Annotated in this window: 59 protein-coding genes and 1 pseudogene (1 of these 60 running past the window's edge); 35 read left to right on the forward strand and 25 right to left on the reverse strand. The window is 40.4% G+C overall.

The genetic code is table 11. The annotated features are described in order from the left end of the window. Window positions 1–230: 230 nt before the first annotated feature. Window positions 231–464 (reverse strand): hypothetical protein, encoded by a 234-nt coding sequence (locus KTI78_RS15095; protein ID WP_002114518.1) that lies wholly within the window; start codon window positions 462–464, stop codon window positions 231–233. A gap of 286 nt (window positions 465–750) precedes the next feature. Between KTI78_RS15095 and KTI78_RS15100 the strand changes: the two genes are divergently transcribed. Continuing rightward, window positions 751–1362 carry a LexA family protein gene (locus tag KTI78_RS15100; protein WP_016141356.1) on the forward strand — a complete coding sequence of 204 codons (612 nt, stop codon included), beginning with the start codon at window positions 751–753 and terminating at the stop codon, window positions 1360–1362. A 74-nt stretch (window positions 1363–1436) separates the two neighbouring features. Here the strand turns inward: KTI78_RS15100 and KTI78_RS15105 are convergent, their stop codons facing one another. Further along, window positions 1437–2048 (reverse strand): LysE family translocator, encoded by a 612-nt coding sequence (locus KTI78_RS15105; protein WP_262446588.1) that lies wholly within the window; start codon window positions 2046–2048, stop codon window positions 1437–1439. 157 nt (window positions 2049–2205) lie between these two features. Between KTI78_RS15105 and KTI78_RS15110 the strand changes: the two genes are divergently transcribed. Further along, window positions 2206–2661 (forward strand): Lrp/AsnC family transcriptional regulator, encoded by a 456-nt coding sequence (locus KTI78_RS15110; RefSeq protein ID WP_000376211.1) that lies wholly within the window; start codon window positions 2206–2208, stop codon window positions 2659–2661. A gap of 55 nt (window positions 2662–2716) precedes the next feature. Here the strand turns inward: KTI78_RS15110 and KTI78_RS15115 are convergent, their stop codons facing one another. Then, a complete protein-coding gene (locus KTI78_RS15115; RefSeq protein WP_262446590.1) occupies window positions 2717–4333 on the reverse strand; it encodes a purine-cytosine permease family protein in 1617 nt (538 codons plus the stop codon). 195 nt (window positions 4334–4528) lie between these two features. On the opposite strand from KTI78_RS15115, the gene KTI78_RS15120 reads away from it, so the two are divergent. Together KTI78_RS15120 and KTI78_RS15125 are read left to right on the forward strand one after the other, a co-directional pair. Beyond that, entirely contained in the window at window positions 4529–7993 is a 3465-nt protein-coding gene (locus KTI78_RS15120) for an ATP-binding protein (protein WP_262446654.1), read from the forward strand. Continuing rightward, on the forward strand, window positions 7990–8949 hold the full coding sequence (locus KTI78_RS15125; protein WP_262446591.1) for a response regulator transcription factor: 960 nt from the start codon (window positions 7990–7992) through the stop codon (window positions 8947–8949). Before KTI78_RS15120 ends, KTI78_RS15125 begins: the two co-directional genes overlap by 4 nt. 45 nt (window positions 8950–8994) lie before the next feature. On the opposite strand, the gene KTI78_RS15130 is transcribed toward KTI78_RS15125, so the two are convergent. Beyond that, window positions 8995–10065, reverse strand: coding sequence for an alpha/beta hydrolase (locus KTI78_RS15130; protein ID WP_262446592.1), 1071 nt, complete (start codon window positions 10063–10065; stop codon window positions 8995–8997). 42 nt (window positions 10066–10107) lie between these two features. Further along, complete coding sequence (locus KTI78_RS15135; protein ID WP_262446593.1) at window positions 10108–10584, reverse strand: cyclophilin-like fold protein; 477 nt, start codon at window positions 10582–10584, stop codon at window positions 10108–10110. Between the two features lie 284 nt (window positions 10585–10868). On the opposite strand from KTI78_RS15135, the gene KTI78_RS15140 reads away from it, so the two are divergent. Then, complete coding sequence (locus KTI78_RS15140; RefSeq protein WP_262446594.1) at window positions 10869–11759, forward strand: LysR family transcriptional regulator; 891 nt, start codon at window positions 10869–10871, stop codon at window positions 11757–11759. On the opposite strand, the gene KTI78_RS15145 is transcribed toward KTI78_RS15140, so the two are convergent. Further along, the gene (locus KTI78_RS15145; RefSeq protein ID WP_262446595.1) at window positions 11737–12942 is read right to left on the reverse strand and encodes an MFS transporter; all 1206 of its coding nucleotides are present in this window, start codon (window positions 12940–12942) and stop codon (window positions 11737–11739) included. The two genes, KTI78_RS15140 and KTI78_RS15145, sit on opposite strands and share 23 nt — an antisense overlap. A gap of 262 nt (window positions 12943–13204) precedes the next feature. On the opposite strand from KTI78_RS15145, the gene KTI78_RS15150 reads away from it, so the two are divergent. After that, window positions 13205–13489 carry a GNAT family N-acetyltransferase gene (locus KTI78_RS15150; RefSeq protein ID WP_017390443.1) on the forward strand — a complete coding sequence of 95 codons (285 nt, stop codon included), beginning with the start codon at window positions 13205–13207 and terminating at the stop codon, window positions 13487–13489. Window positions 13490–13584: 95 nt separating this feature from the next. Here KTI78_RS15150 and KTI78_RS15155 read toward each other — a convergent pair whose 3' ends face one another. Continuing rightward, a complete protein-coding gene (locus KTI78_RS15155) occupies window positions 13585–13698 on the reverse strand; it encodes a hypothetical protein (protein WP_262446596.1) in 114 nt (37 codons plus the stop codon). A 64-nt stretch (window positions 13699–13762) separates the two neighbouring features. On the opposite strand from KTI78_RS15155, the gene KTI78_RS15160 reads away from it, so the two are divergent. The 5 genes from KTI78_RS15160 to KTI78_RS15180 all read left to right on the forward strand — a co-directional run bounded on the left by KTI78_RS15160 (window position 13763) and on the right by KTI78_RS15180 (window position 17651). Next, window positions 13763–14422 (forward strand): amino acid ABC transporter permease, encoded by a 660-nt coding sequence (locus KTI78_RS15160; RefSeq protein ID WP_262446597.1) that lies wholly within the window; start codon window positions 13763–13765, stop codon window positions 14420–14422. Next, window positions 14412–15077, forward strand: coding sequence for an amino acid ABC transporter permease (locus KTI78_RS15165; RefSeq protein WP_262446598.1), 666 nt, complete (start codon window positions 14412–14414; stop codon window positions 15075–15077). Before KTI78_RS15160 ends, KTI78_RS15165 begins: the two co-directional genes overlap by 11 nt. A gap of 2 nt (window positions 15078–15079) precedes the next feature. Next, window positions 15080–15811 (forward strand): amino acid ABC transporter ATP-binding protein, encoded by a 732-nt coding sequence (locus tag KTI78_RS15170; protein ID WP_224991669.1) that lies wholly within the window; start codon window positions 15080–15082, stop codon window positions 15809–15811. A 30-nt stretch (window positions 15812–15841) separates the two neighbouring features. After that, complete coding sequence (locus KTI78_RS15175) at window positions 15842–16702, forward strand: transporter substrate-binding domain-containing protein (protein WP_262446599.1); 861 nt, start codon at window positions 15842–15844, stop codon at window positions 16700–16702. A gap of 82 nt (window positions 16703–16784) precedes the next feature. Next, the gene (locus KTI78_RS15180) at window positions 16785–17651 is read left to right on the forward strand and encodes a cysteine ABC transporter substrate-binding protein (protein ID WP_262446600.1); all 867 of its coding nucleotides are present in this window, start codon (window positions 16785–16787) and stop codon (window positions 17649–17651) included. A gap of 60 nt (window positions 17652–17711) precedes the next feature. Here the strand turns inward: KTI78_RS15180 and KTI78_RS15185 are convergent, their stop codons facing one another. Then, complete coding sequence (locus tag KTI78_RS15185; protein WP_262446601.1) at window positions 17712–18641, reverse strand: LysR family transcriptional regulator; 930 nt, start codon at window positions 18639–18641, stop codon at window positions 17712–17714. Between the two features lie 90 nt (window positions 18642–18731). On the opposite strand from KTI78_RS15185, the gene KTI78_RS15190 reads away from it, so the two are divergent. The 3 genes and pseudogenes from KTI78_RS15190 to KTI78_RS15200 all read left to right on the forward strand — a co-directional run bounded on the left by KTI78_RS15190 (window position 18732) and on the right by KTI78_RS15200 (window position 20221). Beyond that, complete coding sequence (locus KTI78_RS15190; protein ID WP_262446602.1) at window positions 18732–19373, forward strand: alanyl-tRNA editing protein; 642 nt, start codon at window positions 18732–18734, stop codon at window positions 19371–19373. Then, the gene (locus KTI78_RS15195; RefSeq protein ID WP_262446604.1) at window positions 19374–20012 is read left to right on the forward strand and encodes a LysE family translocator; all 639 of its coding nucleotides are present in this window, start codon (window positions 19374–19376) and stop codon (window positions 20010–20012) included. 88 nt (window positions 20013–20100) lie between these two features. Further along, window positions 20101–20221, forward strand: a pseudogene (locus tag KTI78_RS15200) (hypothetical protein). Between the two features lie 161 nt (window positions 20222–20382). Here KTI78_RS15200 and KTI78_RS15205 read toward each other — a convergent pair. The 5 genes from KTI78_RS15205 to KTI78_RS15225 form a co-directional block, all read right to left on the reverse strand. Next, a complete protein-coding gene (locus tag KTI78_RS15205; protein ID WP_262446605.1) occupies window positions 20383–22344 on the reverse strand; it encodes a family 2A encapsulin nanocompartment cargo protein cysteine desulfurase in 1962 nt (653 codons plus the stop codon). Then, window positions 22319–23251, reverse strand: a complete 933-nt coding sequence (locus KTI78_RS15210) for a family 2A encapsulin nanocompartment shell protein (protein WP_262446606.1) — start codon at window positions 23249–23251, stop codon at window positions 22319–22321. The genes KTI78_RS15205 and KTI78_RS15210 overlap by 26 nt, the downstream gene beginning before the upstream one ends. Before the next feature lie 241 nt (window positions 23252–23492). Then, window positions 23493–24434 (reverse strand): serine O-acetyltransferase EpsC, encoded by a 942-nt coding sequence (epsC, locus tag KTI78_RS15215; RefSeq protein WP_262446607.1) that lies wholly within the window; start codon window positions 24432–24434, stop codon window positions 23493–23495. A gap of 18 nt (window positions 24435–24452) precedes the next feature. Next, on the reverse strand, window positions 24453–24962 hold the full coding sequence (locus KTI78_RS15220; protein ID WP_262446608.1) for a rhodanese-like domain-containing protein: 510 nt from the start codon (window positions 24960–24962) through the stop codon (window positions 24453–24455). Between the two features lie 238 nt (window positions 24963–25200). Next, the gene (locus KTI78_RS15225) at window positions 25201–25938 is read right to left on the reverse strand and encodes an SDR family oxidoreductase (protein WP_262446609.1); all 738 of its coding nucleotides are present in this window, start codon (window positions 25936–25938) and stop codon (window positions 25201–25203) included. A gap of 126 nt (window positions 25939–26064) precedes the next feature. Here KTI78_RS15225 and KTI78_RS15230 point away from each other — a divergent pair, with 126 nt between their 5' ends. Both KTI78_RS15230 and KTI78_RS15235 read left to right on the forward strand, forming a co-directional pair. Next, window positions 26065–26985, forward strand: coding sequence for a LysR family transcriptional regulator (locus KTI78_RS15230; protein ID WP_262446610.1), 921 nt, complete (start codon window positions 26065–26067; stop codon window positions 26983–26985). A 39-nt stretch (window positions 26986–27024) separates the two neighbouring features. Continuing rightward, window positions 27025–27843 (forward strand): AraC family transcriptional regulator, encoded by an 819-nt coding sequence (locus tag KTI78_RS15235; RefSeq protein WP_262446611.1) that lies wholly within the window; start codon window positions 27025–27027, stop codon window positions 27841–27843. Window positions 27844–27892: 49 nt separating this feature from the next. Here KTI78_RS15235 and KTI78_RS15240 read toward each other — a convergent pair whose 3' ends face one another. Continuing rightward, on the reverse strand, window positions 27893–28495 hold the full coding sequence (locus tag KTI78_RS15240; protein WP_262446655.1) for a LysE family translocator: 603 nt from the start codon (window positions 28493–28495) through the stop codon (window positions 27893–27895). Window positions 28496–28649: 154 nt separating this feature from the next. On the opposite strand from KTI78_RS15240, the gene KTI78_RS15245 reads away from it, so the two are divergent. Next, a complete protein-coding gene (locus KTI78_RS15245) occupies window positions 28650–29057 on the forward strand; it encodes a DUF2000 domain-containing protein (protein ID WP_262446612.1) in 408 nt (135 codons plus the stop codon). A gap of 75 nt (window positions 29058–29132) precedes the next feature. Here KTI78_RS15245 and yghU read toward each other — a convergent pair whose 3' ends face one another. The 3 genes from yghU to KTI78_RS15260 all read right to left on the reverse strand — a co-directional run bounded on the left by yghU (window position 29133) and on the right by KTI78_RS15260 (window position 31646). After that, window positions 29133–29981 carry a glutathione-dependent disulfide-bond oxidoreductase gene (gene yghU, locus KTI78_RS15250; protein WP_262446613.1) on the reverse strand — a complete coding sequence of 283 codons (849 nt, stop codon included), beginning with the start codon at window positions 29979–29981 and terminating at the stop codon, window positions 29133–29135. Window positions 29982–30015: 34 nt separating this feature from the next. Beyond that, window positions 30016–30642, reverse strand: a complete 627-nt coding sequence (yfcF, locus tag KTI78_RS15255; RefSeq protein WP_262446614.1) for a glutathione transferase — start codon at window positions 30640–30642, stop codon at window positions 30016–30018. 98 nt (window positions 30643–30740) lie between these two features. Further along, the gene (locus KTI78_RS15260) at window positions 30741–31646 is read right to left on the reverse strand and encodes a LysR substrate-binding domain-containing protein (protein WP_262446615.1); all 906 of its coding nucleotides are present in this window, start codon (window positions 31644–31646) and stop codon (window positions 30741–30743) included. Window positions 31647–31756: 110 nt separating this feature from the next. On the opposite strand from KTI78_RS15260, the gene KTI78_RS15265 reads away from it, so the two are divergent. Continuing rightward, complete coding sequence (locus KTI78_RS15265; protein WP_262446616.1) at window positions 31757–32188, forward strand: CidA/LrgA family protein; 432 nt, start codon at window positions 31757–31759, stop codon at window positions 32186–32188. Between the two features lie 12 nt (window positions 32189–32200). After that, window positions 32201–32890: an LrgB family protein gene (locus tag KTI78_RS15270; RefSeq protein WP_262446617.1), complete on the forward strand. Its 690-nt coding sequence runs from the start codon at window positions 32201–32203 to the stop codon at window positions 32888–32890. On the opposite strand, the gene KTI78_RS15275 is transcribed toward KTI78_RS15270, so the two are convergent. Continuing rightward, window positions 32873–34387 carry a PLP-dependent aminotransferase family protein gene (locus tag KTI78_RS15275; RefSeq protein WP_262446618.1) on the reverse strand — a complete coding sequence of 505 codons (1515 nt, stop codon included), beginning with the start codon at window positions 34385–34387 and terminating at the stop codon, window positions 32873–32875. The two genes, KTI78_RS15270 and KTI78_RS15275, sit on opposite strands and share 18 nt — an antisense overlap. Window positions 34388–34502: 115 nt before the next feature. On the opposite strand from KTI78_RS15275, the gene KTI78_RS15280 reads away from it, so the two are divergent. Continuing rightward, complete coding sequence (locus tag KTI78_RS15280) at window positions 34503–35138, forward strand: FMN-binding negative transcriptional regulator (protein WP_262446619.1); 636 nt, start codon at window positions 34503–34505, stop codon at window positions 35136–35138. 42 nt (window positions 35139–35180) lie between these two features. After that, window positions 35181–35774, forward strand: coding sequence for a GNAT family N-acetyltransferase (locus KTI78_RS15285; protein ID WP_262446620.1), 594 nt, complete (start codon window positions 35181–35183; stop codon window positions 35772–35774). Between the two features lie 7 nt (window positions 35775–35781). On the opposite strand, the gene KTI78_RS15290 is transcribed toward KTI78_RS15285, so the two are convergent. Together KTI78_RS15290 and KTI78_RS15295 are read right to left on the reverse strand one after the other, a co-directional pair. After that, the gene (locus KTI78_RS15290) at window positions 35782–36969 is read right to left on the reverse strand and encodes an MFS transporter (RefSeq protein WP_224991685.1); all 1188 of its coding nucleotides are present in this window, start codon (window positions 36967–36969) and stop codon (window positions 35782–35784) included. Window positions 36970–36978: 9 nt separating this feature from the next. Then, window positions 36979–37653, reverse strand: coding sequence for a cupin domain-containing protein (locus KTI78_RS15295; RefSeq protein ID WP_262446622.1), 675 nt, complete (start codon window positions 37651–37653; stop codon window positions 36979–36981). A 184-nt stretch (window positions 37654–37837) separates the two neighbouring features. Between KTI78_RS15295 and gcvA the strand changes: the two genes are divergently transcribed. The 10 genes from gcvA to madM all read left to right on the forward strand — a co-directional run bounded on the left by gcvA (window position 37838) and on the right by madM (window position 46166). Continuing rightward, a complete protein-coding gene (gcvA, locus tag KTI78_RS15300; RefSeq protein WP_262446623.1) occupies window positions 37838–38752 on the forward strand; it encodes a transcriptional regulator GcvA in 915 nt (304 codons plus the stop codon). 109 nt (window positions 38753–38861) lie between these two features. Further along, window positions 38862–40541 carry a malonate decarboxylase subunit alpha gene (gene mdcA / locus KTI78_RS15305; RefSeq protein WP_262446624.1) on the forward strand — a complete coding sequence of 560 codons (1680 nt, stop codon included), beginning with the start codon at window positions 38862–38864 and terminating at the stop codon, window positions 40539–40541. Continuing rightward, window positions 40541–41425, forward strand: coding sequence for a triphosphoribosyl-dephospho-CoA synthase (locus tag KTI78_RS15310; protein ID WP_262446625.1), 885 nt, complete (start codon window positions 40541–40543; stop codon window positions 41423–41425). Before mdcA ends, KTI78_RS15310 begins: the two co-directional genes overlap by 1 nt. A 2-nt stretch (window positions 41426–41427) precedes the next feature. Beyond that, entirely contained in the window at window positions 41428–41727 is a 300-nt protein-coding gene (locus KTI78_RS15315) for a malonate decarboxylase subunit delta (RefSeq protein WP_000448951.1), read from the forward strand. Beyond that, a complete protein-coding gene (locus KTI78_RS15320) occupies window positions 41720–42571 on the forward strand; it encodes a biotin-independent malonate decarboxylase subunit beta (RefSeq protein ID WP_262446627.1) in 852 nt (283 codons plus the stop codon). Before KTI78_RS15315 ends, KTI78_RS15320 begins: the two co-directional genes overlap by 8 nt. After that, complete coding sequence (gene mdcE, locus KTI78_RS15325) at window positions 42568–43395, forward strand: biotin-independent malonate decarboxylase subunit gamma (protein ID WP_262446628.1); 828 nt, start codon at window positions 42568–42570, stop codon at window positions 43393–43395. The genes KTI78_RS15320 and mdcE overlap by 4 nt, the downstream gene beginning before the upstream one ends. Then, window positions 43386–43994 carry a malonate decarboxylase holo-ACP synthase gene (locus KTI78_RS15330; RefSeq protein ID WP_239968923.1) on the forward strand — a complete coding sequence of 203 codons (609 nt, stop codon included), beginning with the start codon at window positions 43386–43388 and terminating at the stop codon, window positions 43992–43994. The genes mdcE and KTI78_RS15330 overlap by 10 nt, the downstream gene beginning before the upstream one ends. A gap of 12 nt (window positions 43995–44006) precedes the next feature. Next, window positions 44007–44936 carry a malonate decarboxylase subunit epsilon gene (gene mdcH, locus KTI78_RS15335; RefSeq protein ID WP_262446629.1) on the forward strand — a complete coding sequence of 310 codons (930 nt, stop codon included), beginning with the start codon at window positions 44007–44009 and terminating at the stop codon, window positions 44934–44936. 56 nt (window positions 44937–44992) lie between these two features. Beyond that, window positions 44993–45409 carry a malonate transporter subunit MadL gene (gene madL / locus KTI78_RS15340; RefSeq protein ID WP_262446630.1) on the forward strand — a complete coding sequence of 139 codons (417 nt, stop codon included), beginning with the start codon at window positions 44993–44995 and terminating at the stop codon, window positions 45407–45409. Beyond that, on the forward strand, window positions 45402–46166 hold the full coding sequence (gene madM / locus KTI78_RS15345; protein ID WP_000229915.1) for a malonate transporter subunit MadM: 765 nt from the start codon (window positions 45402–45404) through the stop codon (window positions 46164–46166). The genes madL and madM overlap by 8 nt, the downstream gene beginning before the upstream one ends. 36 nt (window positions 46167–46202) lie before the next feature. On the opposite strand, the gene KTI78_RS15350 is transcribed toward madM, so the two are convergent. The 5 genes from KTI78_RS15350 to KTI78_RS15370 form a co-directional block, all read right to left on the reverse strand. Continuing rightward, window positions 46203–47135 carry a LysR family transcriptional regulator gene (locus tag KTI78_RS15350; RefSeq protein WP_191899268.1) on the reverse strand — a complete coding sequence of 311 codons (933 nt, stop codon included), beginning with the start codon at window positions 47133–47135 and terminating at the stop codon, window positions 46203–46205. Between the two features lie 100 nt (window positions 47136–47235). Further along, the gene (locus KTI78_RS15355; protein ID WP_262446631.1) at window positions 47236–48654 is read right to left on the reverse strand and encodes a PLP-dependent aminotransferase family protein; all 1419 of its coding nucleotides are present in this window, start codon (window positions 48652–48654) and stop codon (window positions 47236–47238) included. 98 nt (window positions 48655–48752) lie between these two features. Continuing rightward, a complete protein-coding gene (locus KTI78_RS15360; RefSeq protein WP_262446632.1) occupies window positions 48753–48887 on the reverse strand; it encodes a DUF2474 domain-containing protein in 135 nt (44 codons plus the stop codon). 14 nt (window positions 48888–48901) lie between these two features. Continuing rightward, complete coding sequence (gene cydB, locus KTI78_RS15365; protein WP_016141319.1) at window positions 48902–49909, reverse strand: cytochrome d ubiquinol oxidase subunit II; 1008 nt, start codon at window positions 49907–49909, stop codon at window positions 48902–48904. Beyond that, complete coding sequence (locus KTI78_RS15370; protein WP_016141318.1) at window positions 49902–51347, reverse strand: cytochrome ubiquinol oxidase subunit I; 1446 nt, start codon at window positions 51345–51347, stop codon at window positions 49902–49904. Before KTI78_RS15370 ends, cydB begins: the two co-directional genes overlap by 8 nt. Window positions 51348–51990: 643 nt before the next feature. Here KTI78_RS15370 and KTI78_RS15375 point away from each other — a divergent pair. From KTI78_RS15375 to KTI78_RS15390, 4 genes are all read left to right on the forward strand, one after another. Next, on the forward strand, window positions 51991–52809 hold the full coding sequence (locus KTI78_RS15375) for a hypothetical protein (RefSeq protein ID WP_262446635.1): 819 nt from the start codon (window positions 51991–51993) through the stop codon (window positions 52807–52809). Between the two features lie 118 nt (window positions 52810–52927). After that, entirely contained in the window at window positions 52928–54223 is a 1296-nt protein-coding gene (locus KTI78_RS15380) for an acyl-CoA dehydrogenase family protein (RefSeq protein ID WP_262446636.1), read from the forward strand. 175 nt (window positions 54224–54398) lie between these two features. Then, a complete protein-coding gene (locus KTI78_RS15385; RefSeq protein ID WP_262446637.1) occupies window positions 54399–55790 on the forward strand; it encodes an LLM class flavin-dependent oxidoreductase in 1392 nt (463 codons plus the stop codon). Between the two features lie 193 nt (window positions 55791–55983). Further along, window positions 55984–56693, forward strand: the 5' end (the start) of a protein-coding gene (locus KTI78_RS15390; RefSeq protein WP_262446638.1) for an MFS transporter. 757 nt of this gene lie beyond the right edge of the window; 710 of the gene's 1467 nt are visible here — the first part of the coding sequence; its start codon is at window positions 55984–55986; its stop codon lies beyond the right edge, outside the window.

Raw genomic sequence — 56693 nt, forward strand, 5'->3', positions numbered from 1 at the left:
GGACGAGGCCGAGGTCGCAGCCGTGATGATGACGATGATGACGATCGCGGTGGCCGTTCAGGCGGACGAGGTCGTGGTCGCAGCCGTGATGACGACGATGATTATGATGGCCGTGGTCAAAACTCTCGTAATCAAAAACGTGATGCCTACGGACGTTTTACGTCTTAAGCAAAAGGTTTTAACAACAAAGGAGGCTTTTGCCTCCTTTGTTTTTAGCTTACTTACTGTATTTACTGAGGGAGAGGTTGTAGGCCTTTTACAATATCAAGATATTCAGACCCGTTTAACCAAAAAGATTTTTTTAAGAATAGTGTCGTCATAATACTTTCGGCTGCTTCACTATCTGGATTTTCACAGAATAATCCATAGCTTTCACCTAAAACCGCATCATTTTCAATGAGGCGGATATAATAAGCATGTTGCTCATTTGCATAACCTAAAACCGCATCACGTTGATTTTTCATTTCGCATGTCTCCATACCAAAAACTGAATTTAACCAGAATGTTAAGTGTTCAGAATCTCATTTGATAAAAATCAAAAACAGTCAGCGATAAAGACTATTTCAAAATAGGTTTTGATTTTCTTCAAATTGCCATTTCGCTCAAAACATCCCTGTTAAAAACAAAATGGATTAAAATCTGATCATGAGATTTATTGTTATGCAAAAAAAATATTTCGTCAACTTGAAAATGTAACTTTTTCAAGTTACATTATTTGTGTAGGATTTGAACGGTGATAAGGGAGGCGATATGCCCAAGAAAAAAGAGTTCGAGCATGGTGGTGCACGAGAAAATGCCGGACGTAAAGCACAGTTCAATGAACCCACCAAAGTTATTCGTGTTCCCGAGTCCCAAGTTAACTTTATCAAAAATTGGTTACTGAATAATGTCAAAACCAATAACTTGACCGACTTTAACTCAAAACTTAACGTTCAACCAGTGCATCCGAATAACGATAAAATTTATCACATTCCTTTGGCAACAGAACGTGTTGCAGCAGGTTTTCCTTCACCTGCACAAGATGATATTGAGCAAGCACTCGATTTAAATGAATATTTAATTAGAAATGAAAATGCCACGTTTATTGTCAAAGCTAATTCTTTATCAATGTTAGATGCTGGAATTGATATTAATGATCCGCTTATTGTGGACCGTAGTATTCCCGCTAAATCGGGTGATATTGTAATTGCACTCATCGACAACGATTTCACTGTTAAGCGCTTAATGATTGATACACAATTTCAGCCACCTAAAGTCTGGCTAAAAGCAGAAAATCCTGATTATCAAAATATTTATATTGAAGAGGGGCAAGAACTGGTGATTTGGGGAGTCGTGACGTATAACCTTAAACGAATGAGATAAATTTTTTTCTTATATTTTATTATTCAAGTTACTGACCCGAGAAGCGAGCCAGTAACTTTTTGCTAAATAACTTCTTAAATTTGCCCAATCAATAAACATGTAGCGATAGCAACCATCAAACCGCCCGAAAAACGGCCCACTAACTGTGCTGCCTGCGGTCTGGTTTTTAAAATGGCCTCTGAACCATAACCCACCATTAAGTAAATAATCGCGCAGCTAATCATGTGTACAACACCAAAGGCAAGAATTTGTGTCGTCACTGACCATGAAGCAGTGGTGTCAATAAATTGAGGAAGCAGGGCTAAAAAGAGCAAAAAAACTTTCGGGTTTAAGCCACTCACATAAACGCCTTTAGTTGCCCAACTTAACCATGACTGCGCTTTTTCAGAATTGGACTGATTTGGGGTAGGAGGGGTAATGAGTAAATTTATTCCCATCCATAATAAATAAGCAGAACCCGCCACCGTCAGAATCATGAGGGCAGTTGGATTATTTGCTACAAGCAGACCAACACCAGCCGCTACCAATAAAATCGTAATAAAGTGCCCAAATAGCATACCTGCAACGGCGGGTACGACGACTTTGCCTTTAATTCCTGCCGAAATGGCATAGGCCCAGTCTGCCCCTGGCGTAATAATAAAAAGAATAGAGACGCTCCAAAATGCAATAAAAATATTAAAAGCCATATGCTTATCTCGGCAAATTATTTTTCCAAAGGTTTCGCTCGCGGTTTAGAAAAAATTCCTATTCATTCGAACTTGTTGAAAATAATATGCTCATGTATTTAGAATGTGCTTTTAAATGTTTGCTCATATCACACGCATTTGGGGTAAATTTTTCTAAATGGATCGCACAGATAAAAAGATTCTTGCTGAATTGCAATTAAATGGCCGATTATCTATTACTGAGTTGGCAGAAAAAGTCGGTTTGAGCATTTCACCTTGTCACAGACGGGTGAAGGCTTTAGAGGAGTCGGGAGCCATAAAAGGCTATCGGGCAGAGCTCGACCCAAACTTAGTGGGATTTGAATTTTCAGCGATTGTTTTTATTACGCTTAAAGAAGGTGATAAGCAGGCAGTCGAGAAGTTTGAAAATGCCGTAATTGATATCCCGCAAATTATTCAGGCCCAGCGCTTGTTTGGTGAGCCAGATTATTTATTACATGTGGTCGCTAAAGATTTACCTGCTTTTCAACGGCTATATGACGAAAAACTATCTGCTATTCCAAGTGTGCAGCGACTCATCTCAACCATTGTGATGAAAGATGTAGTGCCTGAACGTTTATTTCCGATTGGCTAAATCATCAGATATAAAAAAAGAAGCTTTAAAGCTTCTTTTTTAGTTTTGAAAGTATTTAAGTATCGAGTGTTTTACACAAAGAACAGATCGTACCGTTATGTTTGTGAGAGAACATAATATCGGGGCGCTCATAACCTTGCTCACATACGCGGCAGTGGTAAACTGTTGCAACTGGTGTACCTTCAGCATCGTAACGTGGTTCTTTAATGCCGTCATCATGTGACTTAATGTAGTATTTCCCTTTGGTTAATAAGCCCATGATTGGTGTTAATACAAAGGCAAGTACAAGTGCGATAAGCGGTGAGTAAGGTGCCAAGAAACTACCGAGTAAGCCGAAGAATGCTGCAATTGATAAGCCTGCTGATACAAGGAATGCAACCATACCGACAGGGTTTACGTTGTAAAGCATGTCACGGCGATATTCTGGCTCTTTCGGTGAAAGTTTTAAAACATATTTGTTGATTGAAATGTCTGTTGCGACAACCACAACCCAAGCAATCGCAAAGTTTGAATAGAACCCTAAGATTTTACCCAATACCGCAAACATGTTGCCCTCCATCAAAGCAAGCGCAATTGCCAAGTTCACCATCACAAAGACAATACGACCCGGATAATGTTTGCTAATACGGGTGTAGGCACTTGTCCAAGCAAGAGAACCCGAGTAAGCATTGGTCACATTAATTTTAATTTGAGAAATAACCACCAAAATCACTGCCAGTGTCAAAGCAGCCCAACCCGGAAGCATGTCATGAAATGCTGCATTAAACTGTTGAACAGGTTCAGTGCTGTTTACGCCCGGTATTTTAGTAAGTAAATAGAACCCTAAAAATGCCCCAATAATTTGTTTAATTGCACCTAAAATCACCCAACCTGGACCCGCTGAAATAACGGCTGCCCACCATGCTTTGCTATTTTCTTTTGTTTTCGCAGGCATGAAACGTAAGTAATCAATTTGCTCACCGATTTGCATGATTAAAGATAAACAGATACCGGCACCTAACATGATGGCCGCCATGTCTACAGTTGCAAAACCTTCTTTACCTGTAAAAGTAGCAAACTGGCTGACTAAAGTTGGTTCTTGATAAATCAGATAGGCGACCGGACCAATCATCAGAACGAGCCAAAGTGGAGTGGTCCAGACTTGTAATTTACTTAAAGCTTTCATGCCGTAAATGACGAGTGGAATGACCATAACAGTTGAGATGAGATAACCTGCCCAAAGTGGAATACCTAAACCGAGCAATAACCCTTGCGCCATGATTGAACCTTCAAGCGCAAAGAAAATAAATGTGAAACTGGCGAAAATGATGCTAGTGAGGACTGATCCGATATAACCGAAACCTGCACCGCGGGTAATCAAGTCAAGGTCGATGTTATAGCGCGCTGCGTAGTAGGCCAAAGGAATGCCGGTTAAGAAGATAATAATCGCTGCAAATAAAATGGAGAAAACAGCGTTGGTTGTTCCATAAGACATACCAATACTGGCGCCAATAGAAAAGTCAGCAAGATAGGCAATACCACCAAGTGCAGTAATAGCAACAACTTTGGGACTCCAGCGTCGAAAGCTGTGTGGAGCATAACGTAAAGTATAATCTTCTAAGGTTTCATTCACTGCTTTTTGTGAATCTGTACCTTGCACAGTGTCCAGATTTGGATGTTCAGATACACTCATAACATCAATCTCCCAATCATTTTCGGTCAATCAACACAAATATTGATCATTGTTTTTTGATGGTTTTGAGTGTGTGATTTTTGGGAAAAATTGAAAATACGTTATTTTGCGTATATGGGCGTATTAGAAAAAATCGCCATGATAAATGACTTTTGGCATAAGGATTGCTGAGTTTAATACAGCCACATGCCAAACATGAGTGTTATGCCAGATTCTTCACGCCCCCAACAAGCGCCACAACGTGTGATCAAAACACGTCGTGAATATAATATTTGGGTGGCAGATGAAAGTATCGAAGATTATGCACTCCGCTATGCGCCGACCTCAGTACGTAAATGGTCACCTTGGACGGTGACTAATACAGCAATTTCGACAGTTAGCTTTCTGGCGATGGAAGCCATTGGGGCGACTATGCTTTGGCAGTATGGCTTTAGCAATGCAGTTTGGGCAGCCATTGTCGTCTGTACCATCATATTTTTAACCAGTTGGCCAATTAGTTATTACGCCGCAAAATATAATGTAGACGTCGATTTGCTTACTCGTGGTGCAGGTTTTGGCTACATTGGCTCGACCATTACATCTCTGATTTATGCCAGCTTTACCTTTATTTTGCTTGCGTTTGAAGCCGCAATTATGGCGATGGCACTTGAGCTTGCTTTAGGTATCCCGCAAGTTATCGGGTACTTAATTTCTGCCTTAGTGATTTTGCCTTTAGTGGTCAAAGGCATTGGTTTTATTAATAAAGTTCAGGCGATCACACAACCAATCTGGCTCTTATTGCTGTTATTACCGTGGTTTTTTGTACTCTGGAAACAGCCGCAAATTTTAAGCAGTAGTTTGCATTTTGTTGGGGCAGTTTCAAACTCAACCGATTTTAATCTGTATTACTTTGGTGCGGCATGCACTCTTATTTTTTCATTTGTGATCCAAATTGGTGAGCAAGCCGACTATTTACGTTTTTTACCTCAAAAAGAAAAGAACAGAACTGCATGGCGTTTTGCCGTTTTTTTAGGTGGCCCATCTTGGATTATTTTCGGATTTCTAAAAGTTTTGATGGGCATGCTGCTGATGGTGTTGGCTTTTCAGCTGTTTATTCCTGTCTCTGAACTAGACAATCCGACTTATTTGTATTGGGTTGCCTATCAACAATTTATTCCAAATCCTCAGCTTGCTTTAATCTTGACTCTAGCACTGGTTTGCTTGGCGCAAATTAAAATTAATATGACCAATGCCTACGCTGGCTCATTGGCATGGTCAAACTTTTTTGCTCGTCTGACGCATAGCCATCCGGGGCGAATTGTCTGGCTTCTTTTTAACGTGTTTATTGCCATTGTTTTGATGGAAATGGGAATTAGCCACGCGGTTGAACGTATTTTGGGGCTATATAGCAATATTGCTTTGGCATGGATTGGTGCCGTTGTTGCCGATTTAATTATCTGTAAACCTTTAGGCCTAAGCCCGAAGGGGATTGAATTTCGCCGTGCTTATTTATATGACATTAATCCCGTAGGCGTGGGTGCCTTACTGATTGCTTCAGTGTTATCAATGCTGAGTTATTTGGGCTTTTTCGGACTGATGGCAAAAGGCTTGGCGAGTTTTATTGCTTTGGGGAGTGCGGTGTTATGTGTTCCTGTTATTGCTTACTTAACCAAAGGCAAATATTACATTGCACGCCAGCCTGAAAAAATTCAGGCGACTTCGGTTGCTAACTGCGTGGTATGTGAACGGGATTACGAACTTGCTGATATGGCGGGCTGCCCAGCCTATAACGGTACGATTTGCTCTCTATGCTGTTCACTTGAAGCACGCTGCCACGATTTATGTAAACCTGATGCACGGTGGTCAGTACAGCTCAAAAAAGCCATCTGGCACTATTTACCCGAACGTTGGGCCAGCCGTTTAAATAGCAGGGTCAGTTTGTATTTATTACTGACTCTGGGGTTGTCTATTGTTCTGGCAGTGAGTTTAAGTCTGGTTTATATTCAGGAAAAAACCTATTTAGAAACCATTAATGCGGCAGCGGTTCCACAGCTCTTTACACTGTTTGTCAAAATTTACACCATTTTATTTTTATTAATGAGCGTTGCTGCATGGTGGTTAGTGTTAAATGATGAAAGCCGTCGTAATGCTGAAATCGAAACACATCAGCAAACGGTATTATTGTTTGATGAAATTGCTGCCCATGAAGTCACTTCAAAGGATCTGCAAGATGCCAGAATTTCAGCAGAGCGAGCAAATGATGCAAAAAGCCGTTATGTCATTGGTATTAGCCACGAACTAAGAACACCTTTAAATAGTATTTTGGGCTATAGCCAATTACTTCAGAAACAAGAACAGCTTTCAGAGCAAGGCAAAATGGCGCTCGGGGTGATTAGCCGTAGTGGGCAGCATTTGACTTCACTCATTGACGGTTTACTAGATTTAGCCCGAATTGAAACGGGCAAAATTTCTTTAAATGTAGTGGATGTCCATTTCCCAAATTTTATAGAACAAATTATTCAAATGTTTCAGCCTCAATTTGAACAGAAGAATTTGCAGTTTGTTTATGAAATTGGAGAGAACCTACCACACTATGTTCGTACCGACAAAAAACGCCTAGAGCAAGTGCTTATCAATTTACTGGGCAATGCTTTAAAGTTTACAACGAGCGGCACAATTACCTTGAAGGTCGAGTATCGTTTTCAAACGGCTTATTTTGAAATTAGAGATACGGGCTGTGGTATTGCCGAGGCCGATTTAGAGCGAATATTTAACCCGTTTGAACGGGGCAGCAATGTAGTACAAGGCGGATTTACCGGAACAGGACTCGGACTACCCATTGTAAAATTATTAGTCGATTTACTTGGTGGCCAACTATCTGTGACTAGTCAGCTCAATCAGGGTTCACAATTTAAGATTAAGTTTTACTTACCTTCAAAAGAAGTAGTGCATCCAATTTCAAATGTTTACTCCAACCAAATTACGGGTTATCAAGGCGAACGAAAACGAATTTTGGTCGTCGATAATGAAGCGGTGGACCGTGGCTTAGTTGCTAATTTTTTAAAACCTTTAGGATTTATGATTGAAGAAGCCGAGTCGGGCATTGACTGTTTAAGACGAGTACCTATTTTTCAGCCTAACCTGATTTTGATGGATTTGAATATGCCTTTGATGGGCGGCTGGGAAACAGCACGATTATTGCGTCAGAATAATATTACCAATGTGCCGATTTTAATTATTTCAGCGAATGCAGGCGAACGTGAGGTCAATCCACAAGATGCCGTCTTAAGTGAAGACTTTATGCTAAAACCAATCGATCTCAATTTATTGCTGAGTAAAATTGGAGACAAGTTAGGCTTGGTGTGGATTGATTCCAAGACAGAAACACTCCTTGAAAATAATAAAGTTCAAGCACTTGATATAAAAGTGTTTAAGCAGGAGCAATTCACTGTTCATATACCAATCCAACAACAAGAAAATAATGATCTGCTTGATTTACCGCAAAGCTTGCAGCAATTAAATGATTTGATTGGTCAGGGTTACATTCGAGGAATTCAACAGACTTTAACGCAATGCCGTCAAAATTTTCCGGAGCATAACGAGTTATGGGAACAGCTTGAACAGGCTATTCAAAAATTTGATTTAAAACACGCCCAACGATTAATTCAGGATAAGCAATGAGTACGCAACATGTTTCTTTTCAGCAAGCTTCGCAAAATGAACAGGCTGTTATTCTGATTGTGGATGATGTGCCGGAAAATCTGGGCTTGTTACATGAAAGTCTAGATCAGGCAGGTTATCGCGTGCTTGTCACAACCGATGGATTAAGTGCAATTGAAATTGCCCACCGATGCTTACCGGATATGATTTTACTCGACGGCAATATGCCACATATGGATGGTTTTGAAAGTTGTATCCAGCTTAAAGCGAGCCCAATTACGCAGTTTATTCCCGTTATTTTTATGACAGGTTTGTCTGAGACAGAGCATATTGTGCGTGGTTTTCAGGTCGGTGGGGTGGACTATGTAACCAAGCCTTTGAATATTGAAGAAGTATTAGCGAGGGTAAAAACACATTTGGCACATGCCAAACTATTGCAACAACAAAAACAGGTCATTGATGCAACGGAAACAGCTATTCTCGCGCTAGATGTTCACGGTAAAATTGTGTGGAAAACCCAAAAAGCTAGTGATCTACTAAATCAATATTCACCTGAATTAGAGGGTTTTGAGGCAGGCTTAAAAGCTTGGTTTGCAGACTTGCAACATGAAAAAGACCCCAAAAAATTAACCAGCTGTTCTTATTCGACACCATCTCAGCAATTACAGCTTTTATTGCTTACGCCGTGGGAAACTGAACCAAGTGTGGCAAAAAACTATCTGATCCAGATCAAGACTTCTACGCCTGCTTTGGAAATGGCAGATATTTTGAAATACTGTCCGCAGTTGACTCAGCGTGAGGCAGAAGTCATGCATTGGTTGTTGTTAGGAAAAACCAATAAAGATATTGCAGAAATTTTGGAGCTTAGTCCAAGAACTGTGAACAAACATTTAGAGCATGTTTTTGAAAAACTCTGCGTTGAAAATCGAACTGCTGCTGTGGCGCACATTAATAGTTTGGTGCAAGAGTTTCATTAACTTAATTAAAAAGCTAGAGGCCCCATCGAGCCTCTATCATTTTTCTTACTTCAAGTTCTGTTTAAAGAAACTAGTTAATTTATCAAATGGAATGAGATCGACACGATCGTATAAATCCACATGTCCAGCACCTTTAACGTAGTAAAGTTCTTTAGGTTGGCCTGCGAGTTTATAAGCTTCTTCACTAAACTCTTTTGAATGAGCCTGATCACCTGTAATAAATAGCATTGGGCGTGGTGAGATGGTTTCGATATCGTTAAATGGATAGAAGTTTAAAAATTTGACATTGCTTGTGAGAATTGGATGCGTTGTAAGATCTTTTGATGAACTTTTCGGCGTATATTCTCCGCGTGGGGTGCGATAGAAGTCATAAAATTCACGTTGAATAGGGTGAGTATCTGCCGTTAACTCATGCGTAGTCCCGCTGGTATATTTTGTTTCACCGCCTGTGAATTCGACATAACGTTGCGCAGCCGCTTCAGCAATAATTTGCTTTCTTTGCTCTAAGGTTTGTGAGTGACGTAAGCCATTGCGGTTAGCTGCGCCCATATCATACATACTGACAGTTGCTATCGCTTTCATACGAGGGTCAATTTTCGCTGCACTAATGACAAAGCTTCCACTTCCACAAATACCAAGTACACCAATACGTTCACGGTTAATAAAAGATTGGGTTCCTAAATAATCTACAGCCGCACTAAATGCTTCTGCGTAAATATCAGGTGCAACTACATTTCTGGGCTGGCCTGCGCTTTCACCCCAAAATGATTGATCAATCGCCAATGTTACAAAACCTTGTTCAGCCAATTTCTGTGCATAAAGCATAGAACTTTGTTCTTTCACGGCTCCCATTGGGTGACCAATTACAATAGCAGGCGCTTTAACCTTTTTATTTAGGTTTTTGGGAATAACCAGATTACCGACTATTTCCATGTTGTATTGATTTTTAAAAGTGACTTTTTGAATAGTCACTTGCTGACTTTGATAAAAATTATTTGCGCCATTCGACATGTCTGCTGCCATAGCTGAAGTTGAGGAAAATAAACCAATTGTTGCGGCGCAAATCGCAGCCGCCGTATGGGTTTTAAGTTTTTTAAACAAGGGAGATGTAGTCATGGATACCTCAATTTAAATAATGTGAATGGGTGAATTGCATGCTTATTTGATTTGGGAAATTGAAATTTTGATGGGTTGTTTTTGCTTGAACTCTTGGGGAATAGCCTCAAGTTTCCCAAGCAAAATAAGACCATTTGCGTACCCAACAGTTGAGTCTTTATAGAAAAAAGCCAGATTGCCCCAAGGGGCGTAATAGGTAAGATCACCAGCTTTGCCCGCATAACCATGAGGTGCGTTTTGTGTAGTTAGTTTGGTGGGTAGGTCGGCTATTTTTTCAGTAGAGTCATAATCTTTAAGGGTTAATGTCAACGGAAGCTGCTTGGCAAAATCTTGAACAGTCGGTGTCATGGGTAATGTTGCAAATAGTGGTTGTTTTGATCCCTCAATATCAATACGAATTTTCATCATCGATAACCTTTGTTGATTGTTGCCCGTAGGCCTTGTTGCATAAGAGATAGATATGGCTGAAAACGAGAAAAAGATGCTGAGTAAAGCTAGAAAAAACTTCTGAGTAGCCATATCGAAGAACCTCATTTCTTTAAGAGAAAGCAGCCAAATGCAGTGAAGTTATTCGATTTCTAGCGTAAAGGTATGAGCTGAATTTATTAATTTTTGATAATAATAAAATCAGGCACCTTTTATCCTTGAGCTCATCTAAATCTTGATGCTCACTGCTTGATATAGAGTTTAATGAATCTTCTTTATAATAATTAGTCTAAAAAACAAACATGGACTTATGAGCAATATTCATGAATATTTTTATCATTTATAATTAAACAAACCCTGAAAAGAGACAAAAGCAGATGATAAACAAAGAAAACTATAATGATCTTTATGCTTTTTTAATGGTGGCGCGAGAGGGCAGTTTTACGAAGGCAGCAGGAAAAATGGGAATTTCGCAGTCTGCGCTAAGCCATACCATTCGTGGTTTAGAAGAGCGTTTAGGGATGCTACTTCTGACCCGAACTACACGAAGCGTTTCACCAACAGCAGCAGGTGAAAGATTAAAGCAAACCATTAGCGCCAGCTTTGACAAGATTGATAATGAATTATCGCTTTTAACATCATTTCGGGATCAGCCAGCCGGTACGGTTCGTATTAATGTCAGTAGCCATGCGATACGAGAAGTTCTTATTCCCAAACTTAAAAAGATTGCTGGTGATTATCCTGATGTGCAAGTTGAGCTAGCTGCCAATAGCGGTATGGTGGATATCGTTGCAGAGCGATTTGATGCAGGCGTTCGTTTTGGAAGTCGTGTTGCAGATGGTATGATTGCGGTACGTATTAGCCAGAATGTCAAAATGGCGGTGATTGCAACGCCACAATATTTTGAGAAATATAGAATTCCTGTAACCCCTAAAGATCTGGTTGATCATCAATGTATTGGCTTTCGTTTAACCACCCAAGGCAGTGTGTATGCATGGGAGTTTTTGAAGGATGGACAAGAAACAAAAATCAAAATCCAAGGACAATGGATATTTAATGAAAGCTACGATATTGTCGAGGCAGTTAGAGCTGGATTTGGATTGGCTTATATTCCGCAAGAACTGATCCAACAAGATCTCGATCAAGGTAAGCTTGTTCAGGTATTGGAAGAGTACAGTATCCAGTTTCCCGGATACCACCTGTACTATCCACATCGTAGACAGCTTTCGCCTGCATTAAGGTTGATTATTGATGTGCTGCGTGAATAGCACTTCGCCAAGTAATAAAAGCAGTAATAGCACCGAATAACAACACAATAGTGCTCATATAAAACGTAGCACTATAGCCATGCGAGTCATATAGCAAGCCGCCTAAAGTTGCGCCTAAAGTAATTGCAAATTGGATAATCGCAACCATCAAACCGCCACCAACCTCAGTATCTTGATGTAGTGTTTGGGCAAGCCATGTGTTCCATGCGACAGGTGCCGAAGTTCCAACGAACCCCCATAATCCCATTAATATTGCGACCAACCACAAATGCTGACCACCAAGTACGAAGGCATAAGCAATGCTTGCCATCATTAAAGGAATAAGGATGAGGTAGCGATAGATATGTTGATGAAGAATAAAACTAATCACGAATGTGCCAACTAAACCTGCGATACCTAATATGAGTAATAAAGTGGATAACATGGCCGCATCGACATGACTGACGGTTTCTAGAAATGGGCGTAAGTAGGTAAATAGCGCAAATTGCCCCATAAACAACAATAAAATCCCTGTCATGCCATAAAACACAATCGGACGTTTCAGTAGACCAAAGGGATTTTTTGACTTTTCAACAGACATCATTGCTGGAAGAGCGGGCATACTTTTAAATTGCCATACAAGCGCAATAATTGCGATAGGAACGATACAGAAGAACGCACCGCGCCAGCCAATGATTGAACCTAGAAAACTTCCTAAAGGTGCGGCTATTGTGGTTGCTAGAGCATTTCCTCCATTTAACAGACCGAGTGCTTTGGGTACAGCTAAAGGAGGTACAAGTCTCATCACAATCGAAGTCGACATGGCCCAAAAACCACCAATCACCACACCTAAAATTGCACGACCCACCATGAATAACGCAGCAGAGTGAGCAAATGTAATCAGCATGCCAGAAACAATCATGAGTAAGGTAAGTACCAGCATGATATGACGGCGATCCCATGTCTTAAATACACGGCTAATAGTTAAGCTAGTTACCACAGCAAAAATGCCTGAAATGGCAATAGCTTGACCGACTTGGCCTTCACTCATATTTAAATCTGAAGAGATTGGTGTGAGTAAACTTACGGGCATGAACTCAGATCCAATTAATACTACACAGCAGAGTGACATTACAAATACAGCACCCCATGCAGGTGTGCTATTTTCATGTGTATCTTGCTCAATTTGATGAAAAGAAGACATAAAAGTTCCGACTTTAAAACCGTTAAATGTTCATGTAAGAAATGAATCAATTTGGTCGCAGAGCTTAGCAGCAATGGTTTGAAAGGATTAGGCGCAGAATTATGAATAGAGTTATGAGTTTTATGCATGAATTGTCTTTAAAAAGCATACAGACCCGCTGCTAAAAACAGGCTATTTTTTTACACATAAATTTGTTCTTATAGATAAAGATTATACAAAGTCATTTCTAAATAAATATGAGTCGTAATACGAGGAATTCATTGTGAATATTCAACAAAAAGATGATACAAAACACGGCAGCTTTAGCTTACTTGATGGTGAAACCGTTGCAGGTGAAATGACTTATACATGGGCAGGCGAAGGCATGCTGATTATTGATGCTACAGATGTAAATGAAAATTATCGCGGACAAGGCGTAGGTCGCCAATTACTTGATGCGTTAGTTGCCTTTGTCCGTGAAAAAGAAGTAAAAGTAATTCCTCTTTGCCCATATGCTAAATCGGTTTTTGATAAAGACCCAAGCATTGGCGATGTACTTAGAAAATAAGCAATAGATTAAAAATCATTTAATAAAAATCGGGCCTTGGTGTCCGATTTTTTTATTCATCTTTGTTTTAATGAATATGTTTTGAGCGGTTGTATTTAACTGATTCGAAGGTTTTCGATTGCCAGATCGAATTTATCAAACTTATAGAAAAGCTTATCTAATAAAAATAGTTTTAGACCAATTGGGAAAAAAATAAACTTGTTACACAAATATTTAATGGCTGATGAAAGCTAAATATTTATAACGTTTTAATATTATTTTTTGGAATTTTCCTTGAACTGGCAGTATATCCATAGTGTGTTGCCGCAATTTTTCTCTGCAACTTTGACCACGCTGAAAATCTCAATTATCAGCATTATTTTGGCGATTATTGTAGGGCTAATTTGCAGCATTTTAATCACATATCGCGTGCGGGTACTAAATAGAATTGCCCAGTTCTATATTGAGTTATCTCGAAATACCCCTTTATTAATTCAATTGTTCTTTTTGTATTACGGTTTGCCAAAACTCGGTATCAAAATCGATGGTTTTGCCTGTGGTGTGATCGGACTGACCTTTTTAGGCGGAAGCTATATGGCTGAAGCTTTCCGAGCAGGTTTGCAGTCTGTTGCAAAAGGGCAGATTGATTCAGCAAAAAGTATTGGTTTGCAACCGACTCAAATTTTTAGATATGTCATTTTCCCTCAAGCACTGGCTATTTCAATTCCGGCAATCGGGGCAAATTGCCTATTTCTGATTAAAGAAAGTTCTGTGGTCAGTGCCATTGCTGTGGTTGAGCTGCTTTTTATCACCAAAGACTTAATAGGTATGGACTATAAAACCACGGAAGCGTTGTTCTTACTCATCATGGCCTATCTAATTATTTTATTGCCCGTGTCTATTTTGACCAGTTATCTGGAGCACAGAAGTCGGAAGGTGAGCCATGGAACTTGATTATCTATTTCAAGCGAGTCACCTCGAACGTTTAATGTGGGGGCTTTGGACAACTGCAAAAATTGCATTTATTTCGGTGTTTTTCTCTGCAATTTTCGGCACAGTTTTCGGCGTCATTATGACTTCTAAAAACATAGTCGTTAAAGCATTGTGCCGCCTGTATTTAGAAGCCATTCGAATCATTCCAATTTTAGTTTTGCTGTTCGTGTTTTATTTCGGTTTTGCGACATGGTTTAACTGGCAGTTTTCAGCAATGTGGGTGTGCGTTGTTGTATTTGTTTTATGGGGTACGGCAGAAATGGGCGATTTGATTCGTGCAGCCATTACTTCAATTGATCAGCATCAACGTGATTCGGCCTATGCGCTCGGACTTACCCATGTTCAAGCTTTGATCTATGTCATTTTTCCGCAAAGTCTAAAACGAGTAACTCCAGGCGCGATTAACTTATTTACCCGAATGGTGAAAACCAGCTCTTTGGCAGTCCTGATTGGCGTGGTCGAGGTCATTAAAGTTGGCCAGCAAATTATTGAAAATTCGCTGTTGACTGTGCCGAGTGCTTCTCTTTGGATTTATGGCTTTATTTTTATTTTGTATTTTCTGATTTGCTATCCCTTATCCCGTTTGGCGGCACATTTAGAAAAGGTCTGGGAGTAATTATGCCTTTGTTATCGATACAACAATTACAGAAATCATTTGCACAAAGTCATATTTTACAGGGCATTGATCTGGATGTAGAACAAGGAGAAGTGGTTGTTATTTTAGGTCCATCGGGCTGCGGTAAAAGTACCTTATTGCGCTGTATTAACGGCTTAGAACCGATTCAGGGTGGCGAGATTCGTTTAACAGGCTCAGGTGTTTTGGGTCAAGATGTGGACTGGACTAATGCTCGTCAAAAAATTGGCATGGTTTTTCAGAACTATGAGCTATTTGGGCACATGAACGTCATTGACAATATTTTGCTTGGACCACTCAAAGTACAAAAACGCCACCGCGATGAAGCAGAACAAGTTGCAGATGAGTTGTTAAAGCGAGTGGGGCTGTTTGAGCGAAAACTTGATTATCCAAGACAGCTTTCAGGTGGACAAAAGCAGCGTATCGCTATTGTGCGTTCACTGGTTATGCAACCTAAAGTCATTTTACTTGATGAAATTACTGCTGCGCTTGACCCGGAAATGGTTAGAGAAGTACTTGATGTAGTCCTTAAATTGGCGAATGAAGGAATGACCATGCTGATTGTGACACATGAGATGTCCTTTGCCCGTAAAGTTGCCGATCGCATTATTTTTATGGATAAGGGCAAGATTATTGAACAGGCTTCACCAGAAGAATTTTTTGAACAGCCAAAAACAGAACGAGCGAAAGCCTTTTTAAATATTTTGTCGTACTAAATTTTTATTATTTGAATCATGAGGAAGTGAATGTTTAAACGTAATTCAATAAAAATATTAAGCAGTCTTGCCGTTGTTGGAGTGTTGTTAACTGCATGTAGTAAAACGCCATCAATTGAACAGGCAAATAATGCTCAAGCAGACCATTCTTTAGAACAAGTCAAAAAAAATGGGGTGCTACGAGTTGCTGTTTTTGCCGATGATCCGCCGTTTGGTTATGTAGATAGTGCGGGTAATAATCAGGGCTTTGATGTGGCCTTAGCAAAACGGGTGACTAAAGACTTGCTTGGCGATGATAAGAAAGTTGAGTTTATTGTGACTGAAGCTTCAAATCGGGTGGAGTTTTTAAAATCAAATCGTGCCGATGTGGTGTTCGCGACATTTACAGTAACGCCTGAACGTAAAGAAGTTGTAGATTTTGCCGAGCCTTATTTAAAAGGTGCTTTCGGCATAGTCTCTCCTAAAGCCAAGCCGATTACAGATATTGCCCAATTAGAAGGTAAAACCTTAATTGTAAATAAAGGCACAAGTTCAGATACCTACTTTACCAAGCATTATCCAAAAGTGAATTTACTCAAGTTTGAAAGAAACTCGGATGCCTTCAAAGCTTTAACCGACGGTCGTGGTGACGCGATTTCACAAGATAGTACCTATGCTCTGGCATGGGCCGCGAAGAACCCAAGTTATGTGGCGGGTATTCAGTCTATTGGTGATCAAGAGTTTATTGCACCAGCAGTTAAAAAGGGCAATACCCAATTATTGAATTGGCTCAATACTGAAATTAAGCAGCTAAGAACAAGTGGTGAAATTAATAAAATTTATGATGAAACCTTGAAACCAATTTACGGTGACTCGGTCAATCCGAATGTGTTCTTAGATGTAGGCCAATAATTTTCGATATTACTAGAGCAGTGTCTAAAAGTAGGCGCTGCGATTTTAAATAAGACTTTTACAAGAACGATAGGGTGAAATAATGACAACATTAACATTTCAAAACGTGAAATATATTTTAGCTGCATCTTTACTGAGTTTAGGTTTAGTTGCATGTGACAAAGGAACTCAATCTACTGAAAAAACGGCTGATACCACACAAACAGTGTCGAATATTGAACAGATCAAAAAGAATGGCGTGGTACGAATTGGCGTATTTAGTGATAAACCGCCGTTTGGATATTTAGATGCTCAAGGTAAAAACCAAGGCTTTGACGTAGAGATTGCTAAGCATGTCGCGAAAGATCTGCTGGGTGATGAAAACAAAGTGGAGTTTGTTTTAACTGAAGCTGCGAACCGTGTTGAATATTTAAAAGCCAATAAAGTGGATATTATTTTTGCCAACTTTACTGTTACACCAGAACGTAAAGAAGTTGTCGATTTTGCTAAGCCTTATTTGAAAGTTGCTTTAGGTGTTGTTTCTCCTAAAAGCCATCCGATTACTGATGTGGCTCAGCTTAAAGACAAAACTTTGTTGGTAAACAAAGGTACGACAGCTGATTCATTCTTCACCAAGACTCATTCGGAAATTAAGCTACAAAAATATGAGCAAAACACTGAAACTTTTGATGCTTTAAAAGATGGTCGTGGTGCTGCGCTCGCACATGATAACTTGCTGGTTTTAGCTTGGGCTAAAGAAAATCCAAATTACACTGTTGGCATTACCAATTTAGGTGAGCAGGACTTAATTGCTCCAGCAGTGAAAAAAGGTGATAAAGAGTTATTGGACTGGTTGAATCAAGATTTAGAGAAACTGGCTAAAGAAGGGGTAATTCATCAGGCCTATGAAAAGACTTTAAAGCCAGTCTATGGCGATACGATTAATCCAAAAGATCTATTGGTTGAGTAGTTGTAATCATAGTCTCTAATGGTTAGAACTCTAATAGTATTTGCTTGAGCTAGAAGCCGTCTAAATTTTTAAAGTCGGCTCTGCTGCTAATTTATCAGCTAAATATTGAATTAATACACTCAATTTAGGCGGGACATGCCGTGTCGGTGGGTACAGTAACCACAGGCCACCACTATAATAGGTTTTAAAATCCCAGTCGGGCAAAACCTGAACTAAGGTCCCTTGCTGTAGAGCATGGCGTGCAACGAAGTACGGCAAGCTCGCAATACCTAAATGCTGTAATGCAGCACTCAAACGCACACCCGTATGGTTTGCTGCATAACGCCCACGCACAGCCACACTGATCGATTTATTTCCTTGTTGAAATTTCCATTTTGAGTCACTGGCTTGTTCGCCCAAGTAAATACATTCATGCTGCTTTAAATCATGAGGATGACTCGGTGTGCCATGCTTTGCCAAATACTCAGGTGTTGCACAAACCAAGTGATCAATATCAATAAGTTTTCGACCCATCAGTCCACCCGGTGGTTGCTCTGTAATTCGAAGTGCTAAATCGACGCCATCATCTATCAAGTCTACATAGCGATCTTCTAAAAGCATTTGAATATCAATTTTCGGGTAGCGTTCTAAAAATTCGGGTAAATGCGGATGAATCATAAAATGCCCCACGGCTTTGGGAACACTCATGCGAATGACGCCTTCTGGTTCGACATGAAATTGGCCTGAACTTTCCATCACTGCTTGTGCCGCATTCACCATATCTAAACAACGTTGATAGACCTGTTGTCCACTTTCACTTAAACGAAGTTTCCGTGTGGTCCGATAGAGTAAGCGAGTACCTAAAGCACGTTCTAAACGAGCAATTGCACGACTAACAGCAGAAGGAGTTGTACCAAGCTGTCTTGCAGTTTCAGAAAAACTTTCCGACTCGACAACCTTAACGAAAGTCGCCATTTCATTTAATAGAACCAGATTTTGATTTGTGCTCATGAGGCAAAAGTTATTTGGATTTTGACTGGATTATCGCGTCTAAAAAATCGCAATACAATCTTTTTCATCGTAAGGTATGTATGAAAAAGTATGACACAAGCATTGTATTTAACAGGTGTTCTTGCCGCTGAGGTTGAAGTTTTAGAATGTAAATCATGTGAAGATGGGCGCTTTGCCATATGCTTATCGGCAACACCGTTTCACCCGCAAGGTGGTGGTCAACCTAGCGACACTGGAAAAATTGCAGAGGTAAATGTAGTTCACGTTGCAATTGAACAAGGTGAAATTATTCATTATTGCACACACCCCGTTGATTTGGGAAAGACATTAGCTCAAGTTGATGAAAAGAAACGTCATTATCATAGCCGATTACATTCGGCTGGACATCTCATCGCACATGTAATGCATCTGTTTGGCTGGCAAGCTATAAAAGCTCAGCACTGGCCCAACGATGCTCGGGTTCAGTTTATTCCTTTGGAAGCGGCCGAACAACTTGATGCTGAAATGCTTCAGAACCAATGTTCTCACTATATTCAAGATGGTTTGCCACCCCATTTTCATCAACATGCTGATGGCTTTCGTGAAATCAGCTTTGGTGAGTTTCCTGCATTTCCTTGTGGCGGAACTCATGTCACTTCATTAGCAGATATTGGTTCTATAGACATTCATTCTTATCAGTTTAAGAAAGGAAAGTTGAGTGTCAGTTATGGCGTGGCTGAGGAGACTGAATAGATGTGGCAGTTATATGGGCATGAGTTTTTGACGCTAACTGTAATTCATTTTTTAGCCGTAATTTTACCGGGGCCTGATTTTGTGATTACGGTCAGACAAAGTGTGCGTTATGGCTATTTGATTGGATGTTTAACCGCAATTGGTATTGGTGTAGGAATTTCAGTGCATGTATTTTATACACTTGTTGGTATTGGCTTTTTGATTCAACAAAGCGAATGGCTCATGTCACTGATCAGAACAGCGGGAGCAGCTTATTTGATTTATTTAGGATGGCAGTGTTTACGTAGTCAGCCAAATACCAATCTTGAAATTAATGGTCAAACAGACAGTGACACGCCAAGTTTATTTAAAGCTTTTACAATGGGTTTTCTTACCAATGCGTTAAACCCAAAAGCCACCATCTTTTTTCTGGCAATTTTTACGACGATTGTAAGTACCACCACACCGATGAAAGTTCAGGTTTTTTATGGGGTATGGATGTGTATGGTTAATGCCATTTGGTTTATGGTGGTGAGCGTACTATTTGCTCAGCCTATTGTACGTAAACGGTTTTTGGAGTTTGGGGTTTATTTTGAGCGGGTGATGGGGCTGTTGTTAATTGGAATTGCATTGAGATTGATTTGGGGATTGTTTGTTTAAGTTGGTTTTATTTATAAGTAGATGGGGTAGCACGACGGAGTCTTACCGTTTATACGTCATAATAAAGTAGCTAATTCTGTTACTTTTTTTGGAAAAAGTAACCAAAAAACTTTCTCATCTACAGAACCTGTTAACTGTTTTCATCTATCAGCAAATATTGCAAAAACATTATTTTTATAAATTATGGGCAGGCTGTAGATGACTCTTAGCTCGAGCCGAAGGCTAATTCAGAAATTGAATTTAAAATAATAAGACTCCGCACTGATAACTACTTTGACTTGTTCCTATATATGAAGTTGAGCTCAAGTTGTTTCAATAAATAATCCATAAAAAAGACCGCTCGAAAGCAGTCCTTTTTGCAAAAATAAATTTAACTGCTACGCCTATTACGTGTCAGTTGATGTAATACTGACACCAATAAATCAATTTCTTCAGTCGTATTATAAAAAGCTAAAGACGGACGCACGGTCTGTTCTACACCAAAACGACGTAAAATTGGCTGTGCACAGTGGTGGCCAGAACGTACCGCAATACCATGTTGATTTAAAGCTTTGCCCACTTGTTCCGTTGAATAGCCTTGTAAGGTAAAGGACATAACACTGGCTTTGTGATGCGCTGTTCCGATCAAACGTAAACCAGACACACTGCTCAGTGCATTTTGACCATATTCGAGTAGATCATGTTCATAGCGAGCAATGTTATGAATGCCTAGACTTTCGACATATTCAAGCGCAGCGCCTAAACCAACAGCATCGGCAATGTTTCCAGTTCCAGCTTCAAACTTGTTTGGTGCAGGTTGGTAAACTACTTGTTCGAAGGTCACATCCTGAATCATGTTACCGCCGCCTTCCCAAACAGGCATGCTTTCTAGCAGTTCTGGTTTTGCATAGACTGCACCAATACCCGTCGGCCCAAACACTTTATGTCCAGAAAACACAAAAAAGTCTGCATCGAGAGCTTGTACATCGGTAGGAATGTGCGAAACAGATTGGGCGCCGTCAACTAAAACACGGACACCTTTGGCATGGGCAATTTTAATGACTTCAGCAACAGGTGTGATTGTTCCTAAAGCATTCGAAACTTGAGTAATCGACAGCAGTTTAGTGCGTTCATTAATCAGTTTTGGCAACTCTTCTAAAATAATCTGGCCCGTGTCATCCACAGGAATGACTCTTAATTTTGCTCCAGTTTTTTTGGTGAGTTGATACCAAGGCACAATATTGGCATGGTGTTCTAAGTGAGAAACGATAATTTCATCACCTTCACCAATATTTTGCTCGCCCCATGTTTTTGCAATTAAATTAATGCCTTCGGTTGTTCCTCGAACAAAGATAATTTCTTTAGAAGAAGGCGCGCCAATGAATCGGGCAACTACATTTCTTGCATGTTCATAGGCATCGGTTGCACGAGCCGCTAACTCATGGGCAGCACGGTGAATATTTGAGTTTTCATGCTGATAAAAATAAGCAATCCGATCAATCACGCGCTGCGGTTTTTGTGTAGTGGCAGCATTATCCAACCAGACTAAAGGTCGACCATTGACGCGTTCCTGTAAAATTGGGAAATCGCGACGTATAGCATGTACATCGAGTGGTTGAGCACTGCTTGCTACAAAAGTGGGTTGCGATGGTTGATAGTGACTATAACTTTGTCCACTTTGAGGCAAGTCTAAAAAATAAAATGCAGAGTTTACCGAACTTTGGGGAGGCGTGTTCGTTGCAAAACGATCTTCCGTCAGCAATGATTTCAGCTGGTCACCATGTGGCAATTGAAAAGACTGTGCAACCGAATAATTATCTTCAACACCTTTAACAGACGGTTCTGCCGTATTGGGAGCAGAAAAATCATTTAAAAAATAATAAGGTGATTCACCTGTACCAGTGGGCAAGCTTGGTTCAATGCGTGGCACATTTGGTTCACTATGGGCAGTTTGTGGCAAATGTGGTTCAAATGGTGGGCGTGGCAAATTAGCTCCACCCACCACAGGTGCAGACGCTACAATTCGGCGTTCAGGGTAGTCTGGCAAATTTGGAATATGTTCAGGATATTCCGGATTGAGGCTTTTTTGAAAGGCGATATTGGACGCACGACCACTGAGTGCAGAAAATGGTTCACCCGGTTGTGGTGGGTGCGGTGGCGCTCCGACAGGTAAGTCCAAGTTAAGGCCCGATGGAGAAGCTGAACTGCTTGAGCTTGGTAATGCTGAAAAAAACTCATTAGCAAGTCGAGCAATGGTGGACTCATCAGGGAAGTTGGCTGGTGGGTTAACACCAGTCACTTTAGACCCCGTTGGACTACCTTGAAGATTACTTGTAGTTAACTGGGTAGTCATGATATTTGTCCACCTCCACATCATCTAATACTGCCAACGCATCATCAGTGAGTACTGCAAGTGAGCAATATAACGAGATTAGATACGACGCAATCGCGTTACGGTTGATTCCCATAAAGCGTACTGAAAGCCCTGGTGACTGTTCACCAGCAAGACCCGGTTGGAATAAACCAACAATCCCTTGACGCTTTTCACCAACACGAAGCAACAAGATTTTAGTTTTGCCATCTTCTACAGGAATTTTATTAGATGGGATCAGTGGAATACCGCGCCATGTAATGAATTGCGAACCAAATAAGCTAACCGTTGGAGGTGGTACACCACGGCGTGTACATTCACGTCCAAATGCTGCAATTGCATCAGGATGCGCTAGGAAAAATCCCGGTTCTTTCCAGTCTTTGCGTAGCAAATCATCAAGATCATCTGGAGTAGGTGGGCCATTTAAGGTCGAAATACGTTGGTCATCTGTCACACTTGCCAGTAAACCGTATTCAGGGTTATTGATAAGCTCACTTTCTTGACGTTCTTTAATGGTTTCAATGGTTAAACGGAGCTGTTCTTTAATTTGGTCGTGTGGGCTGCTGTAAAGGTCTGCAACACGTGTATGTACATCTAAAACAGTAGATACGCCATTTAAAAAGTATTCACGTGGCTCTGGGTCATAATCAACAAAAGTTTGAGGTAAAGTTGCTTCATCACGTTGTGTGCAAGCCACCTGAATATCATCGGTATTATTTACACGGTTTAAGCGATAAATACCTGCTTCAACTGGAAGCCATTGCAGTAAGTGAGTCAGCCATCTGGGAGTAATTGTAGAAAGTTGAGGAGCTGTCTTGGTTGCATTGGCCAGTTGGCGGGCTGCGTGGTCCCCAAGTGCAAGTTGGGCTTTGTCAGTATTTTTCGCCATGAATCATTTTTCCTTATTACATTGGCTTTTTGAAAATAAAAATTCTAGGATGTATATAAACTAGAATTAGTTCTGGTTTTAAAATTAAAATAGCGTTGTATATTTTTCTAAGTGGAGGGCTTATTAATGAGTTATCTATTTTTCAAATAAAAATATATTTAAACTAGAAATAAGCATTTAATTAATATGCAAGTTTTTTGTTTATTCATCCCCTTATCTATTTATTACACATCTATAGTTTTTAACCGGCAATATGATTTTTTTGATAAGACTCATTCGGTGACTGTAAAATCTGGCTACCTGCGGCCACACTATGTGTTAGCCAAACATTACCCCCAATAATGGACCCTCGACCAATCGTAATACGGCCTAAAATAGTGGCACCTGCATAGATCACCACGTCATCTTCAACAATTGGATGGCGTGTATAGTCTTTTTTCAAAGCACCATCATCATTCGTTTCAAATCGTTTTGCCCCAAGGGTTACGGCCTGATAAATACGAACACGTTCCCCAATAACGCTAGTTTCACCAATGACGACACCTGTGCCATGATCAATAAAAAATCCTTTACCGATTTGCGCACCCGGATGAATATCAATACCCGTAGCAGAATGCGCCAATTCCGAAATAATGCGAGATAATAAAGGCGCTTGGGCATAGAGCTGATGCGCAATTCGGTGATAAATAATTGCAAATATGCCCGGATAGCAAAGTAATACCTCATCCACACTATGCGCCGCCGGATCACCTTCATAAGCAGCACGCACATCGCCGTCTAAAAGACGTCGTATAGAGGGCAAGGTGTTGGCAAAATCCTGCACAATATTTTGAGCAAGTTCCTCGGGTTGTTGGACTGTATTCAAATGACTCAAATGACGTTTTGCTTCATAATTTAAAGCCAGTTGTACTTGCGCATGTAAGGCTGTAAGTACCCGATTTAAAGTATAGGCAATATAAGAATCTTCAGTTTCTTGACGTAAGTCGGCAGGGCCTAAACGCATTGGAAATAAAATTCCGCACAGGTCATCTAAAATGGCTTTTAAAGCTTCTTTAGATGGAAGTTCACGGCCCCCAAATTCTTTGGTTCTATGCTGTTGCTGACGCCAGTCATGCCTTGCCTGTTGTAAACCTTGTACAACCGCATTAATGTTCCATTGAGTCACAGGCTTTCCTTGATTCACTGAAAATTGATTAGAGTATTAGTCTTGTTGCCAAGGAAGTTGATGGATGCACCAGCCATTTTTCTGATTACGCTGTTGCTGATCATTTAGATCGCCTTCGAAGCCTTCAAGAACGTTATAAATGTGCTCAAAACCAGCATTAAATGCGGCCTCGGCTGCCTGTGCCGAACGGTTGCCACTACGGCATAACAAAAGAATGGTTTTATCTTTGCCGACCTTTGATTCGAGTTCTTTTAAAAAGCGTGGATTGCGGTTAAAGGATGTGCCTGTTGCCCACGCGACATGAATACTTTCAGGGACATAACCCACAAATTTACGTTCTTCATTGGTACGCACATCAACTAAAACAGCTTCGCCTTGTTGTACAAGTTGCCATGCATCATGTGGTGATAAACTGCCCCTAAAATTCAGCTCATGGTCTTGTGCGTATTGCTGTGCTTTAGAAAGAATTTCTTCATTTGACAAGGATGGATTTGAATCATTTGAGATAAAGCTTTGGGGAGCTTCTGTATTTAATTTTGCATTCATTGAATATATCCTTATCTTTGATTCAGATTGTTATTGTTCAATTTACGCGTTTTTAAATATAAGCAAAAATAAGGAATATCTATTTATATATATTATTTTCATAAATAAGAATGGCGGATATTTTTATAAAAAAGTATTCATTAAGCTTATATCATTCTTTAATTAAAATTGATGGATTAATCATTTTAATAGTTAATAAAAGCCGTGTGAATTAAAATAATCCACACGGTTTTAAAATTTAAGCAAATCCACCATTTACTCGAATGACTTGTGAATTTACCCAACGTCCATCTGGACCAGCTAGCATGGCAACTACATTGGCAATTTCTTCAGGTGTTCCAATTCTTTCCAATGGAGCAAGTTTTGCAATAGCCGAAACCTGCTCGTCAGTTTTTCCATTGTAAAAAAGGTCAGTACCTGTTGGACCGGGCGCAACTGCATTTACAGTGATATTTCGGCCGCGTAACTCATTTGCTAACACATGTACCAAGCCTTCCACACCTGCTTTGGATGCAATATAGGGGCCATATGCTGGAAAAGATTTAGCAATTACACTGGTTGAAAGCGTAATAATTCGGCCACCATCTGGTACTGTTTCGGCCGCATGAGCCAATATTAAAAATGCACCCCGTAAATTGGTATGAATTACTTTATCGAAATCAGGCAGAGCTTCAGGTGTAATTTTTGCCATAGGCATAATGCCTGCGCTATGAACCACAACATCTAATTGACCGTTAATGGCTTTTGCTTCTTGGAATAAACGGCTGACATCATGTTCATTTGCAACATCGGCTTGAATGGCAGAGGCTTTGCCACCTTGCTCAATAATGTGATCTACAGTTGCTTGGGCATGAGTCGCATTGCCAGCATAATTAATGATCACATAAAAACCATCTTGAGCTAGGCGTTCGGCAATAGCACGACCAATACCACGAGATGCACCAGTGACAAGAGCTGTTTTTTTCGAAATATTCATTGTTAACTAGCCTGTTCAAGTAAGTATGGTTTATTTTAATAATGTAGAAATACGGGATAAAGTCTCATAATTGGATAAGATAATTCCAAATACATTAATAATGTGGTTGGCTAAAAAGAGAGCATTATGGATAAATTTGATACCTTACAGCTTTTTACCCGCATCGTAGAGTTGGGTAGCTTTAGTCAGGCAGCCGACCAATTGAATATCCCACGCGCTACAGCAAGTAATGCCATTAAAGAGTTAGAAAATAATTTACAGTGCCGCTTACTAGAGCGAACTACACGGCATGTCAGGCCCTCCCTCGATGGGCAGGCATTTTATGAGCGCTGCACACAAATATTATCGGAACTTGATGATGCCGAATCGTCTTTACGGAATGTAATTGCACAGCCCCGTGGGTTATTACGTGTCGATTTATCAGGCGCACATGCGACTAAAATTGTTTTACCCATCATTGATCAATTTCACGAGTTATATCCCGATATTGAACTGGTAATTAGTACAGGTGATCGCTTGGTTGATCTGATTAGGGAAGGGATAGACTGTGTGGTGAGAGCAGGACGTTTGGATGATTTATCTTTAATTGCTAGACATTTGGTCGATATGCCACAAGTCATTTGTGCAAGTCCTGACTATTTAAATAAACATGGAACACCTCAGCAACCAGAAGATTTGTTATCACATTATTGTGTTAATTTCTTCTCGACATCAGGTGGACGAAACTACCCGTTTGAATTGATGGTGAATGGCAAAAAACAAGACTATTTTTTGAAAAGCTGGATCGCGGTAAATGACGCTGAAAACTATGTATTATGTGCTTTACGTGGGGCAGGTTTAATTCAGGTACCACGCTACCATGTGGCCGAACATTTAAAAAATGGGCAATTGGTTGAGGTTTTGTCTGGCTGGAAAAGCCCCGCCATGTCGGTTTCTGCATTGTACCCGCAACATCGACAACTTTCGCCACGGGTGCGGGCATTTGTGGCTTGGCTGAGTGACTTATATACAGGCTATTTTCAAGTGAATAATAGCGTAAATGGATAGACTAAATTTTGCTAGCACATATAAAATTTTGGTGAATATGTGATTGAACTACCCAATGCAAGTGATTGGATTGTCAGGGACTCTGACCCAGATAGTCTGGAAAGAATAGAAGCATTTTTTACCGATCATGCTTACGAGTCGCATCGTCATGATACTTTTGCAATTGGTCGAACGTTAACGGGTGTGCAAAGTTTTCATTATCGGGGAGAGATGAAACATAGCTTACCGGGTATGACGATGGTTTTACATCCTGATGAAAAACATGATGGAGAGTCGGGTACGCGAGACGGTTTTAGATATCGGATGGTATACTTAAAACCTGCAACCTTACAGGAAATTATGAAGGGAAAACCTTTACCATTTTTTGAAAATGGCTTGAGTCAGGACCCTCGGTTATTTAAGGCAACTGATGTTTTATTGCAAGAAATGGGGCAACATATCGACCTTTTAGAGAACCAAGATGCTCTCTATGATTTGGCAACCACGCTGTATGAAATTTCTGGTAAAAATCAACGAGCTTCCCATTCTTATGACTATGTTGCTGCGGAGCGTGCCAGAGAATTTATACATGCCTCTTTATATGAAAATATCTCTTTAGATGATATTGAAAAAAATGTTGGACGAGACCGTTGGAGCCTTTCACGGGACTTCCGATTGCTATTTGGTACCAGTCCACATCGATATATGACTATGCGTAGATTGGAAGTAGTGAAGTCTTGCCTGATGTATGGAGAGTCCTTAACTCAAGCTTCTTTAATTGCAGGTTTTTTTGATCAAAGTCATATGACACGTCATTTTCTAAAAGCCTTCGGTTTGACTCCAGCTAGATGGCGAATGATCAATAAACTATCTTCTTAATCAAGCTATTGAAAAGTCAGCCTGTGTATAGACTGACCTCAACTTTGTTTTAAATTAGATGTATGCCTTTTAAAAAATCATAAAGCATAAATATGCCAGAAATGATCAGCATCATTCCCATGGCTTTGTTTAGGCGATTAAACCAGATTTTATTTTTAATTTTTTTACCTAACACTGCACCTGCCCAAGAGTAAAGGCAGGGTGCGCCTGCGGCACCTATGGAAATGAGCAATGACACTAAAAAGATTTGAATGCCAGTAATATGTGCAGTTGGATACATAATCGTGGTTACAGGCAAAATCACTAATATCCCTTTTGGATTTAAGGCTTGTATCCAAAAGCCATTCCAGAAAGACAAAGTCTGAACTCCAGTGGTTTCATCACGAATATCAATATCTGCCTTTAACATTTGGTATGAAAGATAAAACGTATAAAGTGCACCGCACAAAGCAATATAATGCAAGGCATTTCTTGGAATGATCGCTGCGCCAATATATCCAAAAATCATGAATAACATCAGCATTGCACAACCAACACCTATAAAAAAATAAATCGTTTTTTTGAATTGTCCTGTTAACCCAGCATTTAGACCCATAAAATTTACTGGACCGGGGCTATACATCACACTCAAGGTATAAAAAAAGATTTCCATAAACGCATCTACTAAAACAAAACAACCCAGCATAGTGACTCGCAAATTTACGGTCTTGTACGTTTGTGATGGCTCCTGCACAAACGTACAAGACGAGAAAAATCTGAATGAGTCATGATGAGCGACCTAAAGTTATGACTCAGGATAGGGGTTTATGTTTGACACAAAAATTGCGTTGATTGTCCGTAATGATCTTGCGACGTGGCAGAGATTAAATGTGGTAGCTTTTTTAGCAACAGGGGTTGCCTCGGCTGTTCCAGAAATGTTGGGTAAACCTTATATCGATGCCAATGGGTATGAATATGGCAATATGCTAGGTCAGCCAATGTTAGTTTTTGAGGGAGACTTATCGGGTCTACAAAAAGCGCATAAGAAAGCAATTGAGCAAGATTTAACGATTATTCCCTATGTACACGCCATGTTTTCTACAGACAATGATGAGGACAATCGAGCCGTCTTTTTGGACGAAGATGCGAATCAATTAAATTTGGTCGGGGTGGCGGTAAGAGGGCCTAAAAAAGTGGTCGATAAAGCAATTAAGGGGCTTTCTTTGCATCAATAAGAAATAAGATTTTTATTGGAAGAACGATAAAACCCACTGTTTGAGCAAAAGTGGGTTTTATTTTAACAATGAAAATTAAACTTTATCTTGGGTTTTAGTATCAAAATCGCTAGCATCATGGCGTTCATGTAACTGTGTAGCTAAATCGCCAAAAGTACGGTTGACCATACGACCACGTTGAACCGCAGGGCGCGCTAAAATCGCATCTGCCCAGCGCTGAACATTTTTATATTGGTCGACCCCTAAAAACTCCGCGCCGTTATACACCCAGTTTTTAACAAGACCACCATACCAAGGGAATGCAGCAATATCCGCGATAGTGTATTCAGAGCCTGCCAAGTATTCATGCTTTGCTAGATGTTGATCTAACACATCAAGTAAGCGTTTTGTTTCCATGGCGAAGCGATTAATCGCATATTCAATTTTAACAGGGGCATAGGCATAAAAATGCCCAAAACCACCGCCTAAATATGGTGCGCTACCCATTTGCCAAAATAGCCAATTGAGACATTCGGTACGTGCAGCAATATCAGTTGGAATGAAAGCTTTAAACTTTTCAGCCAAATAAAGCAAAATTGAACCAGACTCAAACACTCTTAATGGCGGGTTCTGGCTATGATCAACCAATGCTGGAATTTTAGAGTTTGGATTAATTTCTACAAAACCGCTGCCAAATTGCTGTCCTTCACCAATTTTGATGAGCCAAGCATCATATTCAGCATCTTGGTGTCCCAATGCTAAAAGTTCTTCTAGCAAAATAGTGACTTTTTGCCCATTAGGTGTGGCTAAAGAGTAGAGCTGGAGCGGATGTTTCCCTACAGGAAGTGTATGTTCGTAACGGGCACCTGAAGTCGGTTGGTTTAAATCGGTTTTTTCTCCAGTCCATTGCCAAACTTGTGGAGGAATATAGTTTGAATCACTCATTTTTTTATCTCATGTTTGGTTGAAATATAAGGGTTTAGTTATGTCGCAATGCAAGCCATTTTTGTACGCTCGGCCGTTGCCATTGTTGCAGTGCATAATCTTTTAATCGCTCTGGTACAGCATCGCCGTTTTGAATAAGACGTTGCAACATCAGGGCAAGTTCAGCATCCACAATGCTCCATGAACCAAAAAGAAATTCGGCGCTCGGGGCAAGAAGTTTTTCTACAACAAAGAACAGTTTCTCGGCTGCTTTTAAACCTTGTTCAGACAGTGGTGTAGATGTGGGCTGAATAAAAATAACATCGGTTGGTCGTTCAGTTCTTAGAGCCACTAGGTCTGATCTGAGCCATGCTTGAATTTGTCGTGCTCTTGCGCGCGCTTGAATATCTTTTGGATAGATAGCTGTGTCTGGATAGAGATCTTCAAGATATTCCAAAATGGCAGATGATTCTGATAAAGCAAAATCGTTATGCTCAAGTACAGGCACTTTGGCTGTTAATGACTTTTCGACATAAGATTTTTCAAACTGGCCTTGCTGACCTAAGTTGATGGTTGCTATTTCAAATGAAATTTGTTTTTCATGTAGCCCTACAAAAACTGTAAACGCATAGGGACTTAGAAATTGTGAATCTGTGTAGAGCTTAAAACGTTCATTATTCATTGTTATTGTCCATGTCATAAAACAGATGCGATCTAGTCTAAGTGAGCTAAGCCAAGATTGGGTAGCTTTTTTGTGGAAAAGCTTTATCGGTTTTTGAATTAAGGTTTAATGTGCTGAAAATGTTGGCGAACAATGCTCAGCCAAGCTTGAACTGCTGGTGAGGCAGGAAGATTCTTTTTCCAAGCCATCACTAAGTGCCATTGAATATTTGGTTTTTCGAGTGGTACTGCTGCAAATAAACTAGGGTCAAGCATATCGGTATAATATTGAGGAAGAAGTGCGATCCCCATACGTTGTAACACCATGTCTGCCAGAAGATGCCATTGGCTAGTACGACAAGCAATGGTCGGATAGAAACCATGCTGCTTACATGCATCGAGAATAATACTGTTTAAAGAGAAATTTTCAGGAAACATTAAAAATGATTGGTGTTGTAGCTCTTCTAGATTTATTTTTTTGCGGGTTGCCCAAGTGGCATCCCGACGTAAAAGGACCATTAAAGGGTAATTACATAGCTCAATGCTATTGAAAATTTGCGTATCAAAAGGCTGCAATAAAACACCAACGTCTAAGTCGTTATTAAGTAAAGCTTGTTCAATACCGCGTGAACCCACTTCCATAAAAGCCAATTCAATATCAGGCCACTGTTGGTGATAATCAAACAAGGCAGTTGTTAGAAGCTGCGAACCTAAAGGCGGAACGCCAAGTTTTAAAGTCCCTGTTTTTAATTGTTGATAATTTTCTATCTCAAGAAAGATGTTCTGTTCTGCCTGAAGAAGCTCGACTGCATGTTGATAAATGCGTTCTCCAATTTGGGTTAATTCAATTTGTCTTTTTCGGCCGTGCTCAGGTTTGACCAAAAGTTGGACCTGAAGCTGTTCTTCAAGCTGTTGTATTATTTTACTAATGGTGGGCTGAGTCAGATATAACTCGTCAGCAGCACGGGTAAAGCTTTTAGTTTTTACCAGTGTAACGAAGCATTGTAATGATTTTAGAGAAAGCATAATAAAGAATAGATTATTCCATTTTTGAATAATTTTAACATGAATAATTCATATTTAGCAGCTTTAACCAAGATAGCATAATGGTGTAGTTAACCATTTAATTTCGCAAAATGAGTACTGAATCTGCTTCGGGAACACCCACACAACCTTCATTTTTAATTTTAGTTAAACAAATTTTGATTTTGGCTGGATTTTGGTGGGTAGGATATCTCTTACATCAAAAACTTGGTGTACCTGTCTCGGCAGGCATTTTAGGGATGTTTTTATTGCTTTTATGTCTGTTCTTTAAAATTATCAAAATGGATCAGGTGGCAATGGGAGCAACTGTTGTTTTAGGTGAACTGTTACTGTTTTTTGTGCCTGTTGTGGTCGCCGTAGTTCAGTATAAAACCTTGTTTATGACTGAAGGGTGGCAAATTGTCTTGAGCATTGCAGTTGGGACTATTTCGGTCATGCTCAGTACGTGCCTGACGATTCACTATTACAATCGTTTGAAAGCTTATTTACAGGCTCGAAAACGTCTTCAACATAAGCATATCTAAAGAGCAAACGACATGAATATTTGGTCAATTCTTTGTCTGATCTGGACTTTGGCAGCCTATGTTATGGCAAAGCGGATCTATCAGAAAAATCCAAAACTTTGGTTATCACCCGCAATTAGTGTACCTGTACTCACCATTATTTTGATGACGATTTTTGGAATTTCATATCAAACTTATGCAGAAGATACCCAGTGGATTGTGAATTTATTAGGGCCTGCAACGGTTGCTTTTGCTGTACCGATTTATCGCTATCGGGAAACGATTCGTAAAAACCTCGGGGTTCTCTCGATTGCGATTATTGTCGGCATGAGTGTAGGTGTGATGTCTGCCTATGAAATGGCACAGTGGTTCCATTTTAGCCCTGAAGTGACCAACAGTTTAATGGCCCGTTCTATTTCAACACCATTTGCCATGATTTTAGCGGAAGATATTCACGGTTCGGCAGCTTTGGTTTCTCTATTTACGGTCATTACGGGTTTGGTTGGTATGATCTGCGGCGATGCAATTTTAGCGATTACTAAAATCCGTTCTAATGTAGCCAATGGGGCAGCCTTCGGTAATGCAGCCCATGGTTTTGGTACAGTTAGAGCACAGCAGCGCAATAGTGAAGAAGGTGTAATTGCCAGTTTGACTATGGTTATTGCCGGTATTTTAATGGTATTAATTGGGCCATTTGCGATTCATCTATGGTTGGTGCTGTAGGTTTTCCGATGTGGGCTTGGCATGTTGTTGAATAATGTTTGATAGTTCTTTAATGGCTTGTTTCATCAGCTCAGGTTCAAAATCTCCTAAACCGACAATCAGACCCGAACATTGCTGTTCTTTTGAAAATGTCGGTGAAATTGCTTTAATGGCAATGCCTGCATCGACTGCCGAGCTTGCGACTTCAATGTCCTTAATATGATGAGCAAGCCATAACACCATGTGCATGCCTTGATCGCCCGGTTGTAACCAAGCCAGTTCTTGAGGGATGTATTGTTCAATCAAACCAATAATATATTCTCGGACTTCTGCGTAAACATTTCGAGTCCGTCGAATATGTCGCTCTAAATAACCCTCTTGAATAAAAGCAGCTAAAACATGTTGGTCGGCAGCAGGCGGGTGCCGATCAATTAAGACTCTAAGCCCACAAAAAGGAGCTACCAGTTCTTTAGGCAACACTGCATAGCCAAGTCTAAGGGATGGAAATAACACTTTGCTGAAAGTACCCAAATAAATCACTTGGTCGGGTGCCATGCCTTGTAAAGATGGGAAGGGCTGGCCGTTATAACGAAGTTCGCTGTCGTAGTCATCTTCAATGATCCATGCATTTTGCTGTTTTGCCCAAGCTAATAAAGCAGTACGTCTTGCTAGACTCATTGGCATACCAAGTGGGTATTGATGAGATGGCGTCACAAAAGCAGCACGTGCATATTTTGCAAGCTTAATGCCAGTTTCAACCTGAATGCCTTCTTCATCGACAGGAACACGAACCATACGAATGTGTTGTACGGCATGCTCAAAAATAGCTGTGGTCCCCCGATAAGCTGGATCTTCAACCCAAACTTCATCTTTTGCTTCAAATAAAATCTGGCTGCAAATATAAAGTGATTGCTGAATACCGGGTGTAATCACAATTTGTTCAGGTTCGCAGTGGACAGAGCGTGATCGACGTACATAGTCGGCTATAGCAATTCTTAGTGATAACACACCTTGCGGTTCGCCATATCCTGAAGGAATTCCTGCACCTCGTGATCTAAATTTATTACCAAACTTACGCCAGATATCACTTGGTTGAGTACGACCGACGGGGACAGATACTGCAAAAGGAACATGAGGAAGTGGCTTAAATTCTTTGAGTACCTCGGCATAAGAACGTGCCGATTTGGTCAAAGATATCGAGTTAGGTTTATTTTCTTTTTGAGAATGTTGCGGTGTAGTTTTTTTAGTTAAAGCATGAGACACATAGGTGCCAGTTCGTGCTTGAGAGTCAAAAACACCTTCAGCTAAAAGCTGATCATAAGCTTCAATAATGGTTCCGCGAGCGACACCTAGAGTTAAAGCCAGTTCACGGGAAGAAGGCAACGGATCTCCAGGCTGTAAATCACCACTTTGTACAGCTTCACGTAAAGCTTGGGTCAGCTGAGCACTAATCTTCCCTTGGCTTTTATCAATCTTTGCAATAGATGGAAGTTCAACAACTTTTGCCATTCTTGCCATAATTCTGGTCTACTTAAAAAAATACAAAGTGGTTCTTTTTAATAAACCACAGAAACCAGAAAATTTACAACACAAAATATAAATAACTCTGATATTTACAGCGAGGTTTTGAGTCATGTATATCCCTGATGATTTTGCAGAAAACCGGTTGGATGTGTTGCATTCTCTTATTGCAGAATATCCATTTGGGGTGCTTTTTACTCATGGGAATAGTGGTTTAGATGCAAATCATCTTCCATTTGAATTGCTGGCAAAGGAAGGGGACTTGGGTATGTTACATGCGCATGTGTCTCGAAGTAATTCTGTTTGGCAGGACATTAAAAATGGAGATGAGGTACTCGTCGTGTTTCAAGCTGGCGATGCGTATATTTCACCAAACTGGTACCCATCCAAACATGAACAGCACAGACAAGTGCCGACATGGAACTATAGGGTTGTGCATGCTTATGGAAAAGTGACGATTCGAGATGATGAACGCTATGTTCGTGGTGTAGTAGCTCGTTTAACCCGTACCCATGAAGCATCTCAACCTGAACCATGGAAAATGTCAGATGCACCAAAAGACTATCTTGAACCAATGTTAAAGGCGATTGTGGGAATAGAAATTGAAATTACTAAGCTGCAAGGAAAATCAAAACTTGGGCAAAATAAAGAACGCTGTGACATTTTAGGCGCGGCAGATGGCCTATCGACGTCTGGTCATCAAACCATAGCGAATGCCATGTACAGTGTGGCTGAGTTAAATAAATAATTTTGAAAACATAAAATTTTAATATCAATTGAGGAGATAAAGATGTCTTTGACTACATCTGTTGAGTTAGTGGGTGAACACGTTATTTTAAAGCCGCTAGATGTAACTCAGGCTGAAGCGCTCAAAGAGGCCGTTTGTGATGGGGAACTCTATAATCTTTGGTATACCCGTGTGCCAAGACCTGAACAAATGGCTGCTGAAATTGAAAGACGTCTTGATTTGCAAAAATCTGGTTCTATGTTGCCTTTTTATATTGAAGACCGAAAAACAGGTCGGGCGTTGGGCATGACAACTCTCATGCATATTGAAGAAGCACATCGCCGTGTAGAAATTGGTTCGACGTGGTATCGCAAGTCTGCACAGCGTACGCCTGTAAATACTGAATGTAAAAAGCTCCTATTGGCTCATGCATTTGAGACTTTAAACTGTATGGCGGTTGAATTACGCACTTCTTCTTTAAATGTTCAAAGTCAAGCCGCGATTGTACGTTTAGGTGCAAAGCTCGATGGTGTGCTAAGAAGCCATCAAATTGTGAAAGATGATATTTTGAGGGACACTCATGTTTATAGCATTTTGAAACATGAGTGGCCTGCGGTCCGTCAAAATCTAGAATGGCTATTGAGCAAACCGCGTTAAAAACAATTTAAACAAACTGCTTTTCTCTTTTTTGGCTTAGCCAGAAGAGAGAAGCTGCGGCAATCACCAACCATGGTATTAACGCCATATTCATTGCTTTCCAGCCAAATAAATCCAGTAAAGCACCTGCACTAAACGAACAAATCAATCCCACAACAAAAACGGTCATATCGTTAATGGCTTGAGCCTTGGCTTTTTCAGCCACGGAATAGGTTCCTGTGAGTAAAGAAGTACTGCCAATAAATAAAAAGTTCCAACCCACGCCTAATAGAATTAAAGAAATAGCAAAAGATGCGAACTGAATACCTGAGAGAGCAAACCCAATGTAGCAGGCAAATAATAAAAGACCTGCAAACATGATTTTAATTACCCCAAAACGTGCAATTAAATTTCCAGTAAAGAATGAAGGTAGGAACATACCAAGCACATGTAGCTGAATGACGGTGGTAATTGATCCAAGTTCATGGTGTGAATGTCGCATAGCAATTGGTGTAGCGGTCATACCTAAAATCATAATGCCGTAGCCTGTTACTGCGCCAAACAGAGCAACCAAATAGGTCGGTTGAAAGACAATCTGTTGCCATGGGCGACCAGCAGTAAAGTCAGACTTTTGCTCAACTGTATCGGCAATATGTAGGCTAGATAAAATTCCCATTGCCACAAATGAGATAATACTAATAATTAAAAATGAACCGATATATTCTAAATGCTGGAATAAGGGTCCACCAAAACGCGCTAAAGTCGGACCAATCAGTGCTGCAACAATTCCACCTGCCATCACCCAAGAAATAGCACGTGAGCGAAACGCGTCAGTTGCCACTTCACTGGCAGCAAAACGGTAAAACTGAGCAAAGGACTGATAGGCCCCGACACATAGCGTACCCAAAGCCAGAAGCATGAGTGAACTATAAAAAATACCGATTGAAGCAATAATGCCGCCGAGTACACCTAAGAAAGCGCCGAATAGAAAACCATTACGTCGTCCTACACGTGCCATGAGCATTGATGCAGGGAACATCATTAAGGCTGTCCCCAAAAACATAGATGCGATGGGGAGGGTTGCAAGTGTTGGCGTGTTTGCAATATTAGCGCCAGCCAAGCCGCCAATGGTCATGACCATGACGGAAACGGTTTGGAAAAGTGATTGAGAACTCGCCAGAATTAATACTTGGCGGTGCATGGTATTTTGAAGCATAACGAGCCTTTAATTATATTCAGCAATAGCTGAGGCTAGGTGTCCGGTTTTTACATAAATAGAAGCGCCAGACAAACCCGCTTGAAAATGGGCATGTGTTTTCGGAGGTAGGCGTATCCATGTTCCAGCGTCAAAAACCATTTCTTTATCAGCCAACTGACCTTGGGTGATCAAAATTTCGATTCCATCCTCAGCATCTTCCATAAAAAGTTGCTGCGGCTTGAGTTTTTCTAAATAGGTGTGCTCATAACTTGCATCAACCAATGTGCAAAATAAACGCGAATCTATTTCTTGCCATTGTGTTGGATCGTTGGTATTGATCCGTAAGGTTTGCGTTTCTGACGTAGGAATTTGCATAAGTTTGACAAAAATCAATGCACCTTCTTCGCTCGACGGTTGATGTACCGACTGATGGGGACTCCGTAAATACCATCCAGCGGGGTAGTGCTGATTTTGATTTTCAGTAAATACGCCTGAAAGTACGAGGATTTCTTCACCATGATGATGTCGATGTTCAGGAAAGATAGTGTGGGGCGCATATTTCACCAAACTGGTCGCACGAGCTATTTCATCGCCAATACGATCGAGCATGACACGATCAACTTCCCCACGGGGAGATTTCACCCAATGATAGTCTTCAGGTTTGACAATCACAGCCTGTGAAAAATCGGCATGGATCAACATGAATACTTTCCTCGTAAACTAAATTCTCTTTATTCAATAACAAAATAAATAAAATGAATGAGCAAGCCCGTTTAAGATGTAAAAATTTAATCATTATGAATAGATTACAGAACATTTTAGAAATAAAGGTTTATAAGTACAAATGAGATAATCTATTTCTACAGTAAAGAAAATCTTTAGCGTTATGAATTCACCAGTTTATTTGAATGCGCTCCGTGCTTTTGAAGCGAGCGCACGCCACAAAAGTTTTTCTGCGGCGGCAAAAGAGTTAAATGTTACTCCGGCTGCGGTGGGACAATTGGTGCGTACACTCGAAGATTGGTTAGGCTTTCCTTTGTTTCATCGGCAAACGAATGGTAAAAATCGACTGGTCGCTACTGAACTGGCTGAATCGGTTTTACCGGATATACGGGCGGGTTTTGATAAGCTGACTTTGGCTTTAGAAAAATTAAAACAAGATTCTCTATCAGGTGTGCTTAATATTGCAGTGAGTCCAGCATTTGCTGAAAAATGGCTATTACCAAGAATTGACCATTTTCAAAAACAATATCCAGACATTGATATTCGTTTAGACATTAACTTGAAAACCGTAGATTTTTTAGAACAAAAAGTTGATGTGGGGGTGAGATATGGTCAAGGCCAATGGCAAGGGCTAGAAGCAGTTAAACTTATGGATGAAGAGGTTTATCCCGTATGTTCACCCGCATTTTTAAATGAACATTCATCGCTCTTAATTCCAAATGATCTGAAAAATATCACTTTAATTCATGATCTTTCTATGGAAAAACATCAACAATTTCCGGGGTGGCAATCTTGGCTAAAAAGTGTAGGTTTGAATGACATCAACGTTAGCCGTGGTATGCAAATCAACAGTTCATCTGCAGTTTTACAAGCTGCAATGGAAGGACATGGTGTTGCATTAGCGCGTAGTGTTATGGTGCAAAAAGATATACAAACCGGGCGTTTGGTACGATTATTTCCTCAAATTCACTTCTCATCGCCCTTTTCTTATTATTTGGTGTACCGACCACAATACGCAAATTTACCCAAAGTCAAAATCTGTCTAGATTGGTTTTTTGAAGAAATTCATCGAATATAAAATTAATCGTTAACCTGAGGTTAATAACGGCTCATCTAGGTTGATTGATCGAAAGTCCATAAAGCGTTTTTATAGATTCAGAACAAAACTGCGATCTATAGGTAAACACATGGAAGGCTCAGTTCAGAATAAAGAACGGTTATGGACAAAGCGGCGTCATGCCAAACAACTAAAACTAGAGATGGCAAACCAATATACCGATGGTGTGGTGATTCCAACTCAAGACATTATTAAAGTTTTAGAAACCCTGATTACACCGGGTGACCGAGTTGTACTCGAAGGGAATAACCAAAAGCAGGCAGATTTTTTATCGCGCTCTTTGGCGCAAACCAATCCAGATATTTTGCATGATTTGCATATGATCATGCCGAGCGTTGGGCGTTCGGAACATCTCGATCTGTTTGAAAAAGGTATTGCACGTAAACTCGATTTTTCTTTTGCTGGCCCACAGAGTTTACGTATTAGCCAGTTAATTGAAGATGGGCTGCTAGAGATTGGTGCGATTCATACCTATATTGAGTTGTATTCACGTTTGGTGGTTGACCTTATTCCAAATGTGGTGCTGTCGGCGGGCTTTATGGCAGACCGCCAAGGCAATATCTATACAGGCCCAAGTACCGAAGATTCTCCAGCACTTATTGAACCTGCTGCTTTTAGCGACGGTATTGTGATTGTTCAGGTGAATGAACTGGTCGATGATGTCTCAGAGTTGCCACGTGTCGATATTCCTGCTTCTTGGGTGGATTATGTAGTTGTGGCAGACCAGCCTTTTTATATCGAACCATTATTTACTCGTGACCCAAAACACATCAAGCCAGTGCATGTGCTCATGGCGATGATGGCAATTCGTGGAATTTATGAAAAGCATAATGTGCAATCGTTAAATCATGGCATTGGTTTTAACACGGCAGCAATTGAACTGATTTTACCGATCTATGGTGAGTCTTTAGGGTTAAAAGGAAAAATTTGCCGAAACTGGACACTAAATCCGCATCCAACCTTAATTCCAGCGATTGAAACAGGATGGGTTGAAAGCGTGCATTGTTTTGGTACTGAACTCGGTATGGAAAAATATGTTGCAGCTCGTCCCGATGTGTTCTTTACAGGTCGTGATGGCGCATTACGTTCCAACCGTATGATGTGCCAGCTCGCAGGTCAATACGCGGTTGATTTATTTATCGGTGCAACGTTGCAGGTTGATGGCATGGGGCATTCTTCGACTGTGACCAAAGGTCGTTTAGCTGGTTTTGGTGGTGCACCAAACATGGGACATGATCCGCGTGGCCGCCGTCACGATACACCTGCATGGCTTGATATGCGTTTGCAAGGTGCCAATGAAACTGAAACCTATTTGGCACGTGGAAAAAAACTCGTTGTACAAATGGTGGAAACCTTCCAAGAGGGTGGTAAGCCGACTTTTGTAGAGCGTCTCGATGCAATTGATGTTGCTAAAACGGCTGGTTTACCTTTAGCGCCGATCATGATTTATGGCGATGATGTCACCCATTTACTGACCGAAGAAGGCATTGCTTATCTATATAAAGCAAGCAGCCAAGAAGAGCGCCAAGCCATGATTGCTGCGGTGGCAGGTGTGACTAGTATTGGTTTAACTCAAGACCCGAAAACAACAGCACGTTTAAGAAGTGAAGGCCTGGTGGTATTCCCTGAAGATTTAGGCATTCGCCGTACAGACGCAACACGTGAGCTTTTAGCTGCAAAAAATATTGCCGACTTGGTGACATGGTCAGATGGCTTATATCAACCCCCTGCAAAATTTAGGAGTTGGTAATGATGGCACAAGTTCAATATCAAACTCTTAGTAGTAGTCAGCTTTTGGCAAGTTTAGCGGTCGAGGCTTTAATTGATGAAGTGAATCTGACTCCTAAACCAGCCTTGGTTGATCGCCGTGGTAGTGGTGCCCATGATGACCTGACTTTGGCGTTAATGGAGCGCTCTGCGAAAAGTTTAGGGCCCATGTTTGAGGAAATGGCTCAAGCAGCCATGCACCATGGTGAAGTTTGTTTAGCCTTGCGCGAAGACATTGGTGAAATTGGTCGCCAAGGCGAAAACACTATGATGTTGGCAACAGATGGTGTTAACACACACCGCGGTGCAATTTGGGCCTTGGGTTTAATAGTGACGGCGGCGGCATTGGCACGTACCAATCAACAATATTTATCGGCTGTTGAGCTATGCCAGTTAGCAGGTCAGATTGCCCAGCTTGAAGATCGCTTTATTCCAAAGCAAGCTTTAAGTCATGGCCAACAAGTACAGAAAAAATTAGGCGTCTTAGGTGCAAAAGAACAAGCTCAGCAAGGTTTTCCAACGATTGTGAACTTTGGTTTAAAGCAGCTTTATCAAAGCCGTAGTAAACCCATGAAAGAAGAGTTCGCTCGTTTAGATGCCTTGCTTGCCATGATGACTGATTTGACCGATACCTGTGTGCTTTATCGCTCGGGAACATCGGGTTTAAAGCGTATGCAACAAGGTGCTCAACAGGTACTGGATTTGGGCGGTAGTTCAAGCTTAGAAGGTCGCCGCGCTTTGCATCTTTTAGAGATTGATCTACTTCGGATGAAAGCCTCTGCTGGTGGTGCCGCAGATTTGTTGGCAGCAACATTGTTTATAGATCGTGCTCAGCAGTCATCTTTAAAAAATAAAGAGGGATTTTGATGATGGAAACACTTCATTTTGAATTTGTGGCGACAGAGCCACCTGTAAAAAAAGCATTGGTAGGATGTGTCGGCTCGGGCGATTTAGAAATTTTGATGGAACCTGGTGAAAAGGGAAAAGCCTCTATTCATGTCGTTACCTCCGTAGATGGCAGTGCAGCACGTTGGCACAATCTTTTTGAACGAATTTTTACTGCGCAAATACCACCCGCCGTCAATATTGATATTCATGACTTTGGTGCAACCCCCGGTGTTGTTCGTTTACGTCTGGAACAAGCTTTAGAGGAGATTGCTCATGACTGATATCGAGAGCTTATTAAATAAACAAGATTTTATTGAGCTGAGTGCAAGAGAGCGTGCCAAAGCATTATTAGATGAAGGGACGTTTCGAGAGTTACTCGACCCATTTGCACGTGTTATGTCGCCTTGGCTCGTTAAACAGAATATTGTGCCGCAAGCCGATGATGGTGTCGTGATTGCAAAGGGAACTATTCAAGAACAGCCAGTGGTTCTAATTTCAATTGAAGGTTTATTTCAAGGTGGCAGTTTAGGTGAGGTGGGTGGTGCCAAAATTGCAGGTGCCTTAGAACTTGCGGCTGAAGATAATCTGAAAGGCACTCCAACAGCGGCAGTTTTACTGTTGGAAACAGGAGGCGTTCGCCTACAAGAAGCAAATCTGGGCTTGGCAGCAATTGCTGAGATTCAGGCTGCAATAGTGAACTTACGTCAGTATCAACCCGTGATTGCCGTGGTTGCAGGTAGTGTAGGGTGCTTCGGTGGAATGTCAATTGCAGCTGGACTATGTAGCTATATTGTAATGACACAAGAAGGACGTTTAGGTCTAAATGGCCCACAAGTGATAGAACAAGAAGCTGGTGTACAAGAATATAATGCCAAAGATCGTCCATTTATATGGAGTATTACGGGGGGTAATCAGCGTTTCGCTAGTGGTTTGGCAGATGCTTATGTTGATGATGATCGCCAGAAAATTCGGCAGCAAGTCATCGATTATTTAACTCAAGGCGTGCCTCATCAGCATCGTAGTTCAAATTACTCATTCTATTTAAAAAAGCTACAACAAGTTGATACGGCTGAGCAGATTACCCCAGCACAAGTTCAAGCTTTGTATCAAGGAGAGCAAGCATGAATATCGCCGTTGATACATTAAAAGCATCTACTCGTGGTGCGCATTGGTTTAAAGCGCTCACGCAAGGCTTTAAGGCAGTTGAAGGTTTTCCGGCTTCTATTTGGGTAGCTGATGGTCAGATTGACCAGCAAGCAGTACGTGTGATTGCAGTTGTGCAAGATACCAATAATCTGTTCCCACGGGCAAAACAAGGAGAAGTTGGACTCTTGGAAGGCTGGAGTTTGGCAAAAGCGGTTGATGAAGTGATTCAAGCCGATGCACAGGCTGAAACTAAACGCGCTATTTTATGTTTGGTTGATGTGCCAAGTCAGGCCTATGGGCGTCGTGAAGAATTATTAGGTATTCATCAAGCTTTAGCGGGTGCGGTAGATAGCTATGCTAGAGCCAGATTGGCAGGTCATCCTATTGTGAGTTTATTGGTTGGTAAGTCGATGTCGGGGGCTTTCTTGTCACATGGATACCAAGCCAATCGTATTATTGCCTTAAAAGATTCAGGTGTTATGGTGCATGCAATGGGTAAGGAATCTGCTGCACGCGTTACTTTACGATCGGTTGATGAGTTAGAGCAATTGGCCTCAAGCATTCCGCCAATGGCTTATGACATTGAAAGTTATGCCACGCTTGGTTTGTTATCTGAACTGTTATCTGTTGAAAACGCTGAACAACCGACAACCGCTGATCTTTCGTTAGCGAAGCAGGCAATTGCACAAGCGTTTAAAGAAATTAATGCTGAGCAATCGAGAGGATTAGAACAAAGACTTCACGGCCAAAACCGTCAAATGTCTAAAAGGGTCCGTGAGTTATTGCGTGAGCAATGGTCATGAAACTTGAGCTTGAAGCCCATGATTTACTGTGGGGCATGACGGTCGATTGCTTGGCTGATGATGCTCCGCATTGGGTGAAAGAGGTGTTACTACGAGGCGATCCTGTTGTGGTTCGACGGGCAATTACTCCTGAAGATCAGGTGGCGGTAGGTGTAAGAGGGCAATTTCGCTATCAACGATATGCAGCTCAAATGCCAAGAAATGCTATTAACAGACAGCTTAAACCCGAAGCACTGACTTATGTAGATATGCAGCAGTTTGCACATTTGGCAGAACGTTTACAGACCATTTCCAGCATTATGAAAAACTTTTCAGGATGTTGGGGATATACAGGGAGTTTCGGGTATGAGCTGGCAACAGGCATTAAAACAGTAACTCCTCAAAGTGACATAGATTTGTTGATTCGAGCTGAACAACCTTTTGCCAAAAAGCAGGCGATTGAGCTACTCGAAAATTTTCAGCACGCAGGCCTCAATGTGGATATACAGCTTCAACTTCCACAAGGTGGTTTGGCTTTAAAAGAATGGGCTGGGAACAGTGGAAAAGTTCTATTAAAACGTCCTGAGGGTGCTGTTTTAGTAGAAAACCCATGGAATTAGGGAATAGATATCATGGCTTCAATTTGGGTATATCCGGGACAAGGTGTGCAACGAAGTAATATGTTGCACGACTTACCTCAAATCGCTCTAGTTAAAGAGTACCTTGAGCGGGCATCGGATGCACTCAAAGAAGATGTCTTGATGTTAGATAGTCCGGCTGCATTGCAATCGACACGTGCAGTACAGCTTTGTTTACTGATTTCAGGTGTGGTGAGTTCAGCTTTATTAACAGCGGAAAACTTAACACCTGATTATGTAGCAGGTTTATCAATTGGCGCATGGTCGGCTGCGGTTGTAGCAGGAGTTCTAAACTATGAAGATGCTATTCGTTTAGTTGCCTATCGAGGTGAACTCATGCAAAACGCTTATCCCACTGGATATGGCATGGCGGCACTAATTGGTACAGATCGTGCAGCTGTCGAAACATGGGTCAAACAAATTTATGAAATAACGCCAGAGGTGTTTGTTGCAAATATTAATGCACATAACCAGATCGTTATTTCAGGAAGTTTTGAAGCCATGAACCAAGTTGCTGTTTTGGCAAGGCAACAAGGCGTGGTGGCAAAAAAATTAGATGTATCGGTGCCATCGCACTGTGAATTATTAAGTCAGCAAGCAAAGCAACTTGCAGCGTCTATGGAGGGAGTCACTTTAAAGCAGCCTAAAATACGTTATTTAAGTGGTACAACGGCTCGTACGCTGAGCAGACCAGAACAGATTGGTGATGACTTGGCTTTTAATATGAGTCGAACTGTAGATTGGGAAAGTACCATCCAAGCTGCATGGGAGCGAGGTGTAAGGTTGCAGATAGAAGCTTTACCGGGAACGGTACTTACTACACTTGCACGTCGAACATTTAAAGAAGGAACCGTGTTGTCATTTCAAGGGACACGTATAGATAGCATTCAGATTGCGATGCAAAAAGAACAGCAGAATTATTGATCTTTTTGATTCTGATTTACAAAAGCATAAATGATCCAAGGATATGAGGGATTGTCATGATTATATATGGAGTTGGTTTACTCGCACTTTGCACCTTGGTGGGTGTTATTGTCGGCGATCTGTTGGGCGTTTTATTGGGAGTAAAGTCCAACGTTGGTGGCGTGGGTATCGCCATGATTTTACTCATTTGCATACGGTTATGGATGGAAAAACGCGGTGTTATGACAGTTGAAACTGAAAAAGGCGTTTCATTCTGGGGCACTATGTATATTCCTGTTGTTGTTGCCATGGCAGCGCAACAAAATGTAGTTGCCGCTTTATCTAGTGGTCATATGGCACTATTTGCTGCTGTAGTTTCAGTTGCAGTTTGTACACTCACTATTGCCGGTTTAAGTCGTTACAACAAAGCAAGCCCTTTACCTAAAGAAGAGGACACCGCATTAAACCGCATTGGAGTTAAAGTTCATGGTTGAATTATTATTAAAAGACTTAACCCATTTAGGTTTAATTACAGCTTTTGCCTTAATTGCCTTAATTATGTGGCTGTCGACCAAGCTCTCTAAATATTTAACCAACGGACGTGTGCATGCTTCAGCAATTGCGATTGTGATTGGTTTGATTTTGGCATGGTTTGGCGGAAAAATGACAGGTGGTGAAAAAGGCTTGACTGACCTTGCGCTCTTTACGGGTGTAGGACTTATGGGCGGTGCAATGCTTCGTGACTTTACCATTGTAGCAACAGCCTTTGAGGTACAAGCGACTGAGGCGAAAAAAGCAGGATTTATTGGCGCCTTCTCTTTATTTCTCGGGACCATTTTGCCGTTTATTGTCGGTTGTATGTTTGCGTGGATTTTCGGCTATCGTGATGCGGTAAGTATTACTACAATTGGTGCGGGTGCAGTGACTTACATTGTGGGTCCAGTGACGGGGGCCGCAATTGGCGCGAGTTCTGAGGTTATGGCCTTATCAATTGCAACGGGACTGGTGAAAGCAATTTGTGTAATGGTGTCAACGCCGCTTACCGCAAAATTTATGGGACTTGATAATCCACGCTCTGCCATGATTTTTGGTGGCTTGGCAGGAACAGTAAGTGGTGTTTCTGCTGGTTTAGCAGCGACAGACCGTCGCTTGGTTCCTTACGGTGCACTTACAGCAACGTTCCATACAGGCCTTGGCTGTTTAATGGGACCAACTGTTTTGTTCTTTGCTGTTAAAGCTTTAGTCGGTTAATCAGTATTTAATACTCAGTCAAAAAGGCCGTTGCTATTAACAACGGTCTTTTTTATTTTTGAAATTAGAGGCAAACATTCGACATTCAGCAATCAGGGCAAGTAAGTTAGGGTCTCGTTCCTTACTTTTTAAAAAGACCAGACCAATTTCTTGTTGCATATGATATTGCTGTTTTAAAGGAATAAGTTTGACCGAACTTTCATAAACAGCAGAAATACGACCAGGTAGTAGAGCAAAACCGACACCTGAGCTGACCATACTAATGAGGGTAAAAATATCATTGACCTGTAAAGCAACTTTAGGTGAAAAACCAGCTTTTTTAAAAATGATGTCGCTGTCGTTATGAGTAGCAAAACCCTTAGTTAAAGTTAAAAAAGTTTCTTCTTTTAAAAGGCTTAAATCAATATCTTTAAACTCAGCATATTTAGAATCTTTATTGACTGCCAAAAAAATGTCGTCTGAAAACATTGGCAAAATTTCAAAGTCATCATCTTGAGTGGTTTCATTAAGAGCTACGATAATGGCATCAAGCTCTGTCGCTTTAAGCTTTTTCACCAAATCCTGATTTGAACTCAGCAATAGTTGAATATCAAGCTCACTACGTCTGAGTTTAAGACCGCTAATCACATTTGGAATGGTATTTACAGTCAAAGAATAAAGAGAACCTAAATGTAAAACCTTAGCTGCAAAGCCAGCAGCTTCTCTGGTTTTATTTACAGTGATAAAAATGTCTTGTACGATTTTTTGTGCGCGTTCTTCAAATACATAAGCACTTTTTAAAGGAATCAGGTTACGGCCTTCATTTTTAAAAAGAGGACAACGTAAAGCACTTTCTAAAGAGTGTAAGGCTTTATGAACACTGACATTACTCAGCTGCATTTCTGTGGCTGTTTTAGACAAATTTCCACAGCGCATAAAAGCTAAAAAAATCTGTATTTTTTTAAGGGTGAGTTCTTCATCAATTTCCATATTAATTCCTTGAACCTGTTTCCCTTAAAACTATAGATTTGAGTTATAAAGTTACCACAAAATAAAGTCTATAAAATTGTGCTTAGGTCGAAGCATTTCTCTAGAGATTTACTTCAACTCTTTGTTGAATGGTTTTGATAACCTGATCTAATGCGCTTTGAATTGTAGTGTTCCATTCAAAAGAACAATTGATTCGTAAATAATGCTGTTGTGCGGGTAAAACACTAAACAGAGGGCTTGGCGCAACGCCAATGTCTTGCTGAATCAATTCTTCATAAATTTGCATACTGTCTAGCGTACTAGGAAGTTTAACCCATAGAAAATAACCACTTGGGTAGTAATACACTTCGCAAGAGCTTGGTAAATGTTGTTTTAAATAGTGATAAAACTGCTTTTTATAACGCTCAAGTGAAAGCCTAAGTGTGCGTAAGTGCTTTTCATAATGATGGTGAGACAAGAATTCAACCAATGCATTTTGAATGAGTGCATTGACTGAAATGGTACTCATAAGCTGCAAGTGTTGAATATGGTCTGAAAACTTACCCGCATAGACCCAACCGACCCGAAAACCAGCACCTAATGTTTTAGAAAAAGAAGAGCAGTGAAGCACCAGATTTTGTTGGTCAAAATACTTCATTGAAAGTGGTTTTTGGCCGCCATAAAAAAGTTCTTCATAGACATCATCTTCGATCAAATAAATTTGGTGTTCGTGAAGCAACTTGGCAATTTTATATTTAATGTCATCACTGACGGTAAAACCAATCGGGTTATGGGCGTTGAGCATGAGCCAACACACTTTGATTGGATATGTTTGAATAACCTGTTCAAAAGCCTCTAGGTCAAAACCATGTTGAGGATGTTCAGGAATGGTAATCACTTTAAGTCCTAAACGCTCTGCGGCTTGCCAAGCTCCATAAAACACGTTTTGCTGTAATAAAATATAATCGCCGGGTTGAGCGACAGCTTGTAGCGAAAGGTTTAGTGCATCCAAACCACCTGATGTAATGACAATGTCATCTGGGTCAGTCTGTATGCCTTGCATACAGTAGCGCTGAGCAATCAATTTTCTTAAGGCTAAATTACCGGGAGGCAAACTGGTGGTCTGGTCATAACTTTGTCTTTGACGCGCAAGCTGTCCCATAATTTGAATGAGTTTGGGAGCTGTTAAAAGTTGACTGTCTGGAAAAGCTGAACCAAAAGGCACGACAGACTCATGTTGAATCGATTTAAGATATTTAAAAACTAATGAGTTAATTTCAATTTTAGAATTCAGTGAAACAACTGAGTATTGCTCTAAAGGTTTAAGTGCAATTTGCTCGGCAACAAAGTATCCAGATTTTTCTTTTGAATAGATCAGACCTTGTGATTCAAGCTCCTGATAAGCATTCATTACGGTCATTAAACTAAAGCCAGAGCGTTGTACCTGATCTCTTAATGAAGGTAATTTTTCATGTGCATTTAAAGTGCCGCTCTCAATGAGTTGGCGAATGCTATGAGCGAGTTGTTCTGATTTATACATGTATGAGCTGCACGAAATAACAAAATGAAAGATGCACTTAATCAATAATAAATGCCGTTTGCAGAATCTACAAACGGCATTTGTTTAGAACGATAGATTTACTTTAAGTAAGGGGCAGCATAAATCAATATGACTTTAAACAAACCCGCAAACACAGCTAAGGCTAAAAAACCGCCCAGCCATAACAGAATAAACCATTGAGTTTGATTGAGTTTAACGGATGACTTTTTCATAAAACCCTCCATACTTAATGATAACCTTCGTCGCCTACACGCACTTTGTCACGGAATACCCAATAAGAGACAATGGTGTAAGCAATAATAATTGGAATCAGAATTAACGCACCGACCAAAGCAAACATCTGGCTTGAATGAGGCGCTGCTGCCTGCCAAATGGTGACTGATGGCGGAATAATATAGGGCCATAAACTAATCACAAAACCAGTAAATGCAAGGAAAACCAGTGCCAATGTATATGCAAATGGCTTAAGGTCATGATCCTGCTTTTTACATGCTGATAAAATCAGGCCAACAAATAATAAGACCAAAATAGGTACAGGGCTAAAATAGAACAGATTTGGTAAAGAGAACCAGCGATCTGCAATTTCAGGATGAGTCAACGGCGTATATAAACTTACGCCACCAAAAATGATCAGCAGTGCAATAATCAGTTTTGGCATAAGCTCATACATGCGTTGCTGTAAGCCTTTTTCAGTTTTTAAAATAAGCCAACCACAGCCTAAAGTGGCATACATCGCAACTACGCCAATACCTGTGAAGACCGTAAACGGAGATAACCAATCAAATGGACCACCAGCATAAATACCATTTTCGGTTTTAATCCCTTGGATATAGGCACCCAAAATAATCCCTTGTAGGAAGCTGGTTAAAACTGAGCCCCAAATAAAGGCTAAGTCCCACAGATGCTTGGTACGGTGAGCTTTAAAACGGAATTCAAACGCAACGCCACGGAAAATCAGGGCAATGACCATGAAAATAATAGGCAGGTAGAGTGCCGATAAAACTGTTGAATAAACCAGTGGAAATGCTGCATATAGCCCAGCACCACCGAGTACCATCCACGTTTCGTTACCATCCCAGACAGGGGCGACGGTATTCATCATCACGTCACGTTCTTGGCTATTCTTAATGAAAGGGAACATAATCCCGATTCCTAAGTCAAAACCATCCATGACCACGTAAATCAAAACACCTAAACCAATAATACCGACCCATATTAAAGAAAGATCAATCATGATGTTTCTCCCCAGATTTTTGATTATCGTCAATGTTTTCATCGACAGCACTGAGTGGACGCATTGGTGTTTTAAAGTGTCCAACGCCACCAGATTCAATAGTTGGTGTATCGATAAATACAGGGCCTTTATTAATGAGTTTTAAGGTGTAGTAAATGCCGCTACCAAAAACGATGGTGTATACCACCACAAAAATAAAGAGACTTAGACCCACCTGATCGGCAGAAACTGTATGTGAAAGCCCATCTTTGGTTCGCATAATGCCGTATACAACCCACGGTTGACGGCCGACCTCAGTGGTAATCCAACCTGCAAGCATTGCCACATAGCCCGCAGGCCCCATTAACAAAGCGAATTTATGGAACCATGAAGTTTCATAGAGTTTTCCACGCTTACGTAACCAAAGCGCAATGAGTGACAGGGTGACCATGAGTACACCAAGACCCACCATCACACGGAAGCTCCAGAAAATAATGGTTGAGTTTGGACGATCTTCAGGTGCAAACTCTTTTAAACCAGTCACTTGACCATCTAAACTGTGCGTTAAAATTAAACTACCCAAATATGGAACGCCCACTTCAAAGTGGTTACGCTCTTCTTTCATATCCGGAATGGCAAATAACAATAATGGCATCGGCTCATTGTGATTGGTTTCCCAGTGACCTTCCATTGCAGCAAGTTTGGCAGGTTGATGTTCACGAGTATTTAAACCGTGGTTATCGCCAATCACTACTTGCAAACATGAAGTCACAAGCACCATCCAAAGACCCATAGAGAACGATTTTTTCACCAACTCATCACGACGGCCTTTTACTAAATGCCATGCAGATGTTCCGACCACCAATAATGATGAAACCAAGAAAGCGGCAGCACCCATGTGGGCAAAGCGGTAAGGGAAGGACGGATTAAAGACAATAGCGAACCAGTCTTTTGGCACAATAATGCCATTTTCAATGGCAAAGCCTTGAGGCGTCTGCATCCAGCTATTGGAAGATAAAATCCAGAACATGGAAATACACGTTCCGATGGCAACCATAAGTGTTGCAAAGAAATGGGCCCTAGGGCCAACACGCCCCCAGCCAAATAACATAATGCCTAAGAAACCTGCTTCTAAGAAGAAGGCACTCAAGACTTCATAGGTAAGTAAAGGACCAGTAATACTTCCGGCAACGCGTGAAAATTCACTCCAGTTAGTACCGAACTGGTAACTCATGACCACGCCCGAGACCACACCCATACCAAAGGCAACGGCAAAGATCTTAATCCAGTATTTAAATAGATCTTTATAAATCGGGTTTTGGGTTCTTAACCACTTCCACTCTAACACTGCTAAAAAGCAGGCAAGACCGATAGAGGTGGCCGGAAAAATAATATGGAATGATACTGTAAAAGCAAATTGTATTCGTGCTAATTCTAAAGCGGTTAGACCGAGGCTCATAAACTTTCCCCCTGTGAACTAGCTGATGATGGTTGAATGAGTTAAATACTTATTTTCAGGCAACAAAGTATTTTGACGATTAAACTTGCATCTGTGATAAATGTTCTTAGCAAGTAAAATGCCAACACGGTAAAGCAATATAATTGCTTGATATTTCAAGAGAATAGACTGATTGATTGTTCTCAATCTGTTAACAAAGTTTATGCTTGATGTTGCATTTGTAAAAAAGCATGTTGCATTGAAACATTGATGAAATATCTGGCGATATGCAATAGATCGTCTCATGAAAACTACCTACCTTAAGAAGTTTCCTTAATCATGCACTTACTATCTTTGTATATGTAGATACAGAAATTTTTTATAAAACTATAACAGTCTGGAGCTGTCATGAGGTGTGCTATAGTTTTTTTTCAAATATCTGTAGCTATTTATCCATTCTTTAAAAGTCCAAAATAAATGAACAAGATTTACGAATGGCCAAAATCACTTTCCAAAACAAAGTGAATGCGACTTTGGGTAATAAGCGCAGAATAGTTTCTTCTCTTTTATTCCTTTGTTGTTTTGCGTGAGGTCTGGTTGTTACGTAGGTTATTAAAGACCTGATTTAAGTGTAGCTCTTCTAAAATAGCTTGGATGTTAAAAAATGTTTATTACTTCTCAACTCAATGTCCTGCATAAAATTATTAAAAATCAGCCTATTCCTGCATCTATATTGGCTCAGTTAGAACAAACCTACGTTAATTTTGAAGCTACTTTATTAAGAGCAAAAGTACTCAGAGACTTTTCCAAAGCTGAAACTGTATATTTAATTCAATCTCATATTGAGGCACAGCAAAGTAGTGTGGCCTACCTATTTTCACCTTTTATTTTTGCAAATTTAAACAAGCCTGCCATTTATACGACACCTGCGACTGCACCTGTACTTTCTATTCTCAATAAATATTATCAAGCAGATAAAAAGGTGCTATTTAAGGTAGATGAAGTTTTAGAAAGTCTAAAAATTTATATAGATTTGGAACTTACAGAGCTTAATGAAGTTGAGTTTATTTATTTAAGCTTAATCAAAGCTCTGTGTCGAAGTGACCTTTCTACAGTTTTTTTAATTACAAGTTTAGACATAGATATCGAGCATTTAGAAGCTCTTGAGCAATTCCTAAAAGTCAAAATTTATTGGATTAAAACGACAAAAGATGAGGACTTAAAAAACTTTAATAGCTTAGAAATGCGGAAATTATTATTCAAAAATAAAGATGAAACCTATGTACAGCTATGTGCACAATTTGCTTGGATGAATGCGGAGCTTGTGGGACTGTGTGACACCTTCACGTCGCATCAAATGACTCATTTAATTGATGATATGTTTTATTCAGAGCATATTTTCGAAAAACTATCTGTCTATTCAGAATATATGCAAACCTTATTGCAAAGTCAGCATAGTCTAAACAAGAAAGAGATCGCTTAGCGTTGGCAGGCTTTTATTGTGCGTTATATAAAGTTTGAATACTGTTATAAAAAAATAATCGTTTTCATGTGAAATAAATATTTTATGGTAAAAGCAAAGCAATATTGGTTTTACTTACATGACAAATTTAAATTTTGAGCATCATCTCGGTTCACTAACGCATGCAGCACTTAGTCAGGCTTCAATTATTTCTCGCGTGTGGGGTGAAGGGCCATCATCACGTTATGATGAGTTGGCACAATATTTCAGACCGACTTTTGCCCGTATTAAAGAAGGAGCTTTAATTCGTGAGCAACAACATATTTTGCCCTATGAACAACTTCAGTGGCTCAAAGATGTTGGTTTTACACGGTTAAGACTTCCCAAAGCTCATGGGGGCTTTGATGCCACTATTCCTGAATTATTTGCATTGCTCATTGAACTTGCAGAGGCCGATTCAAACTTACCGCAAGCTTTGCGTGTGCATTTTGGTTTCACTGAAGATGTGTTGGTGAGTAAAGATAAAGCTTTCCAACAGCGTTGGCTTAACCGAATTGCCAATGGGGAAACAGTTGGTAGTGCGTGGTCTGAAGGTGGGAAAGAGTCAATTGATCAGTTTGAAACTCATCTATATCGGGATAGTGACGGAAAAATTCGTGTTAAAGGTCAAAAGTACTACACCACAGGCAGTCTATATGCAGACTGGGTTGAAATTGGTGTAACCGATTTAAAGGGTGAGTCTGGCTCGGTGGTTGTACGCCGTGAAGATGAGGGTGTTGAAATTGTTGATGACTGGAATGGCTTTGGTCAGCAACTCACCGCAAGCGGTACAGCATATTTCCATGACGTATTGGTCGATGAAACTGAAATTTTACCTGACGATGACCGCTTTAAATATTCAGCGGCTTACTATCAACTGGTCCAACTGGCAATCATTACAGGTCTAGGACGTGCTGCAACCTATGATGTTTCGCAAGCTGTTGCCAAACGTACCCGAAACTACACACATGCGAATGCCCAATTTGTAAAACAGGACCCACAAATTTTACAAGTGGTGGGACAAATTCGTGGTGCGGCTTACAGTGCAGGAGCGATTGTTGAAAAAGTTGCACAAAGCTTACAGCGTGCTTACTTAGCCGCATTTCAAAATAATGAGCAGCTTGAAGAAGAGCAAAATGCGATTGCCGAGCTTGAAAGTGCACAGTCTCAAACAGTCATTACCGATCTAATTTTAAATGCTTCTACGATTTTATTCGACGCTTTAGGTGCTTCTGCAACAGATAAAGATTTAGGTCTAGATCGATACTGGCTTAATGTACGAACTTTATCTTCACATAACCCTAGAGTATTTAAAAATCGAATTATCGGTGATTTTAGTGTAAACGGCACATTACCACCTTATCAATGGCGAATAGGGAATGTTGCTAAGAAATAAATTGTAATTTTAGATATTAAGCTGCTATTTTTAGTGGCTTAATATTATTTTGTTTTTAAAGTGAATTATAAAAACCTATTAGAATAAAATCATATTTTGTTTGGGATTTATATTATAAAGAAAACCTGAAAATTGCTTTAGTATAAAAATTAAATAAAATGCTGGTTGATATTTTATGACTAAGAAAATTAGTTTTAATGCTTTTGAAATGAATTGTATTGCCCACCAATCTCCTGGATTATGGCGACATCCTCAAGACCGATCTGTTGAATATAAAGATTTAGAATATTGGACAGATTTAGCGCAAATTCTTGAGCGTGGTTTTTTTGACGGTATTTTTATTGCAGATGTGCTTGGTATTTATGATGTTTATCATCAAAGTGCTGAACATGCCTTAACAGGTGCAGTACAAGTTCCAGTCAATGATCCACTACAGATTGTGCCAGCGATGGCCGCAGTCACAAAGCATTTGGGCTTTGGTGTCACAACCTCGATTTCCTTTGAACATCCTTATCCTTTTGCTAGACGTATTAGTACTTTAGATCATTTAACCAAAGGGCGAGTTGGATGGAATATTGTGACGTCTTATTTGGAAAGTGGTTCGAAAAACTTGGGTTTAAAAACTCAGGTTAATCATGACAATCGTTATGATATTGCCGATGAATACTTAGAAGTCCTTTATAAACTTTGGGAAGGCTCTTGGGAAGAAGGTTCGGTACTGCGTGATCGTGAAAGCGGTATCTTTGCTGACCATAAAAAAGTGCATCCAATTCAGCACGAAGGTAAATACTTTACTGTACCGGGCATTCATATTTGTGAACCATCACCACAGCGAACCCCAGTACTCTACCAAGCAGGCGCATCTTCACGCGGGCAGAAGTTTGCAAGTCAAAATGCTGAGTGTGTATTTATTGCAGCGCCGTCTAAAATTGCCACTAAAAAAGTGGTGCAGGGTATTCGCCAAAAATTGGCTCAAGAAGGCCGCGACCCGTACTCAGTTAAAATTTATGCACTTTTGTCGATTATCACTGATGAAACCGATGCAAAAGCACAGGCTAAGTTTAAAGAATATCAAAACTATGGAAGCTATGATGGGGCATTAACATTGCTGTCTGGCTGGTCAGGTGTGGACTTCTCACAATATCAACCAACAGACAAAGTTGAATATATTCAAACCAACGCCATTCAATCTTTATTAGACTCTTATGTAAACGCGGACCCAGAACGTGTTTGGACCATTGAAGAAATTGCAAATTGGAACAGCTTAGGTGGTAATGGACCAGTACTCGTGGGTTCGGCAGAAACCGTTTCAGATGCTTTACAGCAATGGGTTGAAGATACCGATGTTGATGGCTTTAACCTTGCCTATATTTTGGCTCATCAAACCTTTGCCGATGTGGTCGAATTTATTGTTCCAGAGTTGCAAAAACGTGGGGTATATCAAACCTCATATGCACAAGGAACATTAAGAGAAAAACTATTTGGTGCTGGACCATATTTGCCTGAAAATCACCGCGGTGCAAAATATCGTAATCTAAAAGAGTTAAAACTTGCTGAGGCGAGTTAATATTTTAAAAATCATTTAAATAAAAGCTGGTTAAATGCCAGCTTTTATTTTGTCTTTTTATATCGGATTTACTGCTGAGTTAATAATGAAAAGATAATTCTATAATTTAGATTAAAACATCAGATTAATTTGTTTTTGTATGGTGCGAATAATCATTATTTTGTTTCTGTGTTTAAAATACAGGAATTATTAAGTGAGCACACAAGAACTCGATCATAACCACCGTTATGAAATTAAATCTCCCGATGATGTTTCACAATTAATTTCCAAATTTGCAGGGAAGGGTAAATCGAATAAAGTTATTTGGTTGGCACTGATTGGGGTGTTTATTGATGCATATGATTTAACAACGCTCTCATTTGGTATTGAGCAAGTCATCTCTGAGTTTTCTTTAAGCCCTGTCATGACTGGGGTCGTAGCTTCAGCAATTGTCTGCGGAACCATTGTTGGTAACCTGATTGGTGGTTGGCTGACAGATAAAATCGGCCGTTATCGGGTATTTATGGCAGACATGGTGCTCTTTGTCATTGCGGCAATTGTCGCAGGCTTTGCACCGAATGTATGGGTTTTGATTTTAGCCAGATTTATTATGGGAATTAGTGTCGGTATTGATTTGCCTGTGGCCATGTCATACTTATCTGAATTCTCCAAATTTAACGGTAGTAGCAACAAGGCAGCGCGTTTAGCCGCATGGTGCCCAATGTGGTACGCCGCTTCTTCAGTGTGTTTTGGTCTAGTGTTGGCGCTTTACTTTCTTTTACCGCCTGAGCATAGCAATTGGTTATGGCGAGCATCTTTAATTTTTGGAGCAGTGCCAGCGTTACTCATTATTTTCATTCGTGGTAAATATTTAACTGAATCACCAATCTGGCTTGCAAACCAAGGCGATTTAAAAGGCGCAGC

The sequence above is a fragment of the Acinetobacter sp. WU_MDCI_Abxe161 genome, assembly GCF_025514355.1.
Lineage (GTDB): Bacteria > Pseudomonadota > Gammaproteobacteria > Pseudomonadales > Moraxellaceae > Acinetobacter > Acinetobacter pittii_E.

What these genes read in the sequence shown, in the direction of transcription:
- KTI78_RS15385 (WP_262446637.1), top strand. Translation starts at nt 54,399, where the DNA reads ATGACTAAGAAAATTAGTTTTAATGCTTTTGAAATGAATTGTATTGCC.
- KTI78_RS15175 (WP_262446599.1), top strand. Translation starts at nt 15,842, where the DNA reads ATGTTTAAACGTAATTCAATAAAAATATTAAGCAGTCTTGCCGTTGTT.
- KTI78_RS15360 (WP_262446632.1), bottom strand. Translation starts at nt 48,887, where the DNA reads ATGAAAAAGTCATCCGTTAAACTCAATCAAACTCAATGGTTTATTCTG.
- KTI78_RS15230 (WP_262446610.1), top strand. Translation starts at nt 26,065, where the DNA reads ATGGATAAATTTGATACCTTACAGCTTTTTACCCGCATCGTAGAGTTG.
- KTI78_RS15290 (WP_224991685.1), bottom strand. Translation starts at nt 36,969, where the DNA reads ATGCTTCAAAATACCATGCACCGCCAAGTATTAATTCTGGCGAGTTCT.
- KTI78_RS15270 (WP_262446617.1), top strand. Translation starts at nt 32,201, where the DNA reads ATGAATATTTGGTCAATTCTTTGTCTGATCTGGACTTTGGCAGCCTAT.
- gcvA (WP_262446623.1), top strand. Translation starts at nt 37,838, where the DNA reads ATGAATTCACCAGTTTATTTGAATGCGCTCCGTGCTTTTGAAGCGAGC.
- KTI78_RS15095 (WP_002114518.1), bottom strand. Translation starts at nt 464, where the DNA reads ATGAAAAATCAACGTGATGCGGTTTTAGGTTATGCAAATGAGCAACAT.
- KTI78_RS15265 (WP_262446616.1), top strand. Translation starts at nt 31,757, where the DNA reads ATGAGTACTGAATCTGCTTCGGGAACACCCACACAACCTTCATTTTTA.
- KTI78_RS15195 (WP_262446604.1), top strand. Translation starts at nt 19,374, where the DNA reads ATGTGGCAGTTATATGGGCATGAGTTTTTGACGCTAACTGTAATTCAT.
- KTI78_RS15320 (WP_262446627.1), top strand. Translation starts at nt 41,720, where the DNA reads ATGACTGATATCGAGAGCTTATTAAATAAACAAGATTTTATTGAGCTG.
- KTI78_RS15165 (WP_262446598.1), top strand. Translation starts at nt 14,412, where the DNA reads ATGGAACTTGATTATCTATTTCAAGCGAGTCACCTCGAACGTTTAATG.
- KTI78_RS15185 (WP_262446601.1), bottom strand. Translation starts at nt 18,641, where the DNA reads ATGAGCACAAATCAAAATCTGGTTCTATTAAATGAAATGGCGACTTTC.
- KTI78_RS15310 (WP_262446625.1), top strand. Translation starts at nt 40,541, where the DNA reads ATGATGGCACAAGTTCAATATCAAACTCTTAGTAGTAGTCAGCTTTTG.
- KTI78_RS15285 (WP_262446620.1), top strand. Translation starts at nt 35,181, where the DNA reads ATGTCTTTGACTACATCTGTTGAGTTAGTGGGTGAACACGTTATTTTA.
- KTI78_RS15330 (WP_239968923.1), top strand. Translation starts at nt 43,386, where the DNA reads ATGGTCATGAAACTTGAGCTTGAAGCCCATGATTTACTGTGGGGCATG.
- KTI78_RS15190 (WP_262446602.1), top strand. Translation starts at nt 18,732, where the DNA reads ATGACACAAGCATTGTATTTAACAGGTGTTCTTGCCGCTGAGGTTGAA.
- KTI78_RS15245 (WP_262446612.1), top strand. Translation starts at nt 28,650, where the DNA reads ATGTTTGACACAAAAATTGCGTTGATTGTCCGTAATGATCTTGCGACG.
- KTI78_RS15100 (WP_016141356.1), top strand. Translation starts at nt 751, where the DNA reads ATGCCCAAGAAAAAAGAGTTCGAGCATGGTGGTGCACGAGAAAATGCC.
- yfcF (WP_262446614.1), bottom strand. Translation starts at nt 30,642, where the DNA reads ATGAATAATGAACGTTTTAAGCTCTACACAGATTCACAATTTCTAAGT.
- KTI78_RS15115 (WP_262446590.1), bottom strand. Translation starts at nt 4,333, where the DNA reads ATGAGTGTATCTGAACATCCAAATCTGGACACTGTGCAAGGTACAGAT.
- KTI78_RS15280 (WP_262446619.1), top strand. Translation starts at nt 34,503, where the DNA reads ATGTATATCCCTGATGATTTTGCAGAAAACCGGTTGGATGTGTTGCAT.
- KTI78_RS15135 (WP_262446593.1), bottom strand. Translation starts at nt 10,584, where the DNA reads ATGGCTACTCAGAAGTTTTTTCTAGCTTTACTCAGCATCTTTTTCTCG.
- KTI78_RS15125 (WP_262446591.1), top strand. Translation starts at nt 7,990, where the DNA reads ATGAGTACGCAACATGTTTCTTTTCAGCAAGCTTCGCAAAATGAACAG.
- mdcA (WP_262446624.1), top strand. Translation starts at nt 38,862, where the DNA reads ATGGAAGGCTCAGTTCAGAATAAAGAACGGTTATGGACAAAGCGGCGT.
- KTI78_RS15210 (WP_262446606.1), bottom strand. Translation starts at nt 23,251, where the DNA reads ATGGCGAAAAATACTGACAAAGCCCAACTTGCACTTGGGGACCACGCA.
- mdcE (WP_262446628.1), top strand. Translation starts at nt 42,568, where the DNA reads ATGAATATCGCCGTTGATACATTAAAAGCATCTACTCGTGGTGCGCAT.
- KTI78_RS15275 (WP_262446618.1), bottom strand. Translation starts at nt 34,387, where the DNA reads ATGGCAAGAATGGCAAAAGTTGTTGAACTTCCATCTATTGCAAAGATT.
- KTI78_RS15205 (WP_262446605.1), bottom strand. Translation starts at nt 22,344, where the DNA reads ATGACTACCCAGTTAACTACAAGTAATCTTCAAGGTAGTCCAACGGGG.
- KTI78_RS15260 (WP_262446615.1), bottom strand. Translation starts at nt 31,646, where the DNA reads ATGCTTTCTCTAAAATCATTACAATGCTTCGTTACACTGGTAAAAACT.
- KTI78_RS15120 (WP_262446654.1), top strand. Translation starts at nt 4,529, where the DNA reads ATGAGTGTTATGCCAGATTCTTCACGCCCCCAACAAGCGCCACAACGT.
- KTI78_RS15355 (WP_262446631.1), bottom strand. Translation starts at nt 48,654, where the DNA reads ATGTATAAATCAGAACAACTCGCTCATAGCATTCGCCAACTCATTGAG.
- KTI78_RS15225 (WP_262446609.1), bottom strand. Translation starts at nt 25,938, where the DNA reads ATGAATATTTCGAAAAAAACAGCTCTTGTCACTGGTGCATCTCGTGGT.
- KTI78_RS15180 (WP_262446600.1), top strand. Translation starts at nt 16,785, where the DNA reads ATGACAACATTAACATTTCAAAACGTGAAATATATTTTAGCTGCATCT.
- KTI78_RS15240 (WP_262446655.1), bottom strand. Translation starts at nt 28,495, where the DNA reads ATGGAAATCTTTTTTTATACCTTGAGTGTGATGTATAGCCCCGGTCCA.
- KTI78_RS15315 (WP_000448951.1), top strand. Translation starts at nt 41,428, where the DNA reads ATGGAAACACTTCATTTTGAATTTGTGGCGACAGAGCCACCTGTAAAA.
- madM (WP_000229915.1), top strand. Translation starts at nt 45,402, where the DNA reads ATGGTTGAATTATTATTAAAAGACTTAACCCATTTAGGTTTAATTACA.
- KTI78_RS15350 (WP_191899268.1), bottom strand. Translation starts at nt 47,135, where the DNA reads ATGGAAATTGATGAAGAACTCACCCTTAAAAAAATACAGATTTTTTTA.
- KTI78_RS15375 (WP_262446635.1), top strand. Translation starts at nt 51,991, where the DNA reads ATGTTTATTACTTCTCAACTCAATGTCCTGCATAAAATTATTAAAAAT.
- mdcH (WP_262446629.1), top strand. Translation starts at nt 44,007, where the DNA reads ATGGCTTCAATTTGGGTATATCCGGGACAAGGTGTGCAACGAAGTAAT.
- KTI78_RS15220 (WP_262446608.1), bottom strand. Translation starts at nt 24,962, where the DNA reads ATGAATGCAAAATTAAATACAGAAGCTCCCCAAAGCTTTATCTCAAAT.
- KTI78_RS15295 (WP_262446622.1), bottom strand. Translation starts at nt 37,653, where the DNA reads ATGTTGATCCATGCCGATTTTTCACAGGCTGTGATTGTCAAACCTGAA.
- KTI78_RS15130 (WP_262446592.1), bottom strand. Translation starts at nt 10,065, where the DNA reads ATGACTACATCTCCCTTGTTTAAAAAACTTAAAACCCATACGGCGGCT.
- KTI78_RS15105 (WP_262446588.1), bottom strand. Translation starts at nt 2,048, where the DNA reads ATGGCTTTTAATATTTTTATTGCATTTTGGAGCGTCTCTATTCTTTTT.
- KTI78_RS15370 (WP_016141318.1), bottom strand. Translation starts at nt 51,347, where the DNA reads ATGAGCCTCGGTCTAACCGCTTTAGAATTAGCACGAATACAATTTGCT.
- KTI78_RS15140 (WP_262446594.1), top strand. Translation starts at nt 10,869, where the DNA reads ATGATAAACAAAGAAAACTATAATGATCTTTATGCTTTTTTAATGGTG.
- madL (WP_262446630.1), top strand. Translation starts at nt 44,993, where the DNA reads ATGATTATATATGGAGTTGGTTTACTCGCACTTTGCACCTTGGTGGGT.
- KTI78_RS15170 (WP_224991669.1), top strand. Translation starts at nt 15,080, where the DNA reads ATGCCTTTGTTATCGATACAACAATTACAGAAATCATTTGCACAAAGT.
- KTI78_RS15380 (WP_262446636.1), top strand. Translation starts at nt 52,928, where the DNA reads ATGACAAATTTAAATTTTGAGCATCATCTCGGTTCACTAACGCATGCA.
- KTI78_RS15110 (WP_000376211.1), top strand. Translation starts at nt 2,206, where the DNA reads ATGGATCGCACAGATAAAAAGATTCTTGCTGAATTGCAATTAAATGGC.
- yghU (WP_262446613.1), bottom strand. Translation starts at nt 29,981, where the DNA reads ATGAGTGATTCAAACTATATTCCTCCACAAGTTTGGCAATGGACTGGA.
- KTI78_RS15145 (WP_262446595.1), bottom strand. Translation starts at nt 12,942, where the DNA reads ATGTCTTCTTTTCATCAAATTGAGCAAGATACACATGAAAATAGCACA.
- cydB (WP_016141319.1), bottom strand. Translation starts at nt 49,909, where the DNA reads ATGATTGATCTTTCTTTAATATGGGTCGGTATTATTGGTTTAGGTGTT.